Below are 57410 nucleotides of genomic sequence, written 5' to 3'. Positions count from 1 at the left end.
GCGGCCATCGCGGCGGCCAACTCCTCGGCGACCTCGGCGGGAGTGGCCAGCGGCACGGGCATCGCCACCGGCCGGGGCGGCTCCGGCAACCGGTCCTCCACCACCACCCAGGCATCCAACACCACCTCCACACCCAGCAGTTCAGCCGCCACCGAGGCATGCGCCGGATCCAGCAGCAACGCCGCCGCCCGCAACTCCGCCAACAACTCCCCCTCCACCGAACGGACATGGCGCTTCACCACCTTCAACGCCTGCCCCTGCACCTGCCGGTCCGGATGCCCGAAACACCCCGCCACCGCCCGCAACGCCACCTCCACCCGACCACCAGCAGCCACCCGGTCCAGCCAACCCAACTGCGCCCGCACCAACTTCTTCTCCGGCCGCGCCAACACCACCCCCGCCGCCTCCGCCAACTCCCCCTCCCCCAGCAGCCCCGCACCCTCCAACACCATCAACGACTCCAACGCATACCCGGCCACCACCGAGTCACCATCCAACAACGCCAACAACGCCCGCCGATTGTCCGCCAGTTCAGCAACACCCGGCTCCAACGCACGCACCAGGTCCAGGTAGGTGCGCAGTTCGCCGGGCGCCCCGCCGCGGACCAGCCGGGCGAAGCCGCGGGCGAGGAAGGGCGCCCGGTCGATGGTGCCGTCGGCGACCAGGGCGACCAGGGCGGGGGTCCAGCGCTCGGCGTCGTCGCGGCGGGCGAAGTGGTCGAACCAGCGGGCGGTGGGGCCCTCGAAGACCAGCGGGGCCAGGACGGGGGTGAAGCTGTCCGCGCGCAGCCGGGTGCGGAGGTCGACGTCGGGCGGCAGGACGGTGACGGCGCTGCGGAACAGGGCGGAGCTGCGGTCCCGCATCCAGTCGACGACGAAGCCCGGTTCGGCGGGCGGCGGGGTGTCGCTGCGGCGCAGCAGGTGTTCGGCGATGCCGAAGAGCAGGCCCGATCCCCAGTCGTCGGCCCTCCCCGCCCGCCGGTTGGCCAGTCGGAGGCCCGTCTCCCGCTGCCAGGCGGCGGGTTGGCCGTCCAGCAGGCCGATCAGCGGCGGGCGGTCCCAGGCGCCGTGGCTGTCGAGTTCGCCGCGGGCGAGCCAGTCCGCGGCCCCGGCGGGGGTGCTGTGGCAGACGGCTCCGACGACCAGGAGAGCGTCCCAGCCGGGCCGGACGCTGTCCCGGCGGATGAGTTCGCGGCGCAGCGCCTCCAGGCCGGGCAGTTCGGCGCTCCGCCGCGCCCCGTCCATTCCCGCCACCAGTTCGGCGGCTCGCGCCGGGTCCGCGTTCCGGATCGCCGTCACCAGGTCCATGTTCCGCTCCGTTCCTCGTCGTCCGTCGTTCTGCGGGTGGCCGGTCAGTCGCCGAGCACGGCGGCCAGGTTCCGGGTCTCCGCGAGCAGTTTGGTGCTTCCCTTGCGGGCGGCGGTGCGGGTCACCGCGTCGATCGGGCCGCGGGCGCCGCTGCGGCGGGCGGCGTCGACCGCGACGGTGAGCAGGTCGGCCGCGCCGCGCGGGGGTCGGCCGTCGAGCAGGCCGGGGACGAGGACCGCCAGGATGCTCCAGGTGAGCCGGGGCGCGGGGTCGGCGAGTTCGGCGAGGGCGGCGGCGAGGCGGTTGGGCTTGACGGCGCCGAGGGCGAGCAGTTCGAGCACCTCGCGGGCCAACTCGGCCGGGTCGAGCTGCTGTTGGGCGGCGAACGAGAGCAGGGCGTCGACCGTCGCGGAGCGGTCCTCGGCGTGGCCGGCGCCGAGACCGTAGGCGAGCGCCTGGTGGACGGCGAGGCCGCAGGGGCCGTCGGCCTCGGCGAGCAGCGGCAGCAGCCGGGGAGCACCCCCGACGGGGGTGGTGTCGGCGGACTGGGCGAGCTGGCCGGTGATGCGCAGCGCCGACTCCTCGCGGTGGTGCGGGAGCAGGGCGGTCCAGCGGGCGCTGGGCACGGCGCCCTCGACGGCGGAGCGGCGGAAGAAGGGCTCGGACGGGCCGAGCAGGGCCAGCAGGACCGCGGGCGGGGTGTCCGCGTCCGCGATCCCGGGCACGTCCAGGGCGGGTGCGGCGAGGCACGTCCACGCGTGTTCCGCCAGTTCGGGCTGGGCCGAGTACCGGCGGAAGTCCGCGCACCAGACCCCGGTCTTCCAGGTGCCGGGCGGTACGACGGTGCTCGTCCGCCGGGGCAGCCCGCCGCCGCGCAGCCAGGCCGCCAACTGCCGCCCGGCGGGCGAGGTCAGCGCCTCCGCGCCCTCGCTGCCATCGCCGACCGTCCGCAGCAGGGCGAGTGCGAAGTCGACCGGCCCGGGCCGGACGCCGAGTTCCTCGTAGCGGGCCAGCCTGGCCACCAACTCCCGTGCGTCCAGCGATCCGTGGCGCCAGGTCGGGGTGGACAGCAGGAACGGCACCGGGTCGGCGGCCAGCCGCCAGGCGGTCTCGTGCAGCCGGGCGGCGAGGAACTCGCCGACGGGGCCGCGGAATTCCCAGGCGCTGAACATCCGGCCCTGCCGGGACTGCAGGGCTGCCCGGACGCGCTGCTCGGGGACGGCGCCGGTGGCGGCACCGGCCAGGACGCCGAGCACCCGCCATTCGTTCTCGGGCAGGACGGGGGCGAGGGCGGCGGCGAGGGCGCCCCGGTCCGCCCAGACCTGGCGGGTCAGGCCGTCCAGGACGCGTTCGAAGGCCGTGCTCTCGTCGGGAGCGGCCATCGCGGCGGCCAGCTCCTCGGCGACCTCGGCGGGAGTGGCCAGCGGCACGGGCATCGCCACCGGCCGGGGCGGCTCCGGCAACCGGTCCTCCTCCACCACCCAGGCGTCCAACACCACCTCCACACCCAGCAGTTCAGCCGCCACCGAGGCATGCGCCGGATCCAGCAGCAACGCCGCCGCCCGCAACTCCGCCAACAACTCCCCCTCCACCGAACGGACATGGCGCTTCACCACCTTCAACGCCTGCCCCTGCACCTGCCGGTCCGGATGCCCGAAACACCCCGCCACCGCCCGCAACGCCACCTCCACCCGACCACCAGCAGCCACCCGGTCCAGCCAACCCAACTGCGCCCGCACCAACTTCTTCTCCGGCCGCGCCAACACCACCCCCGCCGCCTCCGCCAACTCCCCCTCCCCCAGCAGCCCCGCACCCTCCAACACCATCAACGACTCCAACGCATACCCGGCCACCACCGAGTCACCGTCCAACAACGCCAACAACGCCCGCCGATTGTCCGCCAGTTCGGCAACGCCCGGCTCCAACGCACGCACCACCTCCAGGCTGGTCCGCACCTCGCCCTGGCCGCCGCCGCGCACCAGCCGGGCGAAGCCGCGGGCGATCAGTGCCGGGCGGTCGATGACGCCCTCGGCGGCGAGCCGGGCCAGCACGGCGGGCCAGCGCTGTCCGAGGTCCTTGGCGGCCCAGGGGCCGGAGAATTCCTGGACGCTGTCGACGTCGAAGACCAACGGGGCGAGGACGGGCGTGAAGCCGTCGGCGCGCAGCCGGGCGTACAGGTCGGGGCCAGGCGGCAACTGCGGTTGCCAGCGGCGGGGTTCGGGACTGCCGCGGTCGCGCATCCATCCGGTGACGAAGCCCGGTTCGGCGGGCGGCGGGGTGTCGCTGCGGCGCAGCAGGTACTCGGCGACCTGGTAGGGAACGGGGCTGCCCCAGGCATCGGGATCGGCGGGGCGGCGGGCCAGCCGCAGCGCCACTTCCCGCTGCCAGGCGGCGGGTTGGCCGTCCAGCAGGGCGAGCAGCGGTCGCTGGTCCCAGGCCCGGACGTCGAAGTCGCGGCCGGCGATCCAGTCGGCGGCGCCGGAGGGGGCGGCGTGGCAGACGGCGCCGACGACCAGCAGGGCGGTGACGGCGCCGCCCCGGGCCTGGTCGCTGTCGCGCAGTTCGCGGCGCAGCTGCTTGAGCCGGGGCAGTGCGGCCCGGCGCTCGGCGTCCGCCATCCGCCCGACCAGGGCGGCGGCCAGCGGGGTCCGGGCCTCCCGGACCGCGGTCACGAAGTCCACGGTGATCACTTCTGCGCCGCCCCGTCCGTACCGTCCGCCCAGTCCGCCCTGTCCGTACCGTCCGCCCAGTCCGCCCGGCCCGTCATCCGCACCGCGAGCACGTGGCTGCACGGTCCGCGGTCGCCCCGGTGGCGGGCCCACCAGCGGCAGGTGCAGCCGAGGGCGGTGCCGTCGGCGCCGACCCGGACGTGGTGGACGTGGTCGCCGACCGTGACCACCCGGAGGTCGCCGGTGACCGGGCCGACGGCGTCGGCGGCGAGCAGGGCGCGGGCGGACCGCAGCCGGGGGTTGCGGTCCTCCACCCGGCCGCTCTCGTACGGGAGTCGGCGGTGGAAGTGGGCGGCTTCGGCGAGGTCGTAGCCGATCTGGCCGCCGGTGGCGAGGTGGGCGAGGGCGGCCCGGACCCGGTCGGGGGCCAGGCCGGAGTCCTCGGCCAGGTCGGCGGGTTCGATCCGCGGGTCCCAGGCGAGCAGGGCGGCGAGCGCGTCGACGTCCGCGGCGGGGACGTCGGCGGCAAGCAGGTCGAGCAGGCCGCCCTCGCCGGAGAAGCCGCGGGAGCTGTCGGGCGACAGGGTGAGCGTCAACCGGCCGCCGGGGAAGGCGAGTTCCCAGGCGGAGGCGGTGGGTCCGGCGGGGGTGCCGGGCGGGGCGTAGACGTGCAGGGCGGTGGCGTGGCGCAGCAGCGGGCGCAGCGCGGAGAGCCGTTCGGGGCCGGGCAGGCAGATCGCGCCGGGGCCGGGGCGGGAGGTGGCGCGCAGGCCGGGCCCGGCCGGGAGGACCCAGCGGACGGTGCCGCGGCCGGTGGTGGGCAGGGCGCGCAGGAAGCGGACGGCTTCGGCGGCGGGCAGTTCGGCGCGCCGGTCGAAGCGGGCGGTGAGGACCTGGGTCTCGGCGAAGCCCTTGAGCCAGCGCTGCGGCAGCGGGACCTTGCGCTCGACCAGTTCCCCGGCGCCGACGCCGACGGCCAGCTCCTCGGCGCCGACGGCGAGCCGCAGCCGTTCGCCGGGGGTGCGCAGCCGCAGGGCCTCGCGCAGCGGGGCGTTGACGTCGACGTTGGTGGTGCCGTGGCCGGTGGCGGCGCCGTCGAGCCCTTCGGGCAGCACGTCGAGCCGGGCGTGCACGCCGCCGCAGCCGGAGAAGGACTCGAAGCGCAGTCGGTCGCCGTCGGCGGTGACCACGGGGTCGAGCGAGGCGGCGCCGACGGGCCGGTGGTAGCGGGCGGCGGCCACGTCGGCGACGGCGAGCAGCGCGGCGGCCGCGGCGTCGGGGTGGCGCAGCACGCCGGCGAAGAACCTGGGGTGCTCGGCCGCGCCCTGCGGGGTGGCGCCGCCGCTGGTGGCGAGGTCCAGCCGGCTGGGGCGGAGCGCGGAGGGGTGCAGGTAGCGCAGGGCGTGTACGGCCGTGGTCATGGGCGGAACGCTAACCTCCGCCCCCGACAGCACCCCCGCCCAGCCCGGCACCGCGCCCGCCGCCCAGCCCGACCCCCAGCACCGCCCCCGCCCCGCCCACCCCACCGCACCCCACCCCCACCGCACCGCACGTGACCGGCGCCACAGTCCCCGCCGATTGCAACGTGTTCTAGCATGTGCCGGGTGATCGACCTCGCCGCCCCGACCCCCGATCCCGCCCCCGGACTGCGTTCCTTCGCGGAGCTGCTCGGCATCGAGGAGCTGGAGGAGAACCTGTTCCGGGGCCGCTGCCACGCGGGCGCCCCGCTGCGCGCGTTCGGCGGCCAGGTCGCGGCGCAGGCGCTGACCTCGGCCGGGCGCACGGTCGAGGCGGCCCGCCGGGTGCACAGCCTGCACGGGTACTTCCTGCGCCCCGGCGACCCGCGCCGCCCGATCGTCTACCAGGTGGACCGGGCCCGGGACGGCCGCTCGTACGCGACCCGGCGGGTGTCGGCGGTGCAGCGCGGCGAGGTGATCTTCACGATGTCGGCCTCGTTCAAGCACCCGGAGGCGGCGGGCGACCGGCAGCGCACGATGCCGCCGGTGCCGGGCCCGGAGGAGTTGCCGGACCCGTACCTGGCCTGGGAGCGGGACGCCCCGGAGGAGTTCGCGAACGCGGCGGTCTTCCGGGCGCTGCGGATGCGCTTCGTCCCGGCGGACGCACCCGGCCTGCCGCCAGAACTGCCGGGCGTCCCGCAGCAGTTCGTCTGGCTGCGGACGGACCACCCGCTGCCGGGGGACGATCCGCTGCTGCAGGTGTGCGCGCTGACGTACCTGTCCGACCTGACGCTGGCCTCGACCGCGGCGCTGCACCTGCAGCCGCACCGGGTGCACCGGGTCGAGGAGCCGCGGGTGGCGCTGGCCTCGCTGGACCACGCGATGTGGTTCCACCGCCCGTTCCGCGCGGACGAGTGGCTGCTGTTCGCACAGCGCAGCCCGTCGGCCTCGGACGGCCGGGGGCTGGCGATGGGCGAGTTCTACGACCGGGACGGGGTGCTGGTGGCCTCCGCCGTGCAGGAGACCCTGCTGCGCGAACTGCGCCCGAGGACCTCCCGGACGGCCTGACCTCCCGGACGGCCCGACCTCCCGGACGGCCCGCCCACCCAACCCACCTGCCCACCGGCCCACCCACCGGCCCACCCACCGGCCGACCCGCCCGCCCACCGTCGTCACCCACCGGTGACCTGTCGCGTCATACCGCGGCGTGGGGCCGCCACGTATCATGGTTCGGGTGACCAAGGTTGACCTGTCACCTCGTCCGGTGGAGGCGATGTCCCCCCGTCAGCTCGAACGCCGCGGCTCCCTCCTGTCCGCCGCCCTGGCCCTGGTGACCGAGATCGGCGTGGAGCGGCTCCAGATGAAACAGGTGTCGGAGCGTTCTGGCGTGGCCCTCGGTACCGCGTACCGGTACTTCTCGTCGAAGGACCACCTGCTCGCCGCCGCGATAGCGGACTGGCACCGGCTGCTGCTCGCCGACCTGGTCGGCGAGGTGGGGGCGGGGCGCAGTGCCTCGCCGACCGAGCGGGCGGTGCGGTTCGTGCGGCGGGGGATGCGGGCGTACCAGCGGCAGCCGGAGCTGGCCCGGCTGCGGGTGGCGGTGGCGACCTCGACGGACCCGTTCGCCAGCGAGGCGCTCCAGGGCCTGGCCCGGGCCGACCGGGCGGCACTGGGCGCGGTGATCCCGGAGGTCCCGCCGGCCTCCGGGGACTTGGTGCGGCACATGGTGGGGCACGCCTGGCAGGGCGAGTTGACGGCCTGGGTGACGGGCCGGACGACGCTGGACGACGCCCGCACCCGGCTGGAGGAGATGGTCCGGCTGGTGCTGACGCCCTACGAACCGCCACCACCGCTGCCCGCCTGAGCACCCCTCGCCACCGCTCCCCGCACCGCCCGGCCCCGGCGTGCCGAGCCGCCACCCGGCCCGGATTGTGGACATAGTGCCTGCTATGTCCACTTCTGCCGAGCCCCCGACGGACCGTCAGCCCACCGCGCCGGACGCGAATGCCTTCCCGCTGGACCGGGTGGTGTTCTGGATCGGCGCGGTCGCCGTCCTGGGGGTGGTGGCCTGGGGGGTGTTCGCGGAGGACTCGCTCGACCGGACCTCGAACTCGGCGCTGGCCTGGGTGCTGCACAACTCCGGCTGGCTGTTCGTGGTCGCCGCGGACGTGTTCCTGGTGCTCGCGGTGGTGCTGGCGGTCAGCCGCTTCGGCCGCATCCCGCTGGGCCGGGACGGCGAGGAGCCGGAGTTCTCCACGCTGGCCTGGATCGCGATGATGTTCTCCGCCGGCATGGGCATCGGCCTGCTGTTCTACGGCGTCGGCGAGCCGCTCCAGTTGTACGCGCAGCCGCAGCCGGGTTCCGGCATCGAGCCGCAGACCCCGGCGGCGGCGCAGCGGGCGCTGGAGTTCTCGCTGTTCCACTGGACGCTGCACCCGTGGGCGATCTACGCGGTGGGCGGCCTGGCGCTGGCGTACACCACCTTCCGCAAGGGCCGGGGCAACCGGATGTCGGCGGCGTTCGTGCCGCTGATCGGCGAGCGCGGCGCGAACGGCTGGCAGGGCCGGCTGATCGACCTGCTGTCGGTGTTCGCCACCGTGTTCGGCTCGGCGACCAGCCTGGGCCTGGGCGCGATCCAGGTGGCGGGCGGCCTGGGCTACGTCACCGACGTCCGGGCCACCGAGGGCGTGGAGCTGGTGGTGATCGCGGCGCTGGGCAGCGCGTTCGTGCTGTCGGCGATGTCGGGCGTGCACCGGGGCGTGAAGTGGCTGTCGACCACCAGCGTGGTGCTGGCCAGCCTGCTGATGCTGTTCGTGTTCGTGGCCGGTCCGACCGTCTTCGTGCTGGACGCGCTGCCCTCGACGGTCGGCGGCTACCTGTCCGACCTGGCGGTGCTGGCCACCCAGACCGGGGCGTTCACGGACGAGGACTGGCTGGGCACCTGGACGATCTTCTACTGGGCGTGGTGGCTGTCCTGGGCGCCGTTCGTCGGCACCTTCATCGCCCGGATCTCCCGGGGCCGGACGGTGCGCCAGTTCCTGGTGGGCGTGCTGCTGGTGCCCAGCGGGGCGACCGCGGTGTGGTTCGTGGTGATGGGCAGCTCGGCGATCCGGCTGCAGGCGACCGGCGCGGCCGACCTGGTGGCGACCATCCCGCGCGGCGCGGACGCCGGGCTGTTCGAGATGCTGAAGGCGCTGCCGCTGGGCGCGGTGACCAGCGTGATCGCGGTGCTGCTGGTGATGCTGTACTTCATCACCTCCGCCGACTCGGCGTCCCTGGTGCTCGGTTCGCTGTCCTCCGGCGGCGCCCTGCACCCGCGCACCTGGCTGGTGGTGGTGTGGGGCGTGCTGATGGCGGGCGTGGCCGCCGCGCTGCTGCTGGCGGGCGGGCTGAGGGCGCTGCAGAACGCCACCATCCTGGTGGCGCTGCCGTTCGTGCTGGTCATGCTGGGGCTGTGCCTGGCACTGGTGCGCGAGCTGCGCACCGACCCGGCGGCCGGGCCCTCGCGCCTGCACCCCGCGCACGGGCTGCGGGACGCGGTCGGCGTGAGCGTCGGCGAGGAATACCCCGAGCGGTCTCGCCCGCAGGAGTGAACCCGCCGCCGCCGGACCGCCCCCGGCGCGGCCCGGTACCCCGTGCGGCAGTTGACCGAGGAGCCAACTCCCGGGCCTTTACCAAGAGTTCGTAATGGTCACGACCGCCCGGCGGCGGTGGCACGCTGGTCCGCGTCGGGCCCACGCCGAACGGCGGGCGCGGACGGCCGTCATCCGCCCGCGCCCGCCCGGCCCCTCTCCGAACCCCGACTCCCCCTCCCCTCCCCTCCCCTCCCCTCCCCTCCCTGCCCCGCCCGTCCCGGAAGCCGGAAGCACCGCCCGATGCGCCACTCCCCCCGCCCGCTCTGCGTCCGCCTCGACCGCGCGCTGCGCCGCCGTCTCGCCGCCGCGACGGTCGCCGCCTGCCTGCTGGGCGGGCTGCTGCCGGGGGCCGCCGGGGCGATCCGGCACTGCCGGACGGGGCTGCCGGACGGGGTGACGGTGCCGATGCTGATGCTGGTCGCGGCAATGTTCATCGGCGGCTTCGAGACCAGGGCGGCGGACGTCGGCCGGGCCCTGCTGCGGCCGGGGCTGCTGCTGGCGGGGCTGGGGGTGGCGCTGCTGCTGCGCGCCCTGGTGCTGCTGGGCGCCGAGCGGGCCGCCGCGGGCTGCTGGCCGGACGGGCGGGAGGCCCGCTGGCTGGTGGTGGGGCTGGCGCTGACGGCGGCCATGCCGGTCGCGGGGGCCGCCCAGACCTGGGGCGCCCGGGCGGGCGGCGATGCCCCGCTGGGCCTGGGCCTGGTGCTGAGCACCACGCTGCTGAGCCCGCTCACCACCCCGCTCGGGCTGGCGCTGGCCGAGGGGCCGGAGAGCGGCGGCCCGCGCCGCGTCCTGGACGCCCTGGCCCGCTCGGACGGCACCTGCCGCTTCATGGTGCTGTGGGTGGTGCTGCCGTGCGCGGCCGGGCTGCTGGCCCGCCGGGCCACCCGCGGGGTGCTGCGCGGGCGGCTGCGGGCGGCGCTGCTGCCCCGGCTCCGGCTGGCGGGGCTGCTGAACGCGCTGGCGCTGACGTACCTGAACGCGGCCGGGGTGGCCCGGCAGATCGCGCTGCGTCCCGAACCGCGGCTGGTGGCGGCCGCGGCGGCGTGCGGCGTGCTGGTGTGCGCGGGGCCGTTCCTGGCGGCCTGGCTGGCGGTGCGCCGCTCCCGCACCGGGGCGGCGGCCCGCACCACGCTGACCCTGGCCTCGGGGCTGAACAACACCAGCGCGGCGGCGGCGCTGGCGGGCACCCAGTTCGGCGGGCACCCGGCCGTGCTGCTGCCGATCTTCTTCTACGGAGCGGCCCAGCAGGTGCTGGCGGCGGCGCTGCCCGGGCTGCTGCGCGCGTCGTCGATCGGCCGTTCGACCTGCGCGGACGCGGGAGCGGGGGTTCCGACGCCGAGATCCCTTCCAGACTTCACCCGCGTTTCGTGACCGCGTAACACCCCGCTGGCAGGCTCTGCGGCATGAACGCCCGCACTGCCCCGCCGGCCTTCCCGCCGGCCCGGGATCCGCGCTTCCCGCTGCCCCTCCGCCACCGCCGCCTGCTCGCCTGCGCGGCCGTCGCGGCCTCCGTCGCGCTCGGCTCGTTCGGCGTCGGCGCCACCGTGGAGACCGTCCGGCACCAGGACGAGTCGGCCCGGGCGGCGGCCACCGCCGGACGCTGAGCCGGACGGACGCCGAACCGGACGGGCCCCGAACCGGACGGACGCCGGGCCGGACGGGTGCTGGGCCGGACGGGTGGTGGGCCGGACGGGTGCTGGGCCGGACGGGTGGTGGGCGCCGGGCCCCGGGCCGATACTGAGGGTGACCGGCCCGAAGGGAGTCCCGTCATGGAGACCGGCACCGTCAAGTGGTTCAACAACGGCTACGGCTACATCGCCCCGGACGGCGGCGGCCCCGAGCTGATCGTCTACTACGACTCGGTGCTCGCCGACACCGACGAGCACCGCTACCTGCACCAGGGCCAACGGGTCAGCTACGACGAGACGGTGCAGGAGCTCCGTCCGGTCGCCGAGCGGGTCCGCCCGGTCACCTACTGAGCACCCGCCCCTGGGCCGGGACGTTCGGCCGGGAGTGCCGGCCGCCGCCCGCCGGGGGCTCGGGCTCGGCGCGGGGGGCGTAGCGGGCCGCGGGGGCGCGCAGCAGCCAGGTGCGCCCGGCGGGGGCGGCCAGGCCCATCCGGTGCAGCAGGTCGAGCGCGTCGCGCCGGAAGGCGGCCAGGTCGGCGAGGTAGCCGGCGTCCCAGCCCGCGCTCATGCCGTAGTCGTCGGTGATGTCGCCGAGGGTGCCGTCGATCAACGCGTCGGGGACCAGGACGGCGGGCGGCGCCTCGTCGGTGCCGACCGGGCGCAGGTCCTCGACCAGGCGTTCGGCGAGCAGCAGCGCGGCCTGGGCCAGGGTGCCGGGGCCGGGCAGGGCGAGGTCGGTGAGCTCGTCGGCGGGGTCGAGCAGGGCGACGCCCTCGGCCCGGATCTCGGCGGTCAGGCCGAGCAGGTCGGCGAACCGTTCCGCCTCGGCGGGGGCGGCGGCGAGCAGGTGGGCCCGTTCGGCGGGCGCGAGGTCGTGGTACAGCACGACGGGCGTCTCGGCGAGCAGTCGGCGGACGGTGACCTCCGGCCCGGCGGCGGGCAGCGGGGATGCGGTGAGCAGGTCGGCGGCGAGCGCGGCGGGCGGGCGCCAGTCGTCGAGCAGGGCGCGGACGGCGGGCGGCGCGGCGGCGGGCGGGACGGCACCGGCCAGGGCGCGGGCGAGTGCGGCGTACCCGGCGGGGTCGAGGCCGGGCAGCGGGCGGCCGGGCAGCGGGGCCTTGTGCAGGCGGGCGTGGGCGGGGCCGAGGGTGAGCCGGTAGCCGAGCAGGGTGCGGAAGCGTTCGGTGAGCGCCCCGGCGTGACGGCGGATCAGCGCGAGCCCGGCGCCGTGCGGCCCGTCGGCGGTGACCAGCGGGTGGGCCATCAGCAGCCGGGCGGCGGTGCGCACCTCGCCCGCGGCGTCCGGGCGTTCGGGTTTGCGGTGCCGTCCGCCGCCGGTGGGGCGGGCGGCCGGCTGGGCGGGGGCCTCGCGGCGTATCCGGCGGTAGCCGAGCGGCCGGAACAGCGGCGAGGTGCTGTGGTGGACGGTGGGGCCGTGCCACCAGCTGGTGCCGGGCGCCGGTTCAACCGACCGGGGCGCCCCGCCGAGGTGCCTGGCCCCGTACGCGCCGAACACCGCAGCGGCCAGCAGGTCCGCCTCGGCGGGTTCGGCGGCGGCGAACCGGGCGGCCAACTCCTCGGCGGCCGCGACCACTTCGGGCCCGGGGCGGTCGTCCGGACGCTCCCCGGACCGGTCGTCCGGGTGCTCCCCGGGGCGTGCCTGGGCGGCGGGCCGTCCCGACCGGCCCCCGCGCCCCGTCCCCGTCCCGCCGGTCGCCGCCGGGGCGCCGGCGGCTGCTCGCTGCCGCTCCATGTCGGGCCAAGCCTAGACGGCGAACCCGGCACTACGCGCCGGTAACAACCTCTTCCGCAGGTCGCCGCCGTCCCCTAGGGTTCCGGGCATGCCACACCTGCCCGATGTCGTGCTCTGGTCGATACCGGCCTTCGTGCTGCTCACCGTCCTGGAGGTGGTCTCCTACCGGTTCCATCCGGACGAGGACGAGCGGGGGTACGCCGCGAAGGACACCGCGACCAGCCTGACCATGGGCCTGGGCTCGCTGCTGTTCGACGCGGGCTGGAAGATCCCCGTGGTGGCGATCTACTCGTTCCTGTACGAGGTGACGCCGCTCCGGGTGCCGGTGCTGTGGTGGACGGTGCCGCTGATGCTGCTCGCCCAGGACTTCTGCTACTACTGGTCGCACCGCGGCCACCACGTGGTGCGGATCCTGTGGGCCTGCCACGTGGTGCACCACTCCAGCCGGCACTACAACCTGTCCACCGCGCTGCGCCAGCCCTGGACTTCGGCCACCAGCTGGGTGTTCTACGTGCCGCTGGTCCTGGCGGGCGTGCACCCGGCGGCGCTGGCGTTCTGCTCCTCGGCGAACCTGGTGTACCAGTTCTGGATCCACACCGAGCGGATCGGCCGGCTCCCCCGCCCGGTCGAGTACGTCTTCAACACCCCCTCGCACCACCGGGTGCACCACGCCTCGCAGGGCGGCTACCTGGACCGCAACTTCGGCGGCATCCTGATCGTCTTCGACCGGCTGTTCGGCTCGTTCGCGGCCGAGACCGAACGCCCGGTGTACGGCCTGACCAAGAACATCGGCACCTTCAACCCGTTGCGGGTCGCCACCCACGAGTACGCCTCGATCGCCCGGGACATACGGGGAGCGACCACCTGGGGCGACCGGCTGCGCCACCTGACGAAGGGACCGGGCTGGCAGCCCGCACCGCGCACCGAGAGCCCCGCCGCCACCGCCACCGGACCGGAGAGTGCCGCCGCATGACCCCCCTCCGCGACCCGCGCACCGCGCGGGCCCTGCTGATCGCCTTCACCGTCGTCTCGGCCGCGCACCTGCTGGCGATCGTCTTCGGGATCAAGCCCCTGCAGTACTCCACCAAGCCGCTGCTGATGCCGCTGCTGGCGGCCTGGGTCTGGGCCCTGGCGAAGCCGGAGACGCCGAGGCTGCTCGTCCCGGCGCTGCTGTTCGGTGCGGGCGGCGACATCCTGCTGGAGATCGGCGGCACGGTCGCGTTCCTGGCCGGGATGGCCTCGTTCGCGGCCGGCCACGTCTGCTACGTGACGATGTTCGTCAAGCTGGGCGCGCTCGCCGACCGCCGCCGGATCCTGCCCGTCGCGATCTGCTACGCGGTGGTCTGGGCGGTGCTGATCGTGCTGCTCTGGCCCGACCTGGACGCGGGGATGCGCGTACCGGTGGCGTTCTACAGCCTGCTGCTGGCCTCCACCGCGGTGACCGCCTCGCAGGTCAACGTGCGGGCGGGGCTGGGCGGGGCGCTGTTCCTGTTCTCCGACACCCTGATCGCCACCGACCTGGCGGACTGGCGGCACCTGCCCGCGCACAGCTTCCTGATCATGGCGACGTACCTCGCCGGGCAGTACCTGCTGACGGTCGGCACCCTGGAGCGCACCGGCGCCGTGGAGCGCACCGACTCCTGAGCGCACCGGCCTTAAACGCGCAGGCCCCCGGGCGGGCGGAAGGACGCGCGAAAGGACGGGCGAAAGGACGCGCGAAAGGGCGGCACCCCTCGGGGTGCCGCCCTTCCTCGTGCCGCCGGCCGCGTGGGACGCGCGGCCCGCCGAGTACGGTGGGCGCGTACCGGTCGGCCGCTCAGGAGGCCCGACCGGCGGCCGCGCCGCGGCGGCGCAGCAGCCAGAACCCGCCGATGCCGGACGCGACCAGCCCGGCGCCGACGGCCAGCCGGGCGCCGTCCACGCCGACCGAGCCGCCCAGGCCGGTCTCCACCCCGCCCTGCGGGATCCGGGCGCCCTCCCAGACGCCCGCACCGGCGGCCGCGCCGCTGGTGGTGCCGTTCGTCCCGGCGACCGCGATGGCGACCGCGCCGACGAAGCCGTCCCCGTTGGGGCACTTGCCGTCGATGCCCCAGGACGAGTCGGTGGTGGTGCGCTTGGCGGCGGCCGCGGCCATCTCCTGTTCGGAGATGACGGTGGCGCTGCCCGAGTACTTGCCGTCGGGGCCGACTCGGAGCGTGGTGGAGCCGCCGGCGAAGGCCAGCGAGGTCGCGGTGACTGTCTTCTCCGTGCTGCTCGCGCACGTGACACTGACCGAGACCGACTGCCCGGGCTGGGCCTGCGAGGGGGAGACCCAGGCGGGTTCGCTGCCCTTCGCGGACGCGGGGGCGGTGCCGGCCAGGCCGAGCAGGACGGTGGTGCCGAGCAGTGCGGCGGCGGCGGTGCGCGTCGGGCGCATGCCGTACCTCCAGGGGGTCGGGGTTGGGGCAGCGGCTCCGTGTTCGCACCGCTGCACCCGGTTGCCGACCACGCTAGGCAGCACCGCCCGGCCCGGCGAACCCGCAAGGCCGTTCGGGTCCGACCGATGCTCCGGACCCGAACGACCGCGCGGCCGGGAGTGCTACTCGTTGCGGGCGGTCTCCGGGCCGGTGATCCGGCGCAGCAGCGGCAGGGTGGCGCCGATGACCGCCAGCGCCCCGGCCAGCCCGCCCGCGACCGCCAGGTAGTAGCCGGCGCCGAGCGAGTGCAGCGTGTACTGCAACTGGGAGCGCAGGAACAGGTCGGCGGCCAGCAGCCCGGTGCCGATCGCCAGCGCCGAGACCGCCAGCAGCGGCACCGCGGACTCCATCAGCACCACCCGGCGCAGCATCGCCAGCGGCACTCCGCTGAGCCGCAGCAGGCTGAACGGCCGCTTGCGCTCGCCGAGCGCGGCGGCGACGCTGACCGCGAGGCTGCAGCCCGCGATCGGGAAGGTCGCCAGGACGACCACCTTCGCCAGTTGCCGGAAGCCCTGCAGTTCGGCGCCGGACTCCTTCCGGCCCTCGGCCAGGGTCCGTGACTGCCGGCTCGCCGGGTAGGCGGTGTCCACCATCGTCCGGGCCCGCTCGACGGCGGCGGGCGAGCCGTCGGTGGCGACCACCACGCTCACCACCGGCAGGGCCGCCACCTGCTCGGCGGTGTAGGGCGCGGCGGGCCACACGGTGCCGGAGTAGTCGCGGAAGCCCGCCAGCACGGACGGCAGGTAGGCAGTGGCCGCGCCGGGCGCGCAGCGGCCGAACACCCCGACGGCCTCCAGCTCGGGGCAGGCCACCGTTTCGGAGGCCGCGGTCTCGCCCCCGGCGTGGACCGGCACCACCTCGTCGAGCGGGTGCACCAGCATGGTGCCGCGCACACCGGGGACGGCCAGTAGGCCGGCGGTCAGCCCGGGCGGCGCGGGCGGGCCGGCGCCGCGGTCGAGGCCCTCGGGGGTGCGGTCCTCGCTGAGGCCGTTGAGCAGCACGTTGTCGAACTGCGGGCCGCCCTCGACCCGGCCGCGCTCGGCGGTCATGGTGGTGATGATCCCGATCGTCGCGGTCATCACCAGCAGGGCCAGCACCAGCCCGCTGACCGCCCGGAACCCGGCGGTGGGGTTGTCGGCGAGCCGGCGGGCCGCGATCAACGCGGCCGGGCGCTGGGTGCGCCGAGCCAGCAGGGCGGCGGCCCGGCCGGTCAGCCACGGGCCGGAGAGCAGGATGCCGGTCATGATCAGGCCAAACGCGGAGAGGTACCCCCGCACCTGGCCCGGGGTCGACTCCGGGTGCCGGACCAGCAGGAACACCAGCTCGGCGAGCCCGGCCAGCAGCGGCACCACCCGCCAGGCCCGGGGCGGCTTCGGGGTGACCCGGCGGCTGACCCCGAGCGGGGAGATCCGCACCCGGCGCAGCGCGATCCGGGCGGCGACGACGGCCGCCAGCGGCACGCCCAGGCCGACGACCGCGACCTGCGGGAGCGTCAGGGTGAGGTCGGAGGTGTAGAAGCGGTACCCGGTCAGCGACACGGCGGCGACCCGGCCGCGCAGCGCGAGGTAGGGCAGGAAGCCGAGCAGCACGCCCGCGGCGGCCGCGAGCGCGGACTCGACGGCGGAGATCGCCGAGACCTGCCGGGGTGTCGCGCCGACCAGCCGCATCGCGGCGAAGCGCCGCTCGCGCCGGGTGGCGCTGAGCCGGGTGGCGGTGCCGATCAGGATCAGCAGCGGGAAGACCAGCGCGCCGGTGGCGACGGTCAGGATCAGCGTGATGCCGTTGGACCGGATGCCGATCGGGCAGTCGTCGCAGCGGTCGGGCGAGGTGGTGAGGATCCGGGTGACCTCGACCGCGCCGTGGATCGCCGACAGCTCCTGCGGGCTGTCGCCGACCAGGGCGACCAGGCTGTCGGGGCCGGGCAGCGCGTCCTTGCCGAGGATGCCGATCCGGTGGCCGCCGAAGCGGTCGGCGAGCTGCTCCGGGGGCGTCGCGTCGGCCAGCTTCGCCAGCGCGGGCGACAGGTAGTACTCGCCGTCGGCGGGCAGCCGGTCCACCCCGGGCGGGAGCACGGTGGTCGGGCCGGTCGGGGCGACGTCGACGCGTCCGATCTGCTGCCCCCGGAAGGTGTCGCGCCGGGTCATCCACCACAGCGGCGCGTTGCCCTCCGGGGCCGTCCCCGCCGCCTCCCGATCGGCGGGGACGGTGGTGGGGCTGGTGTTGATCCAGGCGTAGCGGCCGTTCTGGGTGTGCACGGCGTTGACGGCCGCGAGGGTGGTGAGCAGCAGCCCGACGCCGACGGCCACGGCGGCGGCGGTGACCAGCAGGCGCAGCAGCGCTTCGCGGCCGCCGCTGACGGCGAGGCGCAGGCCGAGGCGGATCATCCGGCGGCCCGCCCGCTCAGCGAGGTGGCGCGGCCGTCGCGGACGATGGTCTCGCGGTCGGCGTAGGCGGCGATCCTCGCCTCGTGGGTGACCAGGACGACGGTGGTGCCCTGGGCGCGGGCGGAGTCGACCAGCAGGTCCATCACGTGTTCGCCGGTGAGTGAGTCGAGCGCGCCGGTGGGTTCGTCGGCGAACAGGACGCGCGGCTCGGCGACCAGGCCGCGGGCCAGGGCGACGCGCTGGGCCTGGCCGCCGGAGAGCTCGCCGGAGCGGCGCCCCTCCAGCCCGTCCAGGCCGAGCCGGGGGAACCAGGCGCGGGCCCGGGCCAGCGCGTCGGCGCGCTTGGCGCCGCCGAGCAGCAGCGGCAGGGCGACGTTCTCCTCGGCGCTCAACTCCGGGACGAGCTGGCCGAACTGGAAGACGAAGCCGAAGCTGTCGCGGCGCAGCGTGCTGCGCTCCTGCTCGCCGAGGCGGTCGATCCGGCGGCCGTCGAAGTGGATCTCGCCGCCGTCGGGGGCGAGGATGCCGGCCAGGCAGTGCAGCAGGGTGGACTTGCCGGAGCCGGAGGGGCCCATCACGGCGAGGATCTCGCCGGCGTCCACTGCGAGGTCGGCGCCGCGCAGGGCGGGGGTCTCGCCGAAGGAGAGGGTGACGGCGCGGGCCTCGATCAGGGGGGCGCTCACCGGGCGTTCACCTCCGCGGCGAGGGCGTCCAGGCGGGCGGCGGTGAGGTCGATCCAGCGCAGGTCGGACTCCAGGTGGAACAGGCCGTGGTCGGCGAGCAGGGCGTCGACCAGGCTGCCGGAGCGCTTGACCTCGGTGAGTTCGCGCATCCGCTTGAGGTGGGCGGCGCGCTGGGTGTCGAGGTAGCGCTCGGCGTCGCGGCCGAGCATCAGGGCGAGCACGACCTTGCTGAACAGCACGGTCTGCAGGTGGGGTTCGGCGGCGACCGGCTCGCTCAGCCAGTCCTCGAACTCGGTGGCCCCCGCCTCGGTGATCACGTACCGCTTGCGGTCCGGCCCGTCGCCGGCCTCCGGGTCGCCGACCACCACCTTCCCGTCCCGGGCGAGCCGCCCGAGGGTCGCGTACACCTGGCCGAAGGGCAGCGGTTTGCCGCGCCCGAAGAAGGCGTCGTAGTCGCGCTTGAGGTCGTAGCCGTGGCTGGGCTCGCGTTCGAGGAGCCCGAGCAGGGTGAGGGGAACGCTCATGGCGGGAGCGTACGCCGGGCGTACACTTCGCGTCTATACACTCAGATAATACTGACGAACGGATCTTCGCCCATTACCCTCCACCTGGGGTTTTCACGACACTGGGGGGACACGATGGAATTCACGGAGCTCCGCAGGAGCGACTCGGCGACGGTGCCGACACCGCTCGGCGCCCTGGTGCTGCACCGCTCGCCCGAGAAGACCGACTTCAGCATCAGGACGCAGGGCGCGCGGGACTGGCGGCTGGAACTCGACGGCCGCCCGCTCGGCGGGCTCTCCGCGTTCGTGCCCGGCCCGCGCGCCGTCCGGGCGGCCCGGCGCGGCCGGCTGACGGCCGACTTCGAGGGCGCCGAGGCCCGCGTCACCGCCCGCATCACCGCCCGCAGCGCCAACCCGCTGCGCTCCCGCCGCTACGTGCGCTTCGAGGCGGACGGGCGCAGCCTGTGCTTCGTCCGCCGCGGCCTGGTGCGCACCGAACTGCTGGAGGACGGGCGGACGGTGGGCCGCACCCGGCTCGGCCGCTGGGAGCTGGCCGAACCCGACCCGCTGCGGGTGTTCGCCACCGCGGTCTACGCCTGGGGGCGCTTCGAGTACGCCAACGACAACCCGCTGCTGCCGGCCCTCGTCATCGAGCTCTTCGTCGGCGCCCTGTTCTGAGCCCGGCAGCCCGGCGGGCCGGCAGGCCGGCAGGCCGGCAGCCCCGCAGCCTCGCGGGCCGACCCGCCGGTCTCACAGGTCGAGGTCGACCACCACCGGCGCGTGGTCCGAGGTGCCCTTGCCCTTGCGGGCCTCGCGGTCCACGTAGCTGTCGGTGACGGCGTCCGCGAACGGCTTGTTGGCGTAGGTCAGGTCGATCCGCATGCCGCGGTTCTTCGGGAAGGCCAGCGCCCGGTAGTCCCAGAAGGTGTACGGGCGGTCGTACTTGAGGGCGCGGGGGACGACGTCCTGCAGGCCGGTCTCCTGGAGGGCGGTGAGGGTGGCGCGCTCGGGGGCGGTGACGTGGGTGAGGCCCTCGAAGGCGGCGAGGTCGTAGACGTCCTCGTCGGCGGGGGCGACGTTGAAGTCGCCGAGCACCGCGAACGGGCGCTCGCCCGCCGCGTCCTCCCGGACGGCGTCGCGCAGCGCGGCCATCCACTCCAACTTGTAGCGGTAGTGCGCGTGGTCGACCTCGCGGCCGTTGGGCACGTACACCGACCAGACCCGGACGGGGCCGCAGGTCGCGGCGACGGCGCGCGGCTCGACCACCGGCAGCAGCGCGTCCTCGGCGAGGTAACCGGGCTGGGCGGGCAGGTCGCGCACCACGTCGTCCAGGCCGATCCGCGACAGCAGGGCGACGCCGTTCCACCGGCCGTCGCCGTGCGCGGCGGAGGCGTAGCCCAGCTCGGCGACCGCCTCGGCGGGGAAGGCGTCGGTGGCGCACTTGAGCTCCTGCAGGCACAGCACGTCCGGCTGGGCGGACTCCAGCCACTCCAGCAGCTTGGGCAGCCGGGCGGTGACGGAGTTGATGTTCCAGGTGGCGATGCGGACGGTCACGGCGGCCTTCCCTCGGCGGTGCGGACGGACGGGGCCCCGGCGCGCGGGCCGGGCACCCCGTCCGAACATACCGCTCGCCGCCGACAGCACCCGGCAGCCGACGGGGCCGACGGGGCTGACGGGCCAACAGGCTGACAGGGCTGACGGAGGATCAGCGCGAGGGCTGCACGACGCCCGCCGCGCCGCCGCCGCGCCGGACGGGTTCGGCGGCGGCCAGCCAGCGGCCGTCCGGGAGCCGTTCGACGCCGGTGGCGGCGCCGATCTCCGGGGTGGCGGCGAAGACGTGGCCCAGCGCCTGGAGCTTCGCGGCCTCGGGCGAGGCCAGGAAGGCCGGTTCGGCCTGGGTGGCGGCGGTGTTGCGCTGGCTGGCCCGGGGCGCGGCGATGGCCTGTTCCAGCGTCAGCCCGCGGTCCACCCGGCCGGTCAGCACCTGCAGGACGGTGGTGATGATGGTCGCGCCACCGGGCGAGCCGAGCGCCAGGTAGGGCTTGCCGTCCTTGAGCACGACGGTCGGCGAGATCGAGGAGCGCGGCCGCTTGCCCGGGCCGGGCAGGTTCGGGTCGGGGACGCCGGGGGTGAGCGGCGCGAAGTCGAAGTCGGTCAGCTCGTTGTTGAGCAGGAAGCCCCGGCCGGGGACGGTGATGCCGCTGCCGCCGGTCTGCTCGATGGTCAGCGTGTAGGAGACCACGTCGCCCCAGCGGTCGGCGACGGTCAGGTGGGTGGTGCTCTGTCCCTCGTACGGTTCGGCGGCGGGCTGCCCGGTGCTGCCGCAGGCCGCCGGGTGGTAGGGGTCGCCGGGGGCGAGCGGGCTGGTCAGGGCGTGCGACGGGTCGATCAGGCAGGCCCGGGCGGCGGCGTACACGGGGTCGAGGAGCTGCCGGGTCGGGACCTGCACGGCGGACGGGTCGCCCACCCAGCGGTTGCGGTCGGCGAAGGCGATCCGGCTGGCCTCCAGGTACCGGTGGTCGTACCGGACGGGGTCGGCGAGGTCGGCGCGGCTGCTGCGGGCCAGGATGTTCAGCGCCTCGCCGACCGTCGTCCCGCCGGAGGAGGACGGCGCGATGCCGTACACGTCCAGGCCCCGGTAGCCGACGTGGGTCGGGGCCTGGTCGCGGACCCGGTACGCGGCCAGGTCGGCGGCGTCGACCTTCCCGGGGCGGGCGGTGCGGCCGGAGGCGGGGTCGACCGGCGGGTGCTGGAGGGTGCGGACGACGTCGGCGCCGATCGGGCCCCGGTAGAGCGCGTCGGTACCCTGGCGGCCGAGTTGGCGGTAGGTGGCGGCCAGGTCGGGGTTGCGGAAGACCGAGCCCACGGCCGGGAGTCGGCCGCCGGGCAGGAACAGCGCGCGGCTGGCCGGGAAGTCCTGGAACCTGGCCCGGTTGGCGGCGGTCTGGTCCTGGAAGGTCTGGTCGACGGTGAAGCCGCGCTCGGCGATCCGCTCGGCGGGCTTGAGCACCTCGCCCAGGCTGCGGGTGCCCCAGCGGCGCAGGGCCCGCTCCCAGGTGGCGGCGGTGCCGGGGACGCCGACGGACAGGCCGCTGGTGACGGCGTCGTCGAAGGCGAGCGGCTTGCCGTTCTCCAGGAACAGCGTGCTGTCGGCGCTCCGGGAGGCGGTCTCCCGGCCGTCGATGGTCTCGACCCGGCCGGTGCGGGCGTCGTAGTGGACGAAGTACCCGCCGCCGCCGATGCCCGCCGAGTAGGGCTCGGTGACGCCGAGCGCGGCGGCGGTGGCGACGGCGGCGTCCACCGCGTTGCCGCCGCGCTTGAGCACCTCCAGACCGGCGGCGGTGGCGTCGGCGTCCACGCTGGCCACCGCACCGCCCCAGCCGACCGCGACCGGCTGTTTCCCCGGCGGTGCCTGGCCCGCTTCGGCGGGCGCCGCGACGCCCAGCAGGCCGGTGGCGGTGACGAGCGCGAGGACGGGAACGAGACGGGCACGGGCACGCATGCGGCCTCCCTGGGTCGGCGTCGGTCTCCCGTTCTCCCACACCCGTCGCGCACGCGACAAGGTGCCGCCCCGGGCTGGGCCGAAAACAAGTCGGATACGTGACAGGGCGCCAAGTCGCGTTAACAACAGGCCCGTTCGGGCGTTCACGGGCCGGGCCGCCGGCCCGGCGGGGGGCGCGGGGCGGGCCCGCCGACCACCCGTCCGGGTGCCGCGGCGGGCCGCAGTGTTGCCGCGCGTTGCGGCGGCATGACATTTAATCCGGCTCATTGACGTAAATCCGGGCCGCTCTCCATGCTGGGGGCCATGCACTCCCCGCACCCCCACGACGGACCGCTGGCCCGCCTGCGCCGGGGCCACGAGAAGCTGGTCCTGGACCTGCTGCGGCGGCACGGCCCGCTCAGCCGGGCCGGGCTCGGCAGCCACACCGGGCTGTCCCGGACCACGCTGTACGACATCGTCGGCGGCCTGGTCACGGCCGGCGCGGTGGTGGCGTCGGCGCCCGCGGCGGGCACCGGGCGGCGCGGGCGGCCGGTGGAGACGCTGAGCCTGAACCCGGCGGCCGGGCAGGCCGTCGGGATCGACTTCGCCCGGCGCGCGGTGCACGTCGCGGCGGTCAACGTGGCGCACGAGGTGGTCGGTTCGGCCAGCCGGGCGCACCCGGCGGGCCTGCCGTGGCCGGAGCGGATCGCCCTCGCCCGGCAGCTGGTGGACGGCCTCGCGGACGGCGCGCTCGGCCTGGGCTCGGTCACCGGCATCGGGGTGGGCGTGGTCGGGCCGGTCGGAGCGGTCGACGCACCGGCTGACGAGTCGTCGGACCGGCCGTCCGACCCGCCGTCCGACGCAGGATCAGCCCCGGGGTCAGCCGCGCCGGGCGGTCGACCGGACGGCGCGGGGGCGGTGCGCGAGCTGCTCGGCGCGGCGTTCGGCGTGCCGGTGCTGGTGGACAACAACACCCGGCTGGCGGCGCTCGCCGAGTCGGTGTGGGGTTCGGCGACCGGCTCGCGCGACGTGCTGTACCTGCGCCTGTCGCACGGCGTCGGCGGCGGCCTGGTGATCCGGGGCGCCTTGCACGCCGGGGCGTACGGGCTGTCCGGCGAGCTCGGCCACATCACGGTCGACCCGGCGGGCCCGCCCTGCGACTGCGGCGGCCGGGGCTGCCTGGAGACGGTGGCCTCCGTCGGCGCGGTGCTGGACGCGCACCGGGAGGCGGGCGGCCGGTCCGCGGACCTCGCGGAGTTCCTGGCCGCGGCCACCGGCGGCGAGCCGGCCGCGCTCGGCGTGCTGCGCACGGTCGGCGGCCACGTCGGCACGGTGCTGGCCGCCGTGTGCAACGCGGTCGGGCCGGGCGTGGTCGTGGTCGGCGGCGAACTGGCCGGGGCCGGGCCGCTGCTGCTCGACCCGGTGCAGGAGGCGCTGGCCGCGCACGTGCTGCCGCTGGCCCGCAGCCGGCTGGACCTGCGCCGGGCCGCGCTCGGCGAGTACGGCGGCGCGCTGGGCGGCATCGCCCTGGTGCTCCAGACCACCCCGCTGCTCTCGCACTACCGGCGGCCCGACCCCGAGGAAGCGCCGTGACCCCCGCACCGCCCCCGTTCCCGCTCCGCCCCCACCCCCGTACCCGTACCCGCATCCCCGAGGACGTCCCCGTGCACGGCAGTCGCAGACCGGTCACGCCATGGCCGTGACCGCTCCCCCCACCGAGTCCGCCACCGGGTCCGCCACCGGACCCGCCGCGGCGGCGCCCCGTTCGGGCGTCCGCCGGGTGGCCCGCACCCTCGCCCTGAACCTGCTGGCGGTCGCCGTCGGCCTGACCGCCTGGTCGCTGCTGGCCGCGGCGGGCGTCCAGGGCCTGCCCGGCCCCGGCGAGGTCGCCGACCGGGCGGGCGAGCTGATCGCCGACGGCACCCTGCTGGACGACGCGCTGGCCAGCCTGCGCCGGGTGCTGCTCGGCTTCGCCCTCGGCACCCTGGCGGCCGTACCGGTCGGCTTCCTGATGGGCTGGTACCCGACGGCCCGGGCCCTGCTGGAACCGTACGTGCAGTTCTTCCGGACCATCCCGCCGCTGGCGCTGATCCCGCTGGCGGTGGTGCTGCTGGGCATCGGCGAGGTGCCGAAGGTCGTGGTGATCTTCCTGGCGGCCTTCCTGTCCAGCGTGGTGGCGGCCTTCCAGGGCGTGCTGGACGTGGACGCGACGCTGGTGAACGCCGCCCGGGTGCTGGGGGCGAACGACCGGGCGATCTTCCTGCGGGTGGTCGTCCCGGCGGCGGCGCCGTTCATCCTGGTCGGCATGCGGATCGGCCTGGGCTCGGCCTGGGGCACCCTGGTCGCCGCCGAGCTGATCGCCGCCCAGGAGGGCCTGGGCTTCCGGATGCAGCAGGCCGAGCTCTACTACGACCTCCCGACGATCTTCGTGGGGCTGATCACCATCGGCGTGCTGGGCCTGGTCATGGACCGGCTGCTCCAGCTCGCCGAGCGCCGCCTCACCCGATGGCAGGAACGCCGATGACCAGCAGTAAGCCCTCCTCCCCGCTCAGCGGGCCCGCCCCGGCCGACGGGACGACCAGCAAGATCTCCTTCCGCGCCGTCTCGCGCAGCTACCCGGTGAAGGGCGGCCGGTTCACCGCCCTGGACGGCGTCTCGCTCGACGTCGCGGACAACGAGTTCGTCACCGTGGTCGGCCCGTCCGGCTGCGGCAAGAGCACCCTGCTGGGGATGGCCGCCGGGCTGGTCGCCCCGACCGGCGGGGAGGTGCTGGTGGACGGGGAGCCGGTCACCGGGCCGGGCCCCGACCGGGGCGTGATCTTCCAGCAGTACGCGCTGTTCCCGTGGCTGACGGTGCGCCGCAACGTCGAGTTCGGGCTGCGGCTGGCCAAGGTGCCGGCCGCCGAGCGCCGCCGCCGGGCCGAGCACGCGATCGAGCTGGTGGGCCTGGGCGACTTCGCCGACGCGCTGCCCAAGACGCTCTCCGGCGGGATGCGGCAGCGCTGCGCGATCGCCCGGGCGTACGCGGTGGACCCGCGGGTGCTGCTGATGGACGAGCCGTTCGGGGCGCTGGACGCCCTGACCCGCATCCAGCTCCAGGACCAGCTGCTGGACACCTGGAGCCGGGAGCGGCGCACCGTGCTGTTCGTCACCCACGACGTGGACGAGGCGGTCTACCTGGCCCGCCGGGTGGTCGTGATGGCCTCCCGCCCGGGCCGGATCCACCGGGTGGTGGAGGTCGACCTGCCCTACCCGCGCACCGAGGAGATCCGGCTCTCCCCCGGGTTCGCCCGCCTCCGCAACGAGGTCTGGCACGCCGTGTACCACCAGTCCCCTTCCGCTTCCTGACGTTCCGTCACCTCTCCCCAAGGACCGCATCGCCATGCGCATACTCCGTCGCGCCCTCCTCGCCGTCTCCGCCGTGACCGTCCTGTCGCTCTCCGCCACCGCCTGCTCGTCCGCCTCCTCCGCCTCGTCGGGCTCGTCCGGCGCCGCGGGCAAGACGGTGAAGGTGCGGTTCGGCTACATCAGCGACTACAACGGCGCCAGCCTGCTGGCCATCGCCGACCGGCAGGGCCTGTGGAAGCAGCAGGGCCTCGACCCGGAGCTGAAGGTGTTCACCAACGGCCCGCTCCAGGTGCAGGCGCTCGGCGCGGGCGACCTGGACTTCGGCTACATCGGCCCCGGCGCGCTCTGGCTGCCCGCCTCCGGCAAGGCCAAGGTGGTCGCGATCGACACCCTGACCTACGCCGACCACGTGATCGCCCAGCCGGGCATCACCTCGGTCAAGGACCTGAAGGGCAAGAAGGTCGGCGTGCCGGCCGGCACCTCCGGCGAGATGGTGCTCAACCTGGCGCTCCAGCAGGCCGGGCTGTCGCCCAGCGACGTGCAGAAGGTGCCGATGGACCCGGCGACGGTGGTGTCCGCGTTCGTGGGCGGGCAGATCGACGCGGCCGGGATCTGGTACCCGCTGATCGACAGCATCAAGGCGAAGAAGCCGGACCTGGTGGAGATCGCCGGGACGAAGGACTTCACCGGCCGGGCCTTCCCGACCGCGTTCGTCTCCGGCCCGAAGACCGACGCGGGGCTGTCCGAGAAGGTGGTCAAGGTGCTCCAGGCGGCCAACGACTGGCGGGCCGCGCACCCGGACGAGTCGGTCACCGAGGCCGCCGCGCTGCTCAAGCTCGACCCGGCCAAGGTCAAGGCGGACGCCGCCAACGTGCAGACCCTGTCCACCGCGGACCTGGTGGCCAAGACGAAGGACGGCACGGTGGACGGCTGGCTGAAGGGCCTGGGCGACTTCTTCGTCTCCACCGGCCAGTTGAAGACCTCCCCGGCCCCGGCCGAGTACTACGCGGGCGACGCCTACGCAAAGGCGTACGGGAAGTGAACCTGCTGTTCCTGATGACCGACCAGCACCGGGTGGACACCCTCGGCGCGTACGGCAACCCGCACGTGGCGACCCCGCACCTGGACCGGCTGGCCGCGTCCGGCACCCGCTTCGACCGGTTCTACACCCCGACGGCGATCTGCACCCCGGCCCGGGCCAGCCTGCTGACCGGTCAGAACCCTTTCCGGCACCGGCTGCTGGCCAACCAGGAGCGCAACGTCGGCTACCTGGAGGACCTGCGGCCGGACGTCTTCACCTTCCCGCAGGCGCTCCGGGAGCGCGGCTACCGGCTGGGCCTGGTCGGCAAGTGGCACGGCGGCACCGAGCGCAACGCCGCCTCGTACGGCTTCGAGGGGCCCGACCTGCCGGGCTGGCACAACCCCGTCGACCACCCCGACTACCTGGCCTACCTGGCCGAACGCGGCCTGCCGCCGTACCGGATCACCGATCCGGTGCGCGGCACCTCGCCCAACGGCAACCCGGGCAACCTGCTGGCGGCCCGGCTCCGGCAGCCGGTGGAGGCCACCTTCGAGCACTACCTGGCCACCCGGACGATCGAGCAGTTGGAGCGGTACGCGGCCGACGGGCGGCCGTTCTTCCTGGCCGCGCACTTCTTCGGTCCGCACCTGCCCTACCTGCTGCCCGACGCCTACTACGACCGCTACGACCCGGCGCTGGTCGAGCTGCCGCCCTCGGTGGCCGAGACCTTCGAGGGCAAGCCGCCCGTCCAGCGCAACTACTGCGACCACTGGGCGTTCGACACGATGCCCGCCGAGGTGAGCCGGAAGCTGATCGCCGTCTACTGGGGGTACGTCACCCTGATCGACGAGCAGATCGGCCGCATCCTCACCCGGCTCGACGAACTCGGCCTGACCGACGCCACCTCGGTGTTCTTCACCGCCGACCACGGCGAGTTCACCGGCGCGCACCGGCTGCACGACAAGGGCCCGGCGATGTACGAGGACATCTACCGCATCCCCGGCATCGTCCGGGTGCCGGGCGCGCCGCCGCAGGTGCGCGAGGAGCTGGTCTCGCTCACCGACTGCACCGCGACGATCCTCGAACTGGCCGGCGCCGACCCGGCGCCGGCGGTCGACAGCCGCAGCCTGCTGCCCCTGGTGCGCGGCGAACGGCCGGACTGGCCGCAGGAGCTGGTCGCCGAGTTCCACGGCCACCACTTCCCGTACCCGCAGCGGATGATCCGCGACGACCGGTACAAGCTGGTGGTCAACCCGGAGTCCGTCAACGAGCTGTACGACCTGGTCGAGGACCCGCACGAGCTGGTCAACCGGCACGGCGAGGCGGCGTACGCGGACGTCCGGGCCCGGCTGACCCGGCGGCTGTACGACCTGCTGCGCGAGCGCGGCGACAACTTCCACCACTGGATGGCGCCGATGTACGACATCGGCACCCACCTGGAGGACTCCACCCTCAGCGCCTTCGAACCCGACGGCACGGCACCCGCCGCGCCGACCGCCGGCACCACCCCGAGCAGGGAGACGGCATGACCCTCCGCACCCCGCGCCACCGAAGACTGCTCCCGCGGCTGCTGGCCGCCTGCGCGCTCGCCTGGGGGCTGCTGGCCGTCCCGCCGGCCGCAACCGCGGACGGCGCGCAGGCCGCCGACGCGCCGGCCGCGACCTACACCAACCCGGTCTCCGCCGGGGTGGTGGACACCTTCCCCGACCCGTCGACGATCCGCGGCAAGGACGGCCTCTGGTACGCCTACGGCACCCAGAACCCGGTCTTCCAGAGCCGGGGCGAGGACGGCGAGCGCATCCTGCCGATCCTGCGCTCGGCGGACCTGGTGCACTGGACGTACGCGGGCCAGGTGTTCACGCCCGCCACCCAGCCCGCCTGGGAGAACGGCTCCCGGCTGTGGGCGCCGGACATCCGCTACTTCGACGGCCACTACAGCCTGTACTACTCGGTGCCGGGCGCGGGCACCGTCGCGCTGGCCACCGCGCCCACCCCCACCGGCCCGTGGACCGACCGGGGTTCGGTGCTGCCCTCCCCCAGCGGCTGCCCGAGCGGCAACATCGACCAGGCCCAGTTCACCGACACCGGCGGCCAGGCGTACCTGTACTGGGGCAGCTACGACACCATCTGCGTCGCCCAGCTGACCCCGGACCGCACCCGCACCCAGGGCGCGGTGACCCAGGTCGCCAAGGGGCGGCGGGTCGAGGGCGGCTTCGTGGTGCACCGGGACGCCTACTACTACCTGTTCTACTCGGACGGCGGCTGCTGCTCGGGGGCGTTCAGCGGCTACCAGGTCAAGGTCGGCCGGGCCACCAGCCCGACCGGGCCGTTCCGCGACGAGCTGGGCACCGACCTGACGGCGCTCACCAGCAAGGCCGGGATCGTGGCCGGGGCGAACGGGAACCGCTGGATCGGCCCGGGCCACAACGCGGTGCAGACCGACCTGTCCGGGCAGGACTGGCTGGTCTACCACGGCATCCCGGCCGAGGCGCCCGACCTGGCGCCCGCCGCCGGGGGCACCCTGAACCTGACCCGCCGCCCGCTGCTGATCGACCGGCTGGACTGGATCGACGGCTGGCCGGTGCTGCGCGCCGGGGCGGGCCCGTCCGACACCGCGCAGGCCGCACCCGTCACCGCCCCGGCGGCCGGCGGCGCGTTCGACGGCGGGACGCTGGCCGGCTGGCGCACCGAGGGCGCCGGCACCGGCGGCTGGTCGGCGCCGGTGGAGACCGACTCCGGCGGGTACGCGGCGCACGCCGACAGCGGGGACGCGCCCGCGTTCGCGGTCGGCCCGGGCACCGCCCCGGCGAACGTCCGCGCCGAGGCCGACCTGCGGGTCACCGCGGCGGGCGGCCGAGCCGGGCTGGCACTGGCCTACGCCGGGCCGGGCGACCGGATCACCGCCTGGCTGGACCGGAGCCGGAACGCCCTGGTCACCGAGGCGGTGGTCGGCGGGGTCTCCGCCGGGGAGCAGCTGACCGCGCTGCCCGCCGGGTTCACCTGGAACACCTGGCACGCCGTCACCGCCGAACTGCGCGGCACCGCGCTGACGGTGGAGGTCAGCCACGACCGGCTGCACGACCCGGTGGCCGTGCAGCAGCGCACCGTCCCCGCCGGGGCGGCCCGTTCCGGCGCGGTCGCGCTGGCCGCCCGGGGCCCGGGCGCGGCGGGCGACAACGTGAGCGCCACCGCGCTGTACACCCCGGTGACCGCCCGGGTGGCGGACCCGGCGCCGGGCGCGCTCCTGCCCGGCTACAGCGACGAGTTCGACGCGGCGGCGGTGCCGGGCACCACCGCCGGCTCGCCGTGGAGCTGGGTGCGCGGTCCCGCCGCCGGGGTGGCGGCGGGCGGCGGCTCGCTCTCCTGGCCGACCCAGAACGCGGAGCTGTACCTGGGCGACAACAGCGCCTCGGTGCTCCAGCGCCCGGCCCCGGACGGGGACTTCACGGTGGAGACGAAGCTGGTCTTCGCACCGGGCCAGACCTCGCAGCAGGCCGGCCTGGTGCTGTACGAGAACGACGACCGGTGGTTCAAGCTGGTGCACTCGGTGCTGGCGCTGAACAACGGCGGCGGGGCGGTGCTCCAGGTCAGCGAGTTCGGCAAGGAGGGCGAGCGGCCGACCACCACCCCGCCGACGGCGGTGGCCAACGCCCCGATGTTCGGCGGCCCGACGGCCGACACGATGTGGCTGCGCCTGGTGCACCACCTGGACGCGGCGCACGGCGAGCACGAGGTGCGGGCCGTCACCAGCCGCGACGGCGTGACCTGGACGTACGCCGGGGTGTGGACGCTGCCGGTGAAGGGCCCGCTGAAGATCGGCCTGGTGTCGATGAACAAGTCGGGGGCGACGGCGCGCTTCGACTACGTCCGCACCTACGCGGGCTGAGCCCCACCCCCGCCGCTCCCGCCCCGTCGGGCGTCCTCAGCCGTCCACCCGGCGGCGCTTGACGGTGCGGAAGCGGCGGGCCACCTGCCGGGCCAGGTCGGCGGCGCCGACCAGGCCCGCCTCGTTGCCGAGTTCGGCGTGGACGAGGTCCGCCTCGGGGCGGAAGCCGCGGCCGGTGAGGGTGCGGCGGAAGGCGTCCCGGGCGGGGCCGAGCAGCAGGTCGCCGGCCTCGCTGACGCCGCCGCCGATCACGAAGCGGCCGGGGTCGAGCGCGGCGGCCAGGTTGGCGATGCCGACGCCGAGCCAGCGGCCGACCTCGTAGAGCAGTTCGACGGCGACGGCGTCGCCGTCCCGGGCGGCCTCGGTGACCAGCGGGCCGGTGATGCCGAGCGGGGAGCCGCCGGCCCGGGCCAGCAGCGGCTGCACCACCGGGGACTCCTCGGCGGCCAGTTCGCGGGCCTCGCGCACCAGGGCGTTGCCGGAGGAGTACTGCTCCCAGCAGCCCCGGTTGCCGCACGGGCAGCGGTGGCCGCCCGGCACCACCTGCATGTGGCCGAACTCGCCCGCCAGGCCGTACTTGCCCCGGTCGACGTGGCCGTCGCGGACCTGCGCGCCGCCGATCCCGGTGCCCAGGGTGATCATCACCATGTGGTCCTCGCCGCGCCCGGCGCCGAAGCGCCACTCGGCCCAGGCCGCCGCGTTGGCGTCGTTCTCCACCACCACGGGGAAGCGCAGCCGGGAGCTGAGCGCCTGCTGCAACGGCTCCCCGCGCCAGTTCAGGTGCGGGGCGAACAGCACGGTGGAGCGCTCGGCGTCCACCCAGCCCGCCGCGCCGACGCCGACGGCGTGCACGTCGTGCTTGTCGGCCAGGTGCAGCACCAGCTCGACGATGACGTCCTCGACCACCTTGGGGCTCTTGCTCTTGTCGGGGGTCTCGGTGCGCAGCCGGTCCACCACGTTGCCGTCGCCGTCGACCACGCCCGCGACCACCTTGGTGCCGCCGATGTCCACACCGATGGTGGGCAGCTTCAGCACCCCGGCGGGCAGGGTGCGCCGGCGGCGCTCGGCGCGCGGGCCGAGGCCCAGCAGATTGGGCAGGACGGGGCGGGCGGGGCCGCTGGCACGGGTCACGGAACGAATGCTCCTTGATTCGGTAAAGGTTGCGGTCCGAGGTCGGAAGGCTGTGGGCGAACTGGCAGACTGAGCGTTCGGCACCCAGCGGATTCTCACGAAAAAGTGATGTTCCTCTCAGGTTTCCACGAGTGTCGACAGCAACTGATCGCGTGTGTGACGCAGTCTGACAAGTGTGATGCGTGAACCGGGGGACCTTGCCCCGGACGGCCGGACGACCCGATTCGAGAGACCCCGATGCAGCTGACAGGCACCCCGTTCCTCCTCCTCACGATCGTCCTGGTGCCGGTCTCGATCGTGGTGGCGCTCCTCCTGTGGGGGAGAGTCCGCGGACCGAAGCCCTTTCAGGCGCTGTCCAGGATCGTGATGCTGCTGTTCTGTCAGATCACAGCCGTCCTCATGGTGTTCGTCATGGTGAACAACGCCAACCTGATCTACGGCAGTTGGGACGACCTGCTCGGCACCGGCAGCCACGTCCGCGCGGTGCCGAACCTGCAGGCCGGGCCGGAGGGCGGCGACCCCGGCAACGACGCCCAGCACGCCAAGGTGATCCAGCAGTTCAAGCCGGTCGACGACCCGAAGGTGCCCGGCGACGTGCGGACCACCGACCTCAAGGGCCAGGTCTCCGGCGTGGACGGCGAGGTGCTGGTCTGGCTGCCCCCGCAGTACGACGACCCGGCCTACAAGGACAAGAGCTTCCCCGTGGTGGAACTGCTGCCGGGCTGGCCGGGCTCCTCCAAGACCTGGTTCGGCACGCTGAAGGTGTCCGAGCAGCTGAAGCCGATGATGCAGAGCGGGCAGGTCGCCCCGTTCATCCTGGTCTCGCCGCGCACCACCCTGCTCGACGACAGCACCGACACCGGCTGCGCCGACGTCCCCGGCAAGGTCAACGCGGACACCTGGCTGGCCCGCGACGTCCCCCGGATGGTCCTCGACAACTTCCGCGCCGACCCGTCCGCCGACCGCTGGGCCGTGGCCGGCTACTCGGCCGGCGGCCACTGCGCGGCGAAGCTCGCCCTGGAGCACCCCGACCGCTACCGCGCCGGGGTCAGCCTGTCCGGCTACAACGACCCGGCCGTCGAGGACAAGTCGCTGACCGCGAAGGACCCGCACCTGCGCGAGATCTCCAACCCGCTCAACATCCTGAAGTCCGCCAAGAACCCGCCGAAGACCTCGCTCTACGTCAGCGGCAACAAGGGCGACGGCCTGGAGGCCGGCGAGGCCCTGAAGGCCGCCGCCAAGCCGCCGACCTCGGTCACCGTCCAGGAGACCGGCGGCGCCCACAGCAGCGACGTGTGGAAGCCGATGATCCCGGGCGTCTTCACCTGGCTGACCGGCGTCATCCCCGTCCGGCACTGACGCCCCGCACGGCCCGGGCCCGGAGAGAGCGAGCCTTTTCAAGGTGGCCACCGATCGGGTGACGGGCGGCCCGGTGTCTGTGGGGATGCTGGAGGTGCGGTTCGGGCGGCTGTGGCAAGAGCTGTAGAACTGATGGGCGGGGGCGCGATGGTGCCCCTGCGCTCTGCGGGGAGTCCGGTTGGCTGCGGTGCTGTCGGAGACCGTGTCTAGAGTGACCGCCGAAATCGTCGTCGGGGTCGCACCGGACGTGGCGGGATCGTTCGCAGGGGGTTTGGTATGGGTTGGTGGGACAGGGCGCCGGGAGAACGCGAGCGATGGGTGCTCGACCCGCTGGTGGGGGTGGGGCCGCTGCGCTTCGGGATGAGCCCGGCGCAGGTCCGGGAGGCGCTGGAGGTGGCGGGCGTCCAACCCGAGCCGGGGGTTCGAACGGGAGAGGTCCAGGAGTACTACGACGAGCCGGGGCTGAGCGCGTTCTACGGGCCGGGGCCGCGGCTGGTCGCGGTGCTGATCGACGCGACGGGCGGGCCGCTGGTGCGGCTGGGGGAGGTCGAACTGGTCGCGCGGGTGCCTTCCGAGGCCCGCGCCGACATCCGCCGCCTCGCCCTCCTTGGCGGGGCCGAGGTGCGGGTGAACCGCCACGGGGAACCGGAGGTACCGGCCTGGGGGCTGTCCGTATGCGTGGTGCAGGAGTGGGGGCACGCACCCACGGGGCCCATGGAGCGCCGCGACAGGATGATCACCGGTCTCCTGGCCACCGGCCCCGAACTGGCCGAGGACCCCTGGAACACGGAGCCGGTCGCCAGGTTGACCCGCCCTTCGCATGACCGGCAAACGCCCCCAGATCCTCCGCCGGTGACGGTCGGTCAGGACCGGTCGCGCTGGGAGTGCGCACCGCTGCGGGGCGTCGGTCCGCTGCGCTTCGGAATGAGCCCGCGGCAGGTGGCCGCCGCGCTGGGCGGCCGGGAGCCTGTCGGGCGCGAGGGCCACCACCCGTTCCGGCCGGGCGGGGGCCGCGACCTGGACAGGTGGGAACTGGACGACGAGCACTACGACCACGCCGGGGTGAGCGCGCACTACTGGGAGGGCGCCGACGGCCCCGAACTGAACGCGGTGAGCGTCCACGGCCGCACCGGCCCGCAGGTCCTCTTCCAGGGCATCGAACTGGTCGGCCGCCGCCCCTCCGTCGTCGAGGCGGAACTCTTCCGGCACGCCGAGGACCATCCGCTGGAACTCCGTTACACCCCGTACGGGAACGTGGGCTCGGTCGAGCTCAACGTGTGGGTGCGGTCCGAGCGGGACGGGGACAGCACGATCACCGGGGCCCTGTTCTGCGTCGAGCAGTGGGTGTACAGCGAGGATTGACGCTGGGCTCGTCGAGGCAGCCACCGATCGAGTGGTGCCGGGTGGGGAAGAACCCGCGGGGCTCCCGGACGGTTGAGTGAGGTAGCCGACGTCTCAACTCTTGCCCGGGAGCCCTGCTGGTCACGTACCCAGCCGCACTGGACCTGCCGCACGCGCTCGTCGAGTGGGTCACCATGCTCATCGTCACCCGCGAAGGCGACCGCCGCTGCAAACTCCGTCCCTCCCAACGCGCCCTGGTCGCACCGGTGTACCTGCGCAAGCACGACACGCTCGCCCAGACCGCCGCCGGTTTCCGGATCGGCGTCGGCAAGCACCGCCGCCACTGCGTCAACCATCAGGTCGTCACCGGCCCGACAGGCAGACTCGTATGGATCTCCCGTACCCTTCCAGGCCGCACCCACGACCTGACCGCCGCCCGTACCCACCGCATCGTCAAGACCTGCGCCAGGCTCCGCATCCCGGCCCTGGCCGACATGGCGTACACCGGCGCAGGCAGCACGGTCGCCGTCCCCGCCAGACGGCCGCCACGCAAGGAGCTCAGCGACAGGCAGAGATCGCTGAACCGGGCCCATGCCCGGCTGCCACCCTGTCGAACGCGGCATCGCCACCGTCAAGCGCTGGCGGATCTTCCGCCATGCCCGCTGTAGCCCGAACTGGCTGACGTCAGCGGCGAAGGCCGTCCTCACTCTGGAGCTGCACCGCTGAAAAGGCTCACTGGTCCCCAGCGGCGAGCATGGGGGACGGCGCTGCGAGCGTCATCTCCTTGCCCCGCCGCTGACATCACATGAGGGCAGTCACAGGCGGGTGATCAGGAGCACGGCTGCAGAGAAGACCGGCCACACACCCTATTGAGCTCGGCCACTGGCTTCCGCAACCGTTCAGCGAACAGAATTGAGGCACAGCTGAAGGACCTCACATTGGCGAGAAGTGGCCTATTGAGAGCAGGCCAACTCCGTTACAGTTCCGATGCGTATCGACGCACGTCAAGTTGCAGCAAACAGGGGTGGTAGCTTGCGAACGACTAAGTCGGGCCTGCGAAAGTTGACCGCAGCCCTCGTCATCACGGCTGCAATTACGATTGTTCCGGCAGCCCCGGCGAACGCTGGAGCAGCTCACGCTCGCGGACGGATTACGCCCGAGTGGATAGACCCAAGCAGCACAACCTTCTGCCTCCCGGATGGCCAGTGCCAAAAAGTCTCAGGTCTCGTCGCACATGCTCTTGATATCGCCTTCAATGGAGGAAACGCCAGCACGGCATACGCCGGCACGGGGGTTCGATTCCCCTGGATAGATCCGTCCAATTTGATGACCGGTGATGTCGCATTCTGGCAGTACAACAATGCCGTACTGATAGTAGAAAACAGTGGCCTATTTGCAATCATCAACGGGCAAATGACCCCATTCAACGCCAATGGCTATGGCTACGGAAACTTTCAAGGATTTAGCCATCCGAGCGGCTGATGGCGCAGAGCAAGGGATTCTTGGACGCCTTCACTGAGACCTGGGACCTACCCACGACGCGGGCCAAGGTGGCACCGGCAGACGTGGGCCAGGCACGGTGCCCGCCCTCGCCTCGGACTCGCCCGGCAGTGACATCCCCTGTGGTCGGTGCCCGCGCCCTGGTGGTCGCTCTGGCAGACGTGGCCCGCGATGTTGTGACCAACGGCCAGCACAGCCCAGGTCGAGCCAAATGTCACCAGCATGGCAATCTAGGTGTTCTGACCACGGAGGTTGGTGACGGGGTTCACGGCCTGGTGATCTTGAAATGAGTGAGGGCCTTCTGGCTCGGTGTGGATTGCGACATCTGCACCGGCTGCCAGAAAGGCCCTCATGCCACACCGTAGCGCACCGCTGACCGAGACCGGACGCCTGCGCCTGGCCCGCTGTGTGGTCGAGGACGGATGGCCACTGCGCCGGGCCGCCGAGCGTTTCCAGGTCTCGCCCACCACAGCCATGCGCTGGGCGGACCGCTACCGCGCGTTCGGCGAGGCCGGCATGGGCGACCGTTCCAGCCGGCCGCACCGCAGCCCGAACCGGACTCCGACCCGTACCGAGCGGCGGATCATCAAGGTCCGCGTCCTGCGCCGCTGGGGCCCGGCGCGTATCGCCTACCTGCTGAAGCTCAACCCGGCCACCGTGCACCGGGTCCTGACCCGCTACCGCCTCGCCCGTCTGGCCCACCTCGACCGCGCCACCGGACGGCCGATACGACGCTACGAGCACGACGCCCCAGGCGAGCTGGTCCACGTCGACGTCAAGAAGCTCGGCAACATCCCCGACGGCGGCGGCCACAGAGCCCTGGGCCGCCAAGCCGGACGCGGAACACGTTCCGGCGTCGGCTACAGCTACCTGCACAACGCCGTCGACGACCACTCCCGCCTGGCCTACAGCGAGATCCTCGCGGACGAGCGCAAGGAGACCGCCACTGCGTTCTGGGCCCGGGCCAACGACTTCTTCACCCGGGCCGGCATCACCGTCCGGCGGGTCATGACCGACAACGGCGCCTGCTACAAGTCCCACCTGTGGCGCGACGCCCTCGCGGCCAACGGGATCACGCACAAGCGCACCCGCCCCTACCGGCCGCAGAGCAACGGCAAGGTCGAACGCTTCAACCGCACCCTGCTCGACGAGTGGGCCTACGCCAAGCCCTACCGTACCGAACAGGAACGCCGCGACGCCTACCCCACCTGGCTCCACACCTACAATCACCACCGCGGACACACCGCACTCGCAGGCAAACCACCCGCCAGCCGCGTCCCCAACCTCACAGGACAGAACACCTAGGGCTCGTATTCTGTTGTGATCATTCTGGGGAGTTGCCCTCGCGGCGCGGCCTGATCCAGTAGACCGTGTGTCGTGACGCGAGGGCAGCTTTCCGGTGCGGAGTGGGAGTTCATCGAGCCGTACCTGCCGATCGGCGAGTACGGTCCGTATCACGAGCGGCTGCGTCGGCAGTTCGAGGGCATGGTCCGGCACTTCAAGACCGGCAGCCAGTGGCGTGGGACGCCCCGGGGGTTCGGTACATGGTCGACCGTCCACAACCGGTTCCGGCAGTGGAGGGACGCCGGCGTCTCCGAGTCCCTGCTGGGGGGCGCGATCGCGGAAGCCGCCGAGGAGGCGAACAGGCCCCGGCAAAAGGGGGCGGCCCGGAGGAGCAAGACGGGCACGACGACCCGGGACGGGAAGAGCGGCGGCACGTCCGACGCCGACGCAGGCTCCGCCTGAAGGCAGCCCTTCTCGGACGTTCCAAGGGCAGGCAGACCAGCAAGGTCCACATCGCCGGGGAGCGAAAGTGCCGCCCGCCGGCCTTCGTCCTGACCGAGGGCCGGGCCGCCAACAGCCCGCAGTTCATCACCGTGCTGAAGAGGATTCGTGTCCGCGAGCCCGTCGGCCGTCCCCGCACCCGGCCCGACGCGGTCGCCGGGGACAAGGCCCACTCGTCCCGCGGTAACCGCTCTCACCTGAGTAAACGCCACATCAAGGCCGTCATCCCGGAGAAGGTCGACCAAGCCGCCAACCGCAAGAAGAAAGGCAGCAGGGGCGGCCGGCCCGTCAGCCACGACGCCGAGTTCTACAAGGACCGGAACACCGCCGAGCGCCTGATCAACAAGATGAGGGCCTGGCGGGGCACAGCCACGCGCTACGACAAGACCCCGCCGAGCTACCTCGCCGGCCTCCGCCTTCGAGGCGCGATGATCTGGATCAAGGACCTCACCAGAACCACCACTTGATCACGACCAAATACGCGCCCTGGACGAGTAGTTCCGAAGTGGGTCAGTGAGCCTTTTCAACGTTGAAGCTCGAGGGTGAGGACGGCCTCGGCTGTTGACATCAGCCAGTTCGGGCTGCAGCGTGCGTGTCGGAAAATTCTCCAGCGCTTGAGCGTGGCCACGCCTCGCTCGACCGGGTGGCGGAGCCGGGTGTGGGCCCGGTTCAAGGACCGCTGCGCGGGGCTGAGTTCCTTGCGGGCGGGACGTCCGGTCGGTACGGCGAAGGTGCCGTCGGCGCCGGTGTACGCCATGTCGGCCAAGGCGCGTTGGGAGGGACGGAGTTTGCAGCGGCGGTCGCCTTCGCGGGCGACGATGAGCATGGTGACCCACTCGACGAGCGCGTGCGGCAGGTTCAGTGCGACAGGATAGGTAACCAACGAGGCTTCCTGGCTGGTTGCTTGAGACGTGAGACATCTCGCTCAACCGCCCGGGAGCCTCGTTCGTTCTGCCCCCATCCCCACCGCTCGACCGTCACCCGTTCGGTGCCCGCCCTGAAAAGGCTCAGTGGGCCCGGAGGACGGGCCCGGCCCGGTCAGGGCTTCGGCAGGGTGTTGACGTAGTCGGTGCCCGCGGCGTAGAAGCCGTCCACCGCCTTCTGGACGTCGGCCTGGGACACCGCCTCGTCCGCCTTGTGGTAGAACCAGTTGACCTTCATGTCCCAGGTGCGCCCGGCGCCGAGGGAGGGCATCAGGTCGATGAACCAGTTGCTGAAGTGGACGTCGACCTTCTCCCGGGCGACGTACTTGCCGGAACTGGTGAACAGGTCCTTGCCGTCCAGCGAGTAGGTCACCTTCCCGTCCACCGCGGTGATCATCATCAGGTGCCAGCCCTGCAGGTGCTGCTTGAGGGCGTGGGTGACCCGGTCCGGCGGATCGGCCTTGTACCAGCTGGTGGTGTCCAGCTGCGGGCCGACCGAGCCCCAGCCGCCGTTGGCCATGTACTCGTAGTCGAGCTCGCTGTAGTTCGCCGAGGAGTCCTCGGGCGAGATCGGGAAGAAGGTCTGGACGACGTGGTCGCCGTTGCGGCCGCTGCCGGGCTTGTCGCTGAGGTAGACCCGGGCGGCGTACGTCCCGTTCAGGAACCGGGCGCCGGTGGTCTGCACCTCGACCTGCTCGGTGCCCTGCTTGGTGCCGTCGGTGGACGAGCGCAGCTGGAGGACCCGGCCGCCCTGGGCGTCGGCGTCGGTGGGGAAGGAGGCGCCGGCGGCGCTCCAGGTGTCCTTCACGCCGGGGCCGCCCGCGCCCTCCCGGGCCTCCCAGCCGTGGTCGGTGAAGGCGGGGTCGTCGGGCCCGGTGTAGTGGAAGGAGTCGAACAGCGTCCCGGGCGGGCCGGTCGGCGTCGGCGAGGCGCTCGCGGCGGCCCCGCCCTTCGCGCCCGACGCCCCCGCCCCCGCAGCCGCGTCGCCCCCGCCCGCGGCCGGGCCGCTGGAGCACGCGGCGAGCAGGCTCAGCAGGGCGGGCAGGGTGAGCACGCTCCACGCACGGTGACGGGGTATGCGGCGGGGCTTGCTCACACGGGCTCCTTGCGGCGTAGCGGCGGGGCCTGGGCCCGCCCGCGGTGACGGGCGGCGGCCGATGGGACGAGGCCGTCATCCTAACGGGGGCCGCAAGGGCCACCGCCGTTCTGCCCGCCCGCTCCTGACGGACATGTGCCAAGGTCAACGGTCCGCAGCCGTCCGCCTACGGTTATGCCTCCACCCTCATCTCAATCCGATTACAACACTGCCGAATATCGCGCCAAATGCGGACACAGGGCCCCATTGCCCACAGCGGGGTGGACTAGCGTTCGGCCTACGCTCCCGCGGTCCACGTACCCTGCACTGAGAGGCGCTGCAAGGTGCGCTCTGTCATCACGCCCCCCGAGGGCGGCCCGGTCCATCCGGGGGAACCCGACGATTTCGACGGCTTCGAGGAGCCGGCCCCCGAACCGGTGTTCGTCGACCAGTCGGGTCTGCGCGGACGCCTGCTCCGCGGCCTGGGCTGGCCGATCTCGCTGGTGGGCGCGGTCCTGGCGGTGGCGATGGGCGGCAGCCTGATCGGCGTCCAGGCGGACGCTCCCCCGCTGGTGATCCCCCCGCAGCCCACGCAGGCACCGGCCGCCGCGCCGGCCGCCTCCCCCGCACCGTCCGCCTCCCCCTCGGCGTCGGCCTCGGCCTCCTCCTCGCCCTCGGCGACCGGGACGGCCGGCCGTTCCGCGACGCCCGGCGCGAAGAGTTCGACCGGCAGTTCCAAGAGCCCGTCCGGCAGTGCGAAGCCGGGCACGTCGAAGTCCGCCTCCAAGCCCACCGCCGGATCGGCCGGGTCGACGGCTTCGGGCCAGTCGGTCAAGCACTCCTGACGGCCGGCCACCCCCGTACCCTCCGCACCACCCATTCCCAGGAGCGCCATTGTCCCGCCACCAGCGCCGCCGGCAGTCCCTGCTCAGGCCGCGCCGACTGGCCGCGCCGCCGCTGCGGTTCTTCATGCCGCTGTCCCTGCTGGCGTGCCTGCTGGTGCTGCTCGTGCTGCGCGGCCTGGCCAACAACGAGGTGTTCCACGACACCCGGATCGCCCAGTCGGTGGACAAGACGACCGTCCCCGAGGAGCTGCTCCACGGCGGCCCGGTCATCGACGCGCGCGGTGACAAGAAGGCGCACCCGGTGAGCTACCGGATACCCGACAAGACCGTGGTGCTGAGCTTCGACGACGGCCCCTCCCCGGAGTGGACCCCGAAGATCCTGAAGGTGCTCGCCGACCACGACATCCGGGCCGACTTCTTCGTGACCGGCTCGATGACCACCCGCAACCCGGAGCTGATCCGGCAGATCGTCGCGGGCGGCCACGAGATCGGCCTGCACACCTTCACCCACCCCGACCTGTCCTACCAGTCGCACACCCGGATCAGCTGGGAGCTGGCGCAGACCCAGCTGGCGCTGGCCGGCGTCGCGGGCGTCCACAGCTCGCTGTTCCGGCCGCCGTACTCCTCCGACGCCTCCGCGATGGACGACTGGAACTACCCGGTCATCAAGTACGTGGGCGCGCACGGCTACCTCACGGCGTTCATCGACCGCGACACGGACGACTGGAAGCGTCCCGGCGTGGAGGAGATCGTCAAGGCGGCGATGCCGTCCACGCCCGGCGCGGGCGAGCTGGTCCTGCTGCACGACGCGGGCGGCGACCGCGCCGAGACCGTCGAGGCGCTGGAGCAGATCATCGTCAAGCTGCAGGGCGAGGGCTACCGCTTCACCACCATCTCCGACGCGCTCGGCGCCCCCAGTGCCATGGTGCCGGTGCACGGCTTCCAGCTGTGGGCGGGCAAGGGCTTCATCTGGGCCACCCACGTCTCGGTGGTGACCCTGCCGCTGCTGGTCGGGCTGCTCGCCCTGGTCGGTTTCCTGAACTTCGGCCGGTTCGCCCTGATGGTCGTGCTCGCCCCGGTGCACGCCCGCCGCTCCAAGAAGCAGGGCGCCTGGGGGGACCCGGTCACCGAGCCGGTCACCGTCCTCGTCCCGGCCTACAACGAGCGCGAGTGCATCGCCAACACGCTCAACTCGCTCGCCGCCAGCGACTACCCGATCGAAGTGATCGTGATCGACGACGGCTCCACGGACGGCACCGCGGACATCGTCGAGGAGATGGACCTGCCGTTCGTCCGGCTGATCCGCAAGGTCAACGGCGGCAAGCCCAGCGCGCTGAACGCCGGGGTGGCGGCCGCCTCGCACGACATCGTCGTGATGATGGACGGCGACACCGTCTTCGAGCCGTCCACCGTGCGCGAGCTGGTCCAGCCCTTCGCCGACCCGGGGATCGGCGCGGTGGCGGGCAACGCGAAGGTCGGCAACCGCGACAGCCTGATCGGCGCCTGGCAGCACATCGAGTACGTCCTGGGCCACAACCTGGACCGCCGGATGTACGACGTGCTCAACGTCATCCCGACCATCCCCGGCGCGGTCGGCGCCTTCCGCCGGGAGGCCCTGCAGGCCGTCGGCGGGATGAGCGACGACACCCTCGCCGAGGACACCGACATCACCATGGCGGTGCTCTGCGACGGCTGGCGGATCGTCTACGCCGAGCGCGCCCGGGCCTGGACCGAGGCCCCCGCCAGTCTCCAGCAGCTGTGGTCCCAGCGCTACCGCTGGAGCTACGGCTCGATGCAGGCGATGTGGAAGCACCGCCGCGCGGTGGTCTCCCGCGGACCGGCCGGCCGGTTCGGCCGGATCGGGCTGCCGCTGGTGGTGCTGTTCGGCGTGGTCGCCCCGCTGCTGGCCCCGCTGGTCGACCTGTTCCTGCTGTACGGCGTCCTGTTCGGGGACACCGTGCTCACCCTCGCCAGCTGGGGCGGCTTCATCCTGCTCCAGTCCCTGCTGTCCTGGTACGCCTTCCGGCTCGACCGGGAGAAGCCCTGGCACCTGATCAGCCTGCCGTTGCAGCAGGTGGTCTACCGGCAGCTGATGTACATCGTCCTCTTGCAGTCCACGATCACCGCGTTCACCGGTGGCCGGCTGCGCTGGCAGAAGCTCCGGCGCACCGGCGAGGTCTCCGCCGCGCCGGTGGAGGTGTGACATGACTTCACCCACCGGGCAGCGCGGGCGGCACGAGGAGACCATCCCGCTGCGGATACCCGAGGGCTTCGGGCGCCACGAGGACACCATGGCGCTGCGGATCCCCGAGCAGTGGCGCCGGGACCACGACCACGACCCGGCCCCGGAGCCGGAGGCGCAGCAGGAGCAGGCCCCCGCGCCGCGCAAGGGGGGCCGGGACCGCTACCTGGACCTGCTGCGCGCGCTGGCGCTGGTCCGCGTGGTGCTCTACCACAACTTCGGCTGGTTCTGGCTGCCGCTGCTGTTTCCGTCGATGGGCGTGATGTTCGCGCTGGCGGGCTCGCTGATGGCCCGTTCGCTGAGCCGTCCCGCCCTCGGCGTGATCCGCGGCCGCCTGCGCCGGCTGCTGCCGCCGATGTGGCTGTTCGGCGGGATCGTGGTCGCCCTGCAGGTCGTCGACGGCGGCGGCCCCGGCGCGGACGGCCACCCCACCTGGTGGTGGGGCAAGCTGGCGTTCTGGCTGCTGCCGCTGAGCACCCCGCCGTACGCGGAGGACGGCCTGCACGGCCTCGGCGGCCTGCACCTGGAGTCCGGCTGGGCCACCCAGCTCGTGGTGCCGCTGTGGTACCTGCGGGCCTACCTCTGGTACGTGCTGCTCTCGCCGCTGATGCTGCGGGCCCTGCGGCGCTTCCCGGTGGCGACGCTGTGCGCCCCGCTGGTGCTGGTGATCGCGATGAACGGGTTCACCACCGACCACGACTTCGTCTACCAGCGGGTCTGGGAGACCGTCAACGACTTCGCGACCTTCGGCTCCTGCTGGATCCTCGGCATGGCCCACCAGGAGGGGCTGCTCAAGCGCCTCCCGCAGTACGTCGTGCCGTCCATCGCGCCGCTGGTCATGGTGGCCGGCTTCTGGTACCTGCAGAGCAGGCCGGTCGACCCGAGCCAGCCGACCGACATCGAGGCGTGGCCGATCGCCCAGGCGGTCTGGTCCCTGGGCTTCGTGGCGATGCTGCTGCACCTCAGCCCGTCCTGGGAGCGCTGGCCCGCCCCGCTGGAACGCTGGAACGGCCTGGTCAGCCTGCTCAACTCGCGGGCCGTCAGCGTCTACCTGTGGCACGTGACCGCGCTGGTGTGCGCCGTCCCGGTGATCGACCACCTGTGGGACGTCGACTTCTTCTACCAGCACATGAAGTGGCTGCTGACCAGCCAGTGGTTCACCCTGATGGTCGGCATCCCGCTGCTGGCCCTGCTGGTGCTGCTGTTCGGCTGGGTGGAGGACGTGGCGGCCAAGCGCTCGCCGCGGCTGTTCCCGTACCCCCGCCGCCCGCGCGGCAAGCGCCGGGTCGCCGACTGACGGCGCGGCGCGACACGGCGGCCGGAGGGCGGTTCCCCGCGGGGGGCCGCCCTCCGGCCGTCAGGCGAGCTCCAGGGCCAGGTAGAAGTCGACCCGGTCCTCCAGCCGGGAGAGGTCGCGGCCGGTGAGCTCCTCGATCCGGCCGATCCGGTAGCGCAGGGTGTTGACGTGGACGTGCAGCTGGGCGGCGCAGCGCGTCCAGGAGCCGTCGGAACGGAGGAACGCCTCCAGGGTGCGGACCAGGTCGGCCTGGTGCTCGAGGTCGTAGGCGATGACCTTGTCGAGGAGGCGGCTGCGGAAGGCCCGGCGGACCTCGTCGGGGACGGCGGCCAGCAGCAGGACGTGGGAGGCCAGCTCCTCGGGGCCGGCCACGCAGACCCGGCCGATCCGGGCGGCGGCGATCCGGCGGGCGTGCCGGGCCTCTTCGAGGGCGCCGCGCAGGCCGCCGGACTCGGCGGCGGGGGCGCAGACGCCCACCGTGATCCGGCCCTCGGAGCCGAGGCCGGCTTCCAGCGGGGCGAGCAGGGCGCGGACCGCGTCGGCGGGCACGGGGGTGTCGAGGGCGGGCAGCACGACGACGGCGCCGGTGGGGCCGGTGGCGGCGACCAGGGCGCGGTCGGTGGCGGCGGCCAGCGCCTCCTCCAGGATCGGCCGCAGGGCGCCGTCGGGCAGTCCGGTGGCGTCGGCGGAGAGCACCAGCCACTGCGGGTTGTCGCCGGTGGTCTCGGTGGAGCCCTCGTAGCGGGCGGCCATGGTGGTGGAGGCCTGGAGGGCGCGGCCGATCTCGGCGGGGTCGGCGTCGCGCCGGAGCAGGGTGAGGACCTCGTCGGCGATCCGGCGGCGCAGTCGGCGGCCCTCGTCGCGGCGGGTGCGTTCGGCGGCGACCAGGCGGGCCAGGTTCTCGGCGAGCTGCTGGCGCCCCGGCGTCCATTCGGTGACGTCGCCGGCGACGGCGAGGATCCAGTCGGCGAGGGGGGTGTCGGCGTCCGCACCGGCCGCGCCGGCCGGCTCGGTGGCGGCGGGCAGCAGCGAGTAGGGGCCGGCGGCGAGGCGGACGCGGTGCGGGGGGCGGCGGCGCTGGCGCTGGGCGGCGAGGTGGGCGCGGACGAGCTGGTCGCGGTCGGCGGGCGGCAGGTGGTCGGCGGGGCCGGCCACGACGCGCCCGGTGGGGGTGAGGACCCAGCAGTCGAGGTCGAGGTCGCCGCCGAGCAGGTCGAGGACGGCGTCGAGGCCGCCCGCGCCGGCGGCGGAGACCAGCAGGCGGTGCCGGTCGACCAGGGCGGCGAGGTCGGCGGCCCGGTCGGCGGAGACCTGGCGGCCGACGTACTCGGTGACGGCGCCGAAGGCGACGTCGTCGGGGACGGCGAGCAGCGGCAGGCGGTGGCGGCGGCAGGCTTCGGCGAGGTCGGCGGGGACGGGGCCGACCTCGACCTCGCCGGCCCCGAGGGCGGCGGCCCCGGCGGTGACGATGGTGCGCACGAAGCGTTCGGAGTCGGCGGGCGCGGTGCGCCAGAGCATGCCGGTGAGGACGAGTTCGCCGCCGTGCAGGTAGCGGCCGGGCTCCTGGAGGTCGGTGGTCATCACGCCGGTGACCTGCCGGTCGAGCTCGTCCTCGCCGGCGAGCAGGCGCAGTCGGGGGGCTCCGGGGGCGAGCAGGTCGCGGACGCGCATGGGCAGCCCTTCTTGGTCTGTGAGGGTGGGACCGCGGGGTGGAACGGCCCAGTGTGCCCGAGCTGAGCTGGAGGATCGTCCACCTTAGAGGAACGTACAGGACGGTGGTGCGGGTCACCGCCGGGCCTCATGCCATCAGTGACTGCCAGTGGCCCCCGTCACGGCGGTTCACTTGCCAACACGCCGCCGGGCTGCACCGCGGTGACCGAGGGCCCCCGGGCCCCGGGCACCGGCAAGGGCGCAGGTGCCCGCGTCCGTCGGCGACGACTTGAGGAGTTACCCGCATGGAGTTCCTTCGGCCCGCGAGCTGGGACGAGGCACTCGCGGCGAAGGCCGAGCACCCCACCGCGCTGCCCATCTCCGGCGGCACGGACGTCATGGTCGAGATGAACTTCGACGTGCACCGGCCATCCGCGATCCTCGATCTGAACCGCATCACCGAGCTGACCGAGTGGAGCAGCGACGGCGCGAGCGTCCGGCTGGGTGCGGCGGTGCCGTACGCCCGGATCATCGAGGAGCTGTCGGGGCCGCTGCCGGGCCTGGCGCTGGCCGCGCACACGGTGGGTTCGCCGCAGATCCGCAACCGCGGCAGCGTCGGCGGCAACCTGGGCGCGGCCTCGCCGGCCGGCGACTCGCACCCGGCGCTGCTGGCCGCGGGCCGGGAGGTGTGCGTGGAGGCGGAGTCGGTGCGCGGGTCGCGGCTGATCCCGATCGACGAGTTCTACCTCGGGGTGAAGCGCAACAGCCTGGAGCCGGACGAGCTGATCCGCGCGGTGCGCATCCCGGTCGCGGACGGCCCGCAGCAGTTCTCGAAGATCGGCACCCGCAACGCGATGGTGATCGCGGTCTGCGCGTTCGGCTTCGCGCTGCACCCGAAGGACGGCACGGTCGGCACCGGCATCGGTTCGGCCGCGCCGACGCCGCGCCGGGCGGTGGAGGCCGAGGAGTACCTGCGGGGGGTGCTCGCCGAGCGCGGCCTGTGGGAGTCGGGCGAGCTGCTCGGCCCGGAGGTGGTGCAGCGCTTCGGCGAGCTGGTGAAGGGCGCGGCCTCCCCGATCGACGACGTCCGGGGCACCGCCGACTACCGGCGGCACGCGCTGGCCGTGATGGCCCGGCGCACCCTGACGTGGTGTTGGAACGACTATCGCAAGCAGATCAGGAGCGCGGCATGAGGGTCACGTTCAGCGCGAACGGCAAGCCGGTGGAGGCCGACGACGTGTGGGAGGGCGAGTCCCTGCTGTACGTCCTGCGCGAGCGGGTCGGCCTGCCGGGTTCGAAGAACGCCTGCGAGCAGGGCGAGTGCGGCTCGTGCACGGTCTACCTGGACGGGGTGCCGGTGTGCTCCTGCCTGGTGGCGGCGGGCCAGGTGCAGGGCCGCGAGGTGCGCACCGTGGAGGGCCTGGCCGGCCCGGACGGCGAACTGGGCGTGGTGCAGCAGGCGTTCGTGGACGCGGGCGCCGTGCAGTGCGGCTTCTGCACCCCGGGCCTGCTGGTGCAGACCGACGCCCTGCTGGCGGCGGACCCGCAGCCCTCCGACACGGACATCCGGGAGGCGCTGTCGGGCAACCTGTGCCGCTGCACCGGCTACGAGAAGATCATGGACGCGGTGCGGCTGGCCTCGGCCCGGACGTGCGCCCGGGGGGTGGAGAAGTGACGACCCGCACGATCCAGGGCCAGAAGAACCTGCAGAAGATCAACCAGGCGTCCAAGGACGGCATCGGCGGCTCCCCGCTGCGCCCGGACGGCACGCTGAAGGTGAAGGGCGAGTTCGCCTACTCCTCCGACATGTGGCACGAGGACATGCTGTGGGGCACCGCGCTGCGCTCCCCGCACCCGCGGGCGAACATCCTGTCCGTGGACGTCTCCGAGGCGCTGAAGGTGCCCGGCGTGTACGCGGTGCTCACCCACGAGGACATCCCGGGCGAGAAGTACTACGGCCTGGAGATCGCCGACCAGCCGGCCCTGGCGATCGACAAGGTCCGCTACCACGGCGAGGCGATCGCCCTGGTGGCCGCCGACCACCCGGAGACGGCCCGGCGCGCGGTGAAGAAGATCGTGGTCGAGTACGAGGTGCTCACCCCGATCACCACCGAGGAGCAGTGCCTGGCCCCGGAGGTGCACGGCTACGTGCACGAGCCGCACGAGTACAAGTCGCACGCGTACGGCAACGTCTGCCACGAGCAGAAGCTGGTCTCCGGCCTGGGCGTCACCGACGAGGTGCGGGCGCTGGCGGACGTGATCGTGTCCGGCGAGTACGAGGTCGGCATGCAGGACCAGGCGTTCCTGGGCCCGGAGTCCGGCCTCGCGGTGCCCGCCGAGGACGGCGGCGTCGACCTGTACGTCGCCACCCAGTGGCTGCACGTGGACCGCCAGCAGATGGCGCCCGTCCTGGACCTGCCGCAGGAGAAGGTCCGCCTCACCCTGGCCGGGGTGGGCGGCGCGTTCGGCGGCCGCGAGGACCTGTCGATGCAGATCCACGCCTGCCTGCTGGCGCTGCACACCGGCAAACCGGTCAAGATCGTGTACGCCCGCGACGAGTCCTTCTTCGGGCACGTGCACCGCCACCCGGCGCGGATGCGCTACGAGCACGGCGCGACCCGGGACGGCAGGCTGGTCTTCGCCGACTGCCGGATCGTGCTGGACGGCGGCGCCTACGCCTCCGCCTCCCCCGCGGTGGTCGGCAACGCCGCCTCGCTGGGCCACGGCCCGTACGTCATCCCGAACGTGCGGATGCACGCGATCGCGCTGTACTCCAACAACCCGTCCTGCGGGGCGATGCGCGGCTTCGGCGCGGTGCAGGCCGCGTTCGGCTACGAGTCGCAGATGGACAAGCTGGCCGAGGCGCTCGGCATGGACCCGGTCGAGCTGCGGCAGCTGAACGCCGTCACCCAGGGCGACTTCATGCCGACCGGGCAGCCGATCGACGCGCCCGCGCCGGTCGCCGAACTGCTCCAGCGGGTCAAGGACATGCCGCTGCCGCCGCCGCTCGACCTGGAGCACCTGGACGTGCGCACCCTGCCGGGCGCGCTGTCCAACACCTCGCACGGCGAGGGCATCGTGCGTGGCGTCGGCTACTCGGTGGGCATCAAGAACGTCGGCTTCTCCGAGGGATTCGACGACTACTCGACCGCCCGGGTCCGGCTGGAGGTGATCGGCGGCGAGCCGGTGGCCATGGTGCACACCGCGATGGCCGAGGTCGGCCAGGGCGGCGTCACCGTGCACGCCCAGATCGCCCGCACCGAGCTGGGCGTCGAGCAGGTCACCATCCACCCGGCCAACACCGAGGTCGGCTCGGCCGGCTCCACCTCCGCCTCCCGGCAGACGTACATGACCGGCGGCGCGGTGAAGCTCGCCGCCGAGGCGGTGCGGCACGAGCTGCTGGAGAAGGGCCGCCACCGCTACGGCTGGACGCAGACCGACCTGTCGCTGCTCGGCGGCAAGGTGGTGTCCGCCTCGGCGGGCGTGCTGATCTCCATGGTCGACCTGCTCGGCGACGACGCCATCGAGCAGACCCGCGAGCACCACCACCGGCCCACCGTCCCGTTCGACAAGGAGACCGGGCAGGGCTTCGGGCACGTCCAGTACACCTTCTGCGCCAACCGCGCCGTGGTGGACGTGGACGTGGAGCTGGGCCTGGTCAAGGTGGTCGAGCTGACGGCCGTGCAGGACGTCGGCAAGGCGCTCAACCCGCTCTCGGTGGTCGGCCAGATCCAGGGCGGCTGCACCCAGGCGCTGGGCCTCGCGGTGATGGAGGAGATCGTGGTCAAGGACGGCAAGGTGCGCAACGCCTCCTTCACCGACTACCTGATCCCGACCATCCTGGACACCCCGCCGATCCCGGTGCAGATCCTCGAACTGCCCGACCCGCACGCCCCGTACGGGCTGCGCGGCGTCGGCGAGGCCCCCACCGTCTCCGCCACCCCGTCGATCGTCGCGGCCATCCGCCAGGCCACCGGCAAGGCGCTCACCCGCATCCCGGTGCGGCCGGAGCACCTGACCGACACGCTCTGACGGCCCGTTCGAGAACGTCCCCGGGGCGGGTTCCGAGTCTTCCCCCCGCCCCGGGGCGCTGCCGGAGTCTCGCCGGGCCCCGCAGCACCCCCACCCGTGAGTCGAACCAGTCCCCCTGCGTACCCCCCTGACGGGCATTCAGGTCGGCTCGCCCACCCCAACCCCCTATGAACCTTGGGAGTGGACATGTCCCGGACCTCCACGGAGCCCGGCCCCACCGACGCGGCCCCCACCGCGCCCGAAACACCGCCGCGCGGCGCGCTCGACGCCTACTTCAAGATCTCGGCGCGCGGCTCCACCCTGGGCAACGAGATCCGCGGCGGTCTCACCACCTTCATGGCGATGGCCTACATCGTCCTGCTCAACCCGATCATCCTGAGCGGCGCGGACGTCACCGGCGCCAAGCTGAGCCACGCCCAGCTGACCACCGCCACCGCGCTGGCCGCCGCCGTCACCACGATCCTGATGGGCGTGGTCGGCAACGTGCCGCTGGCGGTCGCGGCCGGCCTGTCCGTCTCCGGTGCGATATCCGCGCTGGTGGTGCCGCACACCACCTGGGCGCAGGCGATGGGCCTGTGCGTGCTCTACGGCCTGCTGATCGTGCTGCTGGTGGTCTCCGGGCTGCGCGAGAGGATCATGAACGGCATCCCGCTGCCGCTCAAGCACGCCATCACCATCGGCATCGGCCTGTTCGTCGCGATCATCGGCTTCTACAAGGCCGGGTTCGTGCACACCGGCGGCCCCACCCCGCTCTCGCTCGGCCCGTTCGGCGAGTTGCAGGGCTGGCCCGTCCTGCTCTTCGCGCTCACCCTGCTGACCGTCTTCGTGCTGCTGGCCCGGGGGGTCCGGGGCGCCATCCTGATCGGCATCGCGGCGGGCACCGTGGTCGCGCTGGTCGTGAACAGGGCGGCCGGGCTGAGCGCGAAGGACTGGGGCGGCTCGGCGCCGACCTGGCCCGGCTCGCCGGTCGCGGCGCCCGACTTCGGGCTGTTCGGGCACGTCGACCTGTTCGGTGCGTTCGGCTCGCACGGGCTGGGCGCGATCAGCGCCTCGGTCGCGGTGTTCACCCTGGTGCTGGCCGGGTTCTTCGACGCGATGGCCACCATCATCGGCGTCGGCACCGAGGCCGGGCTGGCCGACTCCAAGGGCCGGATGCCCGGCCTGTCGAAGGCGCTGTTCATCGACGGCGCGGGCGGCGCGATCGGCGGCCTGTCCGGGGCGTCCGGGCAGACCGTGTTCGTCGAGTCGGCGACCGGCGTCGGCGACGGCGCCCGCACCGGCCTGGCCTCCACCGTCACCGGCGGCGTGTTCGCGCTGATGCTGTTCTTCTCGCCGGTCGCCGCGGTGGTGCCGGTGCAGGTCGCCTCCGCCGCGCTGGTGGTGATCGGCTCGATGATGATGAGCCAGGCCCGGCACATCGACTGGTCGGACCGCGAGATCGCCATCCCCGCGTTCCTGACCTGCGTGGTCATGCCGTTCACCTACAGCATCACGGCCGGTGTCGCGGCCGGCGTCATCTCGTACACCGTCATCAAGGCGGGCACCGGCAAGTGGCGCGAGCCCGGCCCGCTGATGTGGATCCTGACCGGCGTGTTCGCCGTGTACTTCGCGATCGTGCCGATCAAGTCCTGGCTGGGCGTGCACTGAGCCCGGCCTCCCCGCCGCCCCGCCGCCCCGCCGGCGGGGCGGCACCCGCCGTCCGTGAGTCCGTGAGTCCGTGAGGAGCGACCCTGTGCACGACATCGCCGCCCGGCTGCACGCCTGGCACGCCGCCGACCGCCCGTTCGCCGTGGCCAGCGTGGTCGGCGTCTCCGGCTCCGCCCCGCGCGACCCGGGGGCGGCGATGGCCGTCGACGCGGACGGCGAGGCGGTCGGCTCGGTCTCCGGCGGCTGCGTGGAGGGCGCGGTGTACGAGCTGTGCCGGGAGGCGCTGCGCACCGGCACGCCCGTCCTGGAGCGCTTCGGCTACAGCGACGAGGACGCCTTCGCCGTTGGCCTGACCTGCGGCGGGCTGCTCGACGTCTTCGTCCAGCCGGTCGTGCCCGGCGCGGACCCGGGCCTGGACGCGGCGGTCGCCTACACCGCCTCCGGCACGCCCGTCGCGGTGGCCCGGATCGTCGACGGCCCGCCCGCCCTGCTCGGCGGCACCCTCGCCGTCACCGCCGACGCCCACCACGGCTCCTTCGCCTCCTTCCGGCTGGAGCGCGCCGCAGTCGCCGAGGCCCGCGCGATGCTCTCCGCCGGGCGCACCGGCCGGCTCGTGCTCGGGCTGGACGGGCGCCCCTGCGACCCGTCCGCCGAACACACCGTCACCGTCTTCGTCGAGGCGTACGTGCCGCCGCCGCGGATGCTCGTCTTCGGGGCGATCGACTTCGCCTCGGCGGTGGTCCGGATCGGCAAGTTCCTCGGCTACCACGTCACCGTCTGCGACGCCCGGCCGGTCTTCGCCACCGAGCGCCGCTTCCCCGAGGCGGACGAGCTCGTCGTCGACTGGCCGCACCGCTACCTCGACACCCAGCTGGACCGGCTCGACGGCCGCAGCGTGCTGTGCGTCCTCACCCACGACGCCAAGTTCGACATCCCGCTGCTGGAGCGCGCCCTGCGCCTGCCGGTCGGCTACGTCGGCGCGATGGGCTCCCGGCGCACCCACCTGGACCGCAACGCCCGCCTGCGCGAAGTCGGCCTCACCGACGCCGAACTCGCCCGCCTGCACTCCCCCATCGGCCTCGACCTCGGCGCCCGCACCCCCGAGGAGACCGCCGTCTCGATCGCCGCCCAGCTGGTCGCGCTGGCCCGCGGCGGCTCCTGCCTGCCGCTCTCCGCCACCGGCGGCCCGATCCACCACGACCCCGCCGCCCCGTCGCCCTCCCGGGCCGCCTAGGGCCCCTCGGTGATCCACGTCACACCCGCGGCCGGACCGTTTGCGGGGGGCCGCGGCGGCCTCCGCGCGACCCGCCGTTGACGTGCGCACCCGTCCGACCCGGAAAATCGGAATTCGCCGCTCCGATCGTGTCGTGACCCCCGTCACGTTCGAATTTCCTGCGGTGTACATTTCACCTGGCTAACCTGATCCCCGCCCATCCCGGAAATCCCGAGGCAACCGAGCGACGGCAGGGGAAAGCATGAACAGGACCACCCGCAGGATCACCCAGGCAGTCATCGCCGGCTCGATGGCCGCGGTGTCCCTCCTCACCCTGGCGGGAAGCGCGGCGGCGGGCAGCACGACCGAACTCAGCCGCGGCGAATACCTGTCGCCCCCGAGCGAGGTCATCAAGCGCGACAGCAGCGGCCACATGGCCTACTCCCTGCAGATGCAGCCGGACGGCAACCTCGTCCTGTACCGCTGGGAGAACGGGTCCCGCAGCCACGCGTGCTGGGCGAGCGGCACCTACTGGGCCGGCGACAAGGTCTTCGCCACCTACCAGGACGACGGCAACTTCGTCGTCTACCTCCGCAACGGCGCCCCGAAGTGGCCCGCGATCTGGGCCTCGAACACCGTGGGCGGAGCGGGGTCCAACGTCAGCATCAACAGCCAGGGCGTCCTGTACGTCGGCCTCAAGCCGATCACCGGCCCCTGCTGACCCCGCGCCCGCGGGACGCACCCCGCACCCGCGCGCCACACCCGGCCGCCGAAGCGACTCCCTCGCTTCGGCGGCCGCTTTTTCGCCCCGCCCGGCCGGGGTCCGCCGCTCCGGCAAAACGCCCGAAGCATCCTTTCGTGCGAAAATTCCCACGGGTGGCGGCCATTCCGCCCGACGGGTCCCGCCACGGATGTTTCCGACACAAACGGACTATCCGGCGAACATGCCCGCCGTATCCGGAAAAATGATCCGCCCCTTTCCCCGCACACCACGGGACGGTACGCGCCACACCGTGGCCGAATAAATCCACTTGACCGGTGTTCACGGACCCGACACGCGCCATTGACGTGCGAATACACTCAACCTTAAATCCGGACCCGACAATTCCTTGACCAATGTGACGCCCATCACACGTGAATTCAGCGCCGATCCGTATGCCATCTGGTTAATCTGATGCCAGTTCGCCGGGGAAATTCCACGGCGACCGAAGGCAACAGGGGAAAACATGAACAAGACCGCTCGCAGGATCACCAAGGCCCTGATCGCCGGCTCCGCGGCCGCGGTGTCCGTGATCGGCCTCACCGGGAGCGCCTCGGCCAGCAACGTCTCCCAGCTCAACCGCGGCAGCACCCTCAACGGCGGCGACTCGATCATCAAGTACGTCGCGAACGGCCTGCCGGGCTACGAGCTGCGCATGCAGACCGACGGCAACCTGGTCGAGTACCGCTGGAACAACGGCAGCGTGGACAAGGTCTGCTGGGCGACGGGCACCAACGGCTACTACGGCGCCCACGCGACGTACCAGAACGACGGCAACTTCGTGCTCTACAGCAGCGGCGGCTCGGCGCTCTGGTCGACCGGCACCCAGGGCAAGTCCGGCAACAGCGTCAGCATCAACGACCGCGGTGTCATGTACGTGGGCAACCAGCAGATCGTCGGCGCCGGCATCTGCTGACGCCCGCCCCGATTCGGCCGGTGAATTCCCCGGCCGAATCATGAGAAGAACAGCTCCCGAAAAACACCCGGAAACGCTTTCCGTGCGGTGATTCCCGCGCGCACCGGCGTCTCCGGAACTCCCTGCGCCTTCCGCGGGGCCCGTCCGAGCCGCTCCGGCCGCTCCGGACGGGGCCCCGCGTCCCCGGGCTCCCCGGTGCCGACGCGGCCGCTGCCGCGTCCCGGCTCCCACGCCGGTCCGCCCGCCCCTCCGATCCATCCGGTCCCCGCCCGCCGCGGAGCTCCCGCGCGGGCGACAGGCAGCAGAGGAAGAAGCATGAACAAGACCACCGGCCGCATCGCCAAGACCCTGATCGCCGGCTTCGTGGCGGCGGTGTCCGTCGTCGGCCTGACCGGGAGCGCCTCGGCCAACAACGTCTCCGCCCTCGGCCGCGGCAGCACCCTCAACGGCGGCGACTCGATCGTCAAGTTCGGCGCCGGCGGCCAGCCCAGCTACGAGCTGCGCATGCAGACCGACGGCAACCTGGTCGAGTACCGCTGGAACAACGGCAGCGTGGACAAGGTCTGCTGGTCGTCGAACAGCAGCGGGAACGGCAACTCCCACGCGACCTTCCAGAACGACGGCAACTTCGTGGTGTACCGCAACAGCGACAACAAGGCGCTCTGGGCCTCGAACACCGTCGGCGTGCAGGGCAGCACCGTGAGCGTGGCCGCCAGCGGCTCCTTCTACGTCGGCTACCAGCAGATCAACGCCCCGTACTGCTGACGCCCGCCCGTCCCGCGGTGGACGTCCCACCGCGACCGGGGCGGGCGGGCGCAGGAGAATGGAACGGTTCGCAGGAGCCCCGACGGAGCCGGGAGGCGTGCGATGCGAACCTTGATCGTCGCGGAGATCGACACCGACAAGTCCAACGACTTGATCACCAGCGGGCGGATGACCGAGATGATGGGTCGGATGATGGAGCAGTTGCGGCCCGAAGCGGCGTACTTCTACCCGCTGAACGGCCACCGCGGGTTCACCCTGGTGGTGGACGTGGACCAGGAGTCCGCACTGGTGGGCACCATGGAGCCGCTGTGGATGCAGCTGGGGGCCAAGGTCACGGTGACGCCGTGCATGTCGGCGGACGAACTGCGGTCCGGGATCGAGAAGTTGCGGAGCTGAGCGGGCGGGACGGCGGGGCCGCCGCGCCCCGGGGGCGCGGCGGCCGGGCGGGGGTGCCGTCAGAGGGTCCGGCCCGGGAGGCCGGGGTGGGTGTAGTCGCTGACCCGGTGGACGTAGGGGGTGATGTAGACCGTCCCGCCGTCGTAGGTGGAGAACGAGCCGCCGTAGATGTGGCCGATGCCCCGGCCGCCGTCGGAGGTGACCGCCCAGGCCTCGCAGCCCTGGGCGTCGGTGCCGTGGTCGACGAGCTGGTACCGGACGTGGGTGCCGTCGGTGTCCTGGTAGAAGTCGACCCGGCTCTCGCAGGTGTGGGTGACGTCCCAGAAGGAGTAGGGGGCCTTGGTGGTGGCATCGGCGGCCGAGGCCGTGGCGGCCCCGGTGAGGACGAGCAGTGGTGCGGCGGTGACGACGGCGGCCGTCCGCCAGGATGAGCGGCGCATGGGTTCCCCTCCCGTTGTGGCCCCACTGGCCGGGCCAGTGGTTTAGACCAGTTGACAGTATGCGACCTTGTTCCGGGGATCGCCAAACCCCCAGCACGGCAAGGGAACTGACAACTGGTCGGTCCGCTTCCGCCGCCGGGTCAGCCCGCGTTGATCCGGGCCGCCTTGCGCAGCAGCGCGGGGCTGATCCGGCCGAGCAGCCGGGCGGCCTTGGCCTCGACGGTGACGGGGACGACGGGCTTGCGGGTGCGGACGGCGCGGACGATCTCGGCGGCGACCTTCTCCGGCGGGAAGCCCCGGCGGGCGTACAGCTTGGAGACCTTGGCCTGCTTGGCGGCGAGCGCGTCGTCGTCGAGGCCGGAGAAGGTGGTGGTGCGGGTGATGTTGGTGTTGACGATGCCGGGGCAGATGGTGGAGACGCCGATCCGGTGCGGGGCGAGTTCGGCGCGCAGGCAGTCGGAGAGCATGAAGACCGCGGACTTGGAGGTGGCGTACGCCGCGAGCTGCTTGGCGGGCAGGTAGGCGGCGGCCGAGGCGAGGTTGACCAGGTGGCCGCCGGTGCCGCGGTCGACCATCAGCCGCCCGAAGGCCCGGCAGCCATGGATGACGCCCCACAGGTTGACGTCCAGGACGCGGCGCCACTCGGCCTCGGTGGTCTCCAGGAAGGTGCCGGAGTGGCCGATGCCCGCGTTGTTGACGACCACGTCGGGCACGCCGTGCTCGGCCGCGACCTGCTGCGCGAAGGCGTCGACGGCGGCGCCGTCGCTGACGTCGACCCGGTACGCGGCGGCCTTCACGCCGGAGAGCTCGCACAGTTCGGCGGTGCGCTGGGCGGCGGGCAGGTCGCGGTCGCAGACCACGACCCGGGCGCCCTGCTCGGCGAAGGCGAGCGCGGTGGCCCGGCCGATGCCGCTGCCGCCGCCGGTGACCACGACCAGTTCGCCCGCCGCGGAGGGCTCCTGGCGGACGGCGCCGTGGTCGCGGGCGGTGAACTCGCGCACCATCGCGGCCACCGTCGGGCCCTTCTCCAGCAGCGCGGACCAGTGGGTGGCGTTCAGGGTGCGCCGGGTGAGCCGGGGCACCCAGCGCTCCAGGCCCTCGGAGAGGAAGTCGCAGACGTAGCGGTCCCGTTGCAGGGTGACCAGCTGCACCGGCACCTCGGTGTGCCGCTCGCGCGGGGCCCGCACCCGGGGGCGCATGTTGGCCCGGTACAGCTCGATGCCGTGCACCGCGTCCTTGGTGAGGGTGGCCTGCGGGTGGCCGGGCCGGGGGCGGACGGCCTCCAGGTCGCGCAGGACGCGGGGCCACAGCCGGGCCAGGCCGAGCCGCCAGGCGGCGGGGGCGAGCACGGGGAGCTGGAACAGCACGATGTACCAGGAGTGTGCGCCCTGGCGCAGCAGTTGGGCCAGGTGCCGGGGGGTGGGGCGGCGCAGCCGGTGCCTGATCCAGTACCCCATGTGGTCCAGGCAGGGGCCGGACATCGTGGTGTAGGAGGCGATCCGCCGGTACGCGCCGGGCGCGGTGACGGCCTCCCAGGCCTGCACGCTGCCCCAGTCGTGCGCGACCACGTGCACCGGCCGGTCGGGGCTGACGGCGTCGGCGACGGCGTACAGGTCCTGGCCGAGCAGTTCCAGCCGGTAGTCCTCGCGGGCGGCGGGCACCCCGGAGGCGCCGGAGCCGCGGGTGTCGTAGCGCACCACGTGGTGGTCGGCGGCCAGGTCGGCGGCGACCTCGTCCCAGACCGAGTGGTCGTCGGGGTAGCCGTGCACCAGGATCACCGTCGGGTCGGCCGGGTCGCCCTGCTCGTACACGGCGAGGGCGAGGCCGCCGGAGTCGACGGTGCGGCGGCTGGTCCCGTTGCTGCGGCCGGTCATGCTGCGTC

The 57410-nt window shown here is 73.5% G+C and carries 48 protein-coding genes and 2 pseudogenes (2 of these 50 running past the window's edge); 33 read left to right on the top strand and 17 right to left on the bottom strand.

Annotation, left to right across the window (positions count from 1 at the left end; translation table 11 throughout):
- The 3 genes in view from HUT16_RS30355 to HUT16_RS30345 are tightly spaced (at most 44 nt apart) and all read right to left on the bottom strand, a layout consistent with a single transcriptional unit that may run on beyond the window.
- Positions 1 to 1307 carry the start of a DUF6493 family protein gene (locus HUT16_RS30355; protein WP_176191236.1) on the bottom strand. 1309 nt of this gene lie to the left of the window's left edge, so 1307 of the gene's 2616 nt are visible here — the first part of the coding sequence; its start codon is at positions 1305 to 1307; the stop codon falls past the left edge of the window.
- Between the two features lie 44 nt (positions 1308 to 1351).
- On the bottom strand, positions 1352 to 3988 hold the full coding sequence (locus HUT16_RS30350; RefSeq protein WP_254898053.1) for a DUF6493 family protein: 2637 nt from the start codon (positions 3986 to 3988) through the stop codon (positions 1352 to 1354).
- A gap of 5 nt (positions 3989 to 3993) precedes the next feature.
- Complete coding sequence (locus HUT16_RS30345; RefSeq protein ID WP_176191234.1) at positions 3994 to 5397, bottom strand: SWIM zinc finger family protein; 1404 nt, start codon at positions 5395 to 5397, stop codon at positions 3994 to 3996.
- A gap of 174 nt (positions 5398 to 5571) precedes the next feature.
- Between HUT16_RS30345 and HUT16_RS30340 the strand changes: the two genes are divergently transcribed.
- The 6 genes from HUT16_RS30340 (at position 5572) to HUT16_RS30315 (ending at position 11047) form a co-directional block, all read left to right on the top strand.
- A complete protein-coding gene (locus HUT16_RS30340; RefSeq protein WP_176191233.1) occupies positions 5572 to 6501 on the top strand; it encodes an acyl-CoA thioesterase II in 930 nt (309 codons plus the stop codon).
- Positions 6502 to 6667: 166 nt separating this feature from the next.
- Entirely contained in the window at positions 6668 to 7297 is a 630-nt protein-coding gene (locus HUT16_RS30335; protein ID WP_217712108.1) for a TetR/AcrR family transcriptional regulator, read from the top strand.
- An 85-nt stretch (positions 7298 to 7382) separates the two neighbouring features.
- Complete coding sequence (locus HUT16_RS30330) at positions 7383 to 9026, top strand: BCCT family transporter (protein ID WP_254898052.1); 1644 nt, start codon at positions 7383 to 7385, stop codon at positions 9024 to 9026.
- A 282-nt stretch (positions 9027 to 9308) separates the two neighbouring features.
- Positions 9309 to 10439 carry a bile acid:sodium symporter gene (locus tag HUT16_RS30325; protein WP_176191231.1) on the top strand — a complete coding sequence of 377 codons (1131 nt, stop codon included), beginning with the start codon at positions 9309 to 9311 and terminating at the stop codon, positions 10437 to 10439.
- Between the two features lie 32 nt (positions 10440 to 10471).
- On the top strand, positions 10472 to 10672 hold the full coding sequence (locus HUT16_RS30320; RefSeq protein WP_176191230.1) for a hypothetical protein: 201 nt from the start codon (positions 10472 to 10474) through the stop codon (positions 10670 to 10672).
- 165 nt (positions 10673 to 10837) lie between these two features.
- Complete coding sequence (locus HUT16_RS30315) at positions 10838 to 11047, top strand: cold-shock protein (protein ID WP_176191229.1); 210 nt, start codon at positions 10838 to 10840, stop codon at positions 11045 to 11047.
- On the opposite strand, the gene HUT16_RS30310 is transcribed toward HUT16_RS30315, so the two are convergent.
- Positions 11037 to 12449 (bottom strand): DUF2398 family protein, encoded by a 1413-nt coding sequence (locus tag HUT16_RS30310; RefSeq protein ID WP_176191228.1) that lies wholly within the window; start codon positions 12447 to 12449, stop codon positions 11037 to 11039. The genes HUT16_RS30315 and HUT16_RS30310 overlap by 11 nt on opposite strands.
- A gap of 88 nt (positions 12450 to 12537) precedes the next feature.
- Between HUT16_RS30310 and HUT16_RS30305 the strand changes: the two genes are divergently transcribed.
- Together HUT16_RS30305 and HUT16_RS30300 are read left to right on the top strand one after the other, a co-directional pair.
- Entirely contained in the window at positions 12538 to 13422 is an 885-nt protein-coding gene (locus tag HUT16_RS30305) for a sterol desaturase family protein (protein WP_176191227.1), read from the top strand.
- Entirely contained in the window at positions 13419 to 14093 is a 675-nt protein-coding gene (locus tag HUT16_RS30300) for a lysoplasmalogenase (protein WP_176191226.1), read from the top strand. The genes HUT16_RS30305 and HUT16_RS30300 overlap by 4 nt, the downstream gene beginning before the upstream one ends.
- 172 nt (positions 14094 to 14265) lie before the next feature.
- Here HUT16_RS30300 and HUT16_RS30295 read toward each other — a convergent pair whose 3' ends face one another.
- The 4 genes from HUT16_RS30295 to HUT16_RS30280 all read right to left on the bottom strand — a co-directional run bounded on the left by HUT16_RS30295 (position 14266) and on the right by HUT16_RS30280 (position 18496).
- The gene (locus HUT16_RS30295) at positions 14266 to 14865 is read right to left on the bottom strand and encodes a hypothetical protein (protein ID WP_176191225.1); all 600 of its coding nucleotides are present in this window, start codon (positions 14863 to 14865) and stop codon (positions 14266 to 14268) included.
- A 162-nt stretch (positions 14866 to 15027) separates the two neighbouring features.
- A complete protein-coding gene (locus HUT16_RS30290; RefSeq protein ID WP_176191224.1) occupies positions 15028 to 17289 on the bottom strand; it encodes an ABC transporter permease in 2262 nt (753 codons plus the stop codon).
- Positions 17286 to 17972 (bottom strand): ABC transporter ATP-binding protein, encoded by a 687-nt coding sequence (locus HUT16_RS30285; protein ID WP_176191223.1) that lies wholly within the window; start codon positions 17970 to 17972, stop codon positions 17286 to 17288. Before HUT16_RS30285 ends, HUT16_RS30290 begins: the two co-directional genes overlap by 4 nt.
- On the bottom strand, positions 17969 to 18496 hold the full coding sequence (locus HUT16_RS30280; protein WP_176191222.1) for a PadR family transcriptional regulator: 528 nt from the start codon (positions 18494 to 18496) through the stop codon (positions 17969 to 17971). Before HUT16_RS30280 ends, HUT16_RS30285 begins: the two co-directional genes overlap by 4 nt.
- 114 nt (positions 18497 to 18610) lie before the next feature.
- Between HUT16_RS30280 and HUT16_RS30275 the strand changes: the two genes are divergently transcribed.
- Positions 18611 to 19153, top strand: a complete 543-nt coding sequence (locus tag HUT16_RS30275; RefSeq protein ID WP_176191221.1) for a hypothetical protein — start codon at positions 18611 to 18613, stop codon at positions 19151 to 19153.
- A gap of 72 nt (positions 19154 to 19225) precedes the next feature.
- Here the strand turns inward: HUT16_RS30275 and HUT16_RS30270 are convergent, their stop codons facing one another.
- Entirely contained in the window at positions 19226 to 20029 is an 804-nt protein-coding gene (locus HUT16_RS30270; RefSeq protein ID WP_176191220.1) for an exodeoxyribonuclease III, read from the bottom strand.
- A gap of 151 nt (positions 20030 to 20180) precedes the next feature.
- On the bottom strand, positions 20181 to 21977 hold the full coding sequence (ggt, locus tag HUT16_RS30265; RefSeq protein ID WP_176191219.1) for a gamma-glutamyltransferase: 1797 nt from the start codon (positions 21975 to 21977) through the stop codon (positions 20181 to 20183).
- A gap of 291 nt (positions 21978 to 22268) precedes the next feature.
- Here ggt and HUT16_RS30260 point away from each other — a divergent pair, with 291 nt between their 5' ends.
- The 6 genes from HUT16_RS30260 (at position 22269) to HUT16_RS30235 (ending at position 30211) form a co-directional block, all read left to right on the top strand.
- A complete protein-coding gene (locus tag HUT16_RS30260) occupies positions 22269 to 23549 on the top strand; it encodes an ROK family transcriptional regulator (protein WP_176191218.1) in 1281 nt (426 codons plus the stop codon).
- A gap of 100 nt (positions 23550 to 23649) precedes the next feature.
- Positions 23650 to 24480: an ABC transporter permease gene (locus HUT16_RS30255; protein WP_176191217.1), complete on the top strand. Its 831-nt coding sequence runs from the start codon at positions 23650 to 23652 to the stop codon at positions 24478 to 24480.
- On the top strand, positions 24477 to 25304 hold the full coding sequence (locus HUT16_RS30250; RefSeq protein ID WP_254898051.1) for an ABC transporter ATP-binding protein: 828 nt from the start codon (positions 24477 to 24479) through the stop codon (positions 25302 to 25304). Before HUT16_RS30255 ends, HUT16_RS30250 begins: the two co-directional genes overlap by 4 nt.
- 34 nt (positions 25305 to 25338) lie before the next feature.
- Positions 25339 to 26346 (top strand): aliphatic sulfonate ABC transporter substrate-binding protein, encoded by a 1008-nt coding sequence (locus tag HUT16_RS30245; protein ID WP_176191215.1) that lies wholly within the window; start codon positions 25339 to 25341, stop codon positions 26344 to 26346.
- The gene (locus HUT16_RS30240) at positions 26343 to 27854 is read left to right on the top strand and encodes a sulfatase-like hydrolase/transferase (protein ID WP_176191214.1); all 1512 of its coding nucleotides are present in this window, start codon (positions 26343 to 26345) and stop codon (positions 27852 to 27854) included. The genes HUT16_RS30245 and HUT16_RS30240 overlap by 4 nt, the downstream gene beginning before the upstream one ends.
- On the top strand, positions 27851 to 30211 hold the full coding sequence (locus tag HUT16_RS30235) for a family 43 glycosylhydrolase (RefSeq protein ID WP_176191213.1): 2361 nt from the start codon (positions 27851 to 27853) through the stop codon (positions 30209 to 30211). Before HUT16_RS30240 ends, HUT16_RS30235 begins: the two co-directional genes overlap by 4 nt.
- 36 nt (positions 30212 to 30247) lie before the next feature.
- On the opposite strand, the gene HUT16_RS30230 is transcribed toward HUT16_RS30235, so the two are convergent.
- Positions 30248 to 31300 carry an ROK family glucokinase gene (locus HUT16_RS30230; protein ID WP_254898391.1) on the bottom strand — a complete coding sequence of 351 codons (1053 nt, stop codon included), beginning with the start codon at positions 31298 to 31300 and terminating at the stop codon, positions 30248 to 30250.
- 279 nt (positions 31301 to 31579) lie between these two features.
- Between HUT16_RS30230 and HUT16_RS30225 the strand changes: the two genes are divergently transcribed.
- The 6 genes and pseudogenes from HUT16_RS30225 to HUT16_RS30200 all read left to right on the top strand — a co-directional run bounded on the left by HUT16_RS30225 (position 31580) and on the right by HUT16_RS30200 (position 37794).
- The gene (locus HUT16_RS30225; RefSeq protein WP_176191211.1) at positions 31580 to 32701 is read left to right on the top strand and encodes an esterase family protein; all 1122 of its coding nucleotides are present in this window, start codon (positions 31580 to 31582) and stop codon (positions 32699 to 32701) included.
- Positions 32702 to 33019: 318 nt separating this feature from the next.
- The gene (locus HUT16_RS30220; protein WP_176191210.1) at positions 33020 to 34063 is read left to right on the top strand and encodes a hypothetical protein; all 1044 of its coding nucleotides are present in this window, start codon (positions 33020 to 33022) and stop codon (positions 34061 to 34063) included.
- A 116-nt stretch (positions 34064 to 34179) separates the two neighbouring features.
- Positions 34180 to 34768, top strand: a pseudogene (locus HUT16_RS30215) (transposase family protein).
- A gap of 261 nt (positions 34769 to 35029) precedes the next feature.
- A complete protein-coding gene (locus HUT16_RS30210; protein ID WP_176191209.1) occupies positions 35030 to 35524 on the top strand; it encodes a hypothetical protein in 495 nt (164 codons plus the stop codon).
- 369 nt (positions 35525 to 35893) lie between these two features.
- Complete coding sequence (locus tag HUT16_RS30205) at positions 35894 to 36847, top strand: IS481 family transposase (RefSeq protein WP_176191208.1); 954 nt, start codon at positions 35894 to 35896, stop codon at positions 36845 to 36847.
- A 72-nt stretch (positions 36848 to 36919) separates the two neighbouring features.
- Positions 36920 to 37794 (top strand): annotated as a pseudogene (locus tag HUT16_RS30200) (IS5 family transposase).
- Positions 37795 to 37850: 56 nt separating this feature from the next.
- Here HUT16_RS30200 and HUT16_RS30195 read toward each other — a convergent pair.
- Positions 37851 to 38210 carry a transposase family protein gene (locus HUT16_RS30195; RefSeq protein WP_176191207.1) on the bottom strand — a complete coding sequence of 120 codons (360 nt, stop codon included), beginning with the start codon at positions 38208 to 38210 and terminating at the stop codon, positions 37851 to 37853.
- Positions 38211 to 38365: 155 nt separating this feature from the next.
- Positions 38366 to 39346, bottom strand: a complete 981-nt coding sequence (locus HUT16_RS30190; protein WP_176191206.1) for a hypothetical protein — start codon at positions 39344 to 39346, stop codon at positions 38366 to 38368.
- A gap of 323 nt (positions 39347 to 39669) precedes the next feature.
- Between HUT16_RS30190 and HUT16_RS30185 the strand changes: the two genes are divergently transcribed.
- The 3 genes from HUT16_RS30185 to HUT16_RS30175 all read left to right on the top strand — a co-directional run bounded on the left by HUT16_RS30185 (position 39670) and on the right by HUT16_RS30175 (position 43709).
- Positions 39670 to 40170, top strand: a complete 501-nt coding sequence (locus HUT16_RS30185) for a hypothetical protein (protein ID WP_176191205.1) — start codon at positions 39670 to 39672, stop codon at positions 40168 to 40170.
- Positions 40171 to 40294: 124 nt separating this feature from the next.
- On the top strand, positions 40295 to 42373 hold the full coding sequence (locus HUT16_RS30180; RefSeq protein WP_176192940.1) for a bifunctional polysaccharide deacetylase/glycosyltransferase family 2 protein: 2079 nt from the start codon (positions 40295 to 40297) through the stop codon (positions 42371 to 42373).
- Between the two features lies 1 nt (position 42374).
- A complete protein-coding gene (locus HUT16_RS30175) occupies positions 42375 to 43709 on the top strand; it encodes an acyltransferase (RefSeq protein WP_254898050.1) in 1335 nt (444 codons plus the stop codon).
- Positions 43710 to 43769: 60 nt separating this feature from the next.
- Here HUT16_RS30175 and HUT16_RS30170 read toward each other — a convergent pair whose 3' ends face one another.
- Positions 43770 to 45380, bottom strand: a complete 1611-nt coding sequence (locus HUT16_RS30170) for a PucR family transcriptional regulator ligand-binding domain-containing protein (protein ID WP_176191204.1) — start codon at positions 45378 to 45380, stop codon at positions 43770 to 43772.
- A gap of 284 nt (positions 45381 to 45664) precedes the next feature.
- On the opposite strand from HUT16_RS30170, the gene HUT16_RS30165 reads away from it, so the two are divergent.
- The 9 genes from HUT16_RS30165 (at position 45665) to HUT16_RS30125 (ending at position 55088) form a co-directional block, all read left to right on the top strand.
- Positions 45665 to 46552 carry a xanthine dehydrogenase family protein subunit M gene (locus HUT16_RS30165; RefSeq protein ID WP_176191203.1) on the top strand — a complete coding sequence of 296 codons (888 nt, stop codon included), beginning with the start codon at positions 45665 to 45667 and terminating at the stop codon, positions 46550 to 46552.
- Complete coding sequence (locus tag HUT16_RS30160) at positions 46549 to 47034, top strand: (2Fe-2S)-binding protein (RefSeq protein ID WP_176191202.1); 486 nt, start codon at positions 46549 to 46551, stop codon at positions 47032 to 47034. The genes HUT16_RS30165 and HUT16_RS30160 overlap by 4 nt, the downstream gene beginning before the upstream one ends.
- On the top strand, positions 47031 to 49391 hold the full coding sequence (pucD, locus tag HUT16_RS30155) for a xanthine dehydrogenase subunit D (protein WP_176191201.1): 2361 nt from the start codon (positions 47031 to 47033) through the stop codon (positions 49389 to 49391). The genes HUT16_RS30160 and pucD overlap by 4 nt, the downstream gene beginning before the upstream one ends.
- A gap of 186 nt (positions 49392 to 49577) precedes the next feature.
- A complete protein-coding gene (locus tag HUT16_RS30150; RefSeq protein ID WP_176191200.1) occupies positions 49578 to 51038 on the top strand; it encodes an NCS2 family permease in 1461 nt (486 codons plus the stop codon).
- An 85-nt stretch (positions 51039 to 51123) separates the two neighbouring features.
- Complete coding sequence (locus tag HUT16_RS30145) at positions 51124 to 52272, top strand: XdhC family protein (RefSeq protein WP_176191199.1); 1149 nt, start codon at positions 51124 to 51126, stop codon at positions 52270 to 52272.
- 241 nt (positions 52273 to 52513) lie between these two features.
- Complete coding sequence (locus HUT16_RS30140) at positions 52514 to 52972, top strand: hypothetical protein (RefSeq protein ID WP_176191198.1); 459 nt, start codon at positions 52514 to 52516, stop codon at positions 52970 to 52972.
- Positions 52973 to 53477: 505 nt separating this feature from the next.
- The gene (locus HUT16_RS30135) at positions 53478 to 53927 is read left to right on the top strand and encodes a hypothetical protein (protein ID WP_176191197.1); all 450 of its coding nucleotides are present in this window, start codon (positions 53478 to 53480) and stop codon (positions 53925 to 53927) included.
- Positions 53928 to 54242: 315 nt separating this feature from the next.
- Complete coding sequence (locus tag HUT16_RS30130; protein ID WP_176191196.1) at positions 54243 to 54692, top strand: hypothetical protein; 450 nt, start codon at positions 54243 to 54245, stop codon at positions 54690 to 54692.
- 102 nt (positions 54693 to 54794) lie between these two features.
- Positions 54795 to 55088 (top strand): hypothetical protein, encoded by a 294-nt coding sequence (locus HUT16_RS30125; protein WP_176191195.1) that lies wholly within the window; start codon positions 54795 to 54797, stop codon positions 55086 to 55088.
- Positions 55089 to 55147: 59 nt separating this feature from the next.
- Here HUT16_RS30125 and HUT16_RS30120 read toward each other — a convergent pair whose 3' ends face one another.
- The 3 genes from HUT16_RS30120 to HUT16_RS30110 all read right to left on the bottom strand — a co-directional run.
- On the bottom strand, positions 55148 to 55528 hold the full coding sequence (locus tag HUT16_RS30120; protein ID WP_176191194.1) for a hypothetical protein: 381 nt from the start codon (positions 55526 to 55528) through the stop codon (positions 55148 to 55150).
- A 140-nt stretch (positions 55529 to 55668) separates the two neighbouring features.
- A complete protein-coding gene (locus tag HUT16_RS30115) occupies positions 55669 to 57402 on the bottom strand; it encodes an SDR family oxidoreductase (RefSeq protein ID WP_176191193.1) in 1734 nt (577 codons plus the stop codon).
- A protein-coding gene (locus HUT16_RS30110) for a M24 family metallopeptidase (protein WP_176191192.1) crosses the window boundary here: on the bottom strand, positions 57399 to 57410 show its 3' portion. Its footprint extends 831 nt past the window's final position; only the last 12 of its 843 coding nucleotides appear in the window; its start codon lies beyond the right edge, outside the window; the stop codon is at positions 57399 to 57401. The genes HUT16_RS30115 and HUT16_RS30110 overlap by 4 nt, the downstream gene beginning before the upstream one ends.

Origin of the sequence: Kitasatospora sp. NA04385, assembly GCF_013364235.1 — a bacterium.
GTDB lineage: Bacteria > Actinomycetota > Actinomycetes > Streptomycetales > Streptomycetaceae > Kitasatospora.
Note: the sequence above shows the minus strand (reverse complement) of the source record. Positions and strands in the feature narration are given on the sequence as shown.

Coding starts and splice junctions, on each gene's coding strand:
- HUT16_RS30345 (WP_176191234.1), bottom strand. CDS start 5,397: ATGACCACGGCCGTACACGCCCTGCGCTACCTGCACCCCTCCGCGCTC.
- HUT16_RS30340 (WP_176191233.1), top strand. CDS start 5,572: ATGTGCCGGGTGATCGACCTCGCCGCCCCGACCCCCGATCCCGCCCCC.
- HUT16_RS30330 (WP_254898052.1), top strand. CDS start 7,383: ATGTCCACTTCTGCCGAGCCCCCGACGGACCGTCAGCCCACCGCGCCG.
- HUT16_RS30325 (WP_176191231.1), top strand. CDS start 9,309: ATGCGCCACTCCCCCCGCCCGCTCTGCGTCCGCCTCGACCGCGCGCTG.
- HUT16_RS30320 (WP_176191230.1), top strand. CDS start 10,472: ATGAACGCCCGCACTGCCCCGCCGGCCTTCCCGCCGGCCCGGGATCCG.
- HUT16_RS30315 (WP_176191229.1), top strand. CDS start 10,838: ATGGAGACCGGCACCGTCAAGTGGTTCAACAACGGCTACGGCTACATC.
- HUT16_RS30310 (WP_176191228.1), bottom strand. CDS start 12,449: ATGGAGCGGCAGCGAGCAGCCGCCGGCGCCCCGGCGGCGACCGGCGGG.
- HUT16_RS30305 (WP_176191227.1), top strand. CDS start 12,538: ATGCCACACCTGCCCGATGTCGTGCTCTGGTCGATACCGGCCTTCGTG.
- HUT16_RS30300 (WP_176191226.1), top strand. CDS start 13,419: ATGACCCCCCTCCGCGACCCGCGCACCGCGCGGGCCCTGCTGATCGCC.
- HUT16_RS30295 (WP_176191225.1), bottom strand. CDS start 14,865: ATGCGCCCGACGCGCACCGCCGCCGCCGCACTGCTCGGCACCACCGTC.
- HUT16_RS30290 (WP_176191224.1), bottom strand. CDS start 17,289: ATGATCCGCCTCGGCCTGCGCCTCGCCGTCAGCGGCGGCCGCGAAGCG.
- HUT16_RS30280 (WP_176191222.1), bottom strand. CDS start 18,496: ATGAGCGTTCCCCTCACCCTGCTCGGGCTCCTCGAACGCGAGCCCAGC.
- HUT16_RS30275 (WP_176191221.1), top strand. CDS start 18,611: ATGGAATTCACGGAGCTCCGCAGGAGCGACTCGGCGACGGTGCCGACA.
- ggt (WP_176191219.1), bottom strand. CDS start 21,977: ATGCGTGCCCGTGCCCGTCTCGTTCCCGTCCTCGCGCTCGTCACCGCC.
- HUT16_RS30260 (WP_176191218.1), top strand. CDS start 22,269: ATGCTGGGGGCCATGCACTCCCCGCACCCCCACGACGGACCGCTGGCC.
- HUT16_RS30255 (WP_176191217.1), top strand. CDS start 23,650: ATGGCCGTGACCGCTCCCCCCACCGAGTCCGCCACCGGGTCCGCCACC.
- HUT16_RS30250 (WP_254898051.1), top strand. CDS start 24,477: ATGACCAGCAGTAAGCCCTCCTCCCCGCTCAGCGGGCCCGCCCCGGCC.
- HUT16_RS30245 (WP_176191215.1), top strand. CDS start 25,339: ATGCGCATACTCCGTCGCGCCCTCCTCGCCGTCTCCGCCGTGACCGTC.
- HUT16_RS30235 (WP_176191213.1), top strand. CDS start 27,851: ATGACCCTCCGCACCCCGCGCCACCGAAGACTGCTCCCGCGGCTGCTG.
- HUT16_RS30225 (WP_176191211.1), top strand. CDS start 31,580: ATGCAGCTGACAGGCACCCCGTTCCTCCTCCTCACGATCGTCCTGGTG.
- HUT16_RS30210 (WP_176191209.1), top strand. CDS start 35,030: ATGCGTATCGACGCACGTCAAGTTGCAGCAAACAGGGGTGGTAGCTTG.
- HUT16_RS30205 (WP_176191208.1), top strand. CDS start 35,894: ATGCCACACCGTAGCGCACCGCTGACCGAGACCGGACGCCTGCGCCTG.
- HUT16_RS30180 (WP_176192940.1), top strand. CDS start 40,295: ATGCCGCTGTCCCTGCTGGCGTGCCTGCTGGTGCTGCTCGTGCTGCGC.
- HUT16_RS30175 (WP_254898050.1), top strand. CDS start 42,375: ATGACTTCACCCACCGGGCAGCGCGGGCGGCACGAGGAGACCATCCCG.
- HUT16_RS30170 (WP_176191204.1), bottom strand. CDS start 45,380: ATGCGCGTCCGCGACCTGCTCGCCCCCGGAGCCCCCCGACTGCGCCTG.
- HUT16_RS30165 (WP_176191203.1), top strand. CDS start 45,665: ATGGAGTTCCTTCGGCCCGCGAGCTGGGACGAGGCACTCGCGGCGAAG.
- HUT16_RS30160 (WP_176191202.1), top strand. CDS start 46,549: ATGAGGGTCACGTTCAGCGCGAACGGCAAGCCGGTGGAGGCCGACGAC.
- HUT16_RS30150 (WP_176191200.1), top strand. CDS start 49,578: ATGTCCCGGACCTCCACGGAGCCCGGCCCCACCGACGCGGCCCCCACC.
- HUT16_RS30140 (WP_176191198.1), top strand. CDS start 52,514: ATGAACAGGACCACCCGCAGGATCACCCAGGCAGTCATCGCCGGCTCG.
- HUT16_RS30135 (WP_176191197.1), top strand. CDS start 53,478: ATGAACAAGACCGCTCGCAGGATCACCAAGGCCCTGATCGCCGGCTCC.
- HUT16_RS30130 (WP_176191196.1), top strand. CDS start 54,243: ATGAACAAGACCACCGGCCGCATCGCCAAGACCCTGATCGCCGGCTTC.
- HUT16_RS30125 (WP_176191195.1), top strand. CDS start 54,795: ATGCGAACCTTGATCGTCGCGGAGATCGACACCGACAAGTCCAACGAC.
- HUT16_RS30120 (WP_176191194.1), bottom strand. CDS start 55,528: ATGCGCCGCTCATCCTGGCGGACGGCCGCCGTCGTCACCGCCGCACCA.
- HUT16_RS30115 (WP_176191193.1), bottom strand. CDS start 57,402: ATGACCGGCCGCAGCAACGGGACCAGCCGCCGCACCGTCGACTCCGGC.